Source organism: Bythopirellula superficialaquae (assembly GCF_059632245.1).
Genome location: NZ_CP197426.1, coordinates 3,747,292 through 3,804,962 on the forward strand (window position 1 = coordinate 3,747,292; position 57,671 = coordinate 3,804,962).

49 protein-coding genes, 1 tRNA gene and 1 pseudogene (2 of these 51 only partly in view) are annotated in these 57,671 nt (G+C 54.2%); 20 read left to right on the top strand and 31 right to left on the bottom strand.

Features of this window, described 5'->3' with window-relative positions; genetic code table 11:
* Nucleotides 1-105, top strand: partial view of an ATP-dependent chaperone ClpB gene (gene clpB, locus SH678x_RS15455; protein ID WP_496919355.1) — the final stretch only. Its footprint begins 2,571 nt before the window's first position; 105 of the gene's 2,676 nt are visible here — the last part of the coding sequence; its start codon lies beyond the left edge, outside the window; the stop codon is at nt 103-105.
* A gap of 152 nt (nt 106-257) precedes the next feature.
* Here clpB and SH678x_RS15460 read toward each other — a convergent pair whose 3' ends face one another.
* The 3 genes from SH678x_RS15460 to SH678x_RS15470 all read right to left on the bottom strand — a co-directional run bounded on the left by SH678x_RS15460 (nt 258) and on the right by SH678x_RS15470 (nt 2,097).
* Nucleotides 258-449, bottom strand: a complete 192-nt coding sequence (locus SH678x_RS15460) for a DUF6800 family protein (RefSeq protein WP_496919356.1) — start codon at nt 447-449, stop codon at nt 258-260.
* A 352-nt stretch (nt 450-801) separates the two neighbouring features.
* Entirely contained in the window at nt 802-1,335 is a 534-nt protein-coding gene (locus SH678x_RS15465; protein WP_496919357.1) for a hypothetical protein, read from the bottom strand.
* A 48-nt stretch (nt 1,336-1,383) separates the two neighbouring features.
* Nucleotides 1,384-2,097, bottom strand: a complete 714-nt coding sequence (locus SH678x_RS15470) for a hypothetical protein (RefSeq protein WP_496919358.1) — start codon at nt 2,095-2,097, stop codon at nt 1,384-1,386.
* Between the two features lie 478 nt (nt 2,098-2,575).
* On the opposite strand from SH678x_RS15470, the gene SH678x_RS15475 reads away from it, so the two are divergent.
* From SH678x_RS15475 to SH678x_RS15485, 3 genes are all read left to right on the top strand, one after another.
* Nucleotides 2,576-2,660, top strand: a tRNA-Ser gene (locus tag SH678x_RS15475).
* Nucleotides 2,661-2,775: 115 nt separating this feature from the next.
* A complete protein-coding gene (locus SH678x_RS15480) occupies nt 2,776-3,792 on the top strand; it encodes a ferrochelatase (protein ID WP_496919359.1) in 1,017 nt (338 codons plus the stop codon).
* A gap of 183 nt (nt 3,793-3,975) precedes the next feature.
* Nucleotides 3,976-4,944, top strand: coding sequence for a hypothetical protein (locus SH678x_RS15485; RefSeq protein ID WP_496919360.1), 969 nt, complete (start codon nt 3,976-3,978; stop codon nt 4,942-4,944).
* Between the two features lie 24 nt (nt 4,945-4,968).
* Here the strand turns inward: SH678x_RS15485 and SH678x_RS15490 are convergent, their stop codons facing one another.
* From SH678x_RS15490 to SH678x_RS15540, 11 genes and pseudogenes are all read right to left on the bottom strand, one after another.
* Nucleotides 4,969-5,451: a thioredoxin family protein gene (locus SH678x_RS15490; protein WP_496919361.1), complete on the bottom strand. Its 483-nt coding sequence runs from the start codon at nt 5,449-5,451 to the stop codon at nt 4,969-4,971.
* Between the two features lie 23 nt (nt 5,452-5,474).
* On the bottom strand, nt 5,475-6,035 hold the full coding sequence (locus tag SH678x_RS15495) for a thioredoxin family protein (RefSeq protein WP_496919362.1): 561 nt from the start codon (nt 6,033-6,035) through the stop codon (nt 5,475-5,477).
* A gap of 250 nt (nt 6,036-6,285) precedes the next feature.
* Nucleotides 6,286-6,834 (bottom strand): PH domain-containing protein, encoded by a 549-nt coding sequence (locus tag SH678x_RS15500; RefSeq protein ID WP_496919363.1) that lies wholly within the window; start codon nt 6,832-6,834, stop codon nt 6,286-6,288.
* 259 nt (nt 6,835-7,093) lie between these two features.
* Nucleotides 7,094-7,660: a hypothetical protein gene (locus SH678x_RS15505; protein WP_496919364.1), complete on the bottom strand. Its 567-nt coding sequence runs from the start codon at nt 7,658-7,660 to the stop codon at nt 7,094-7,096.
* Nucleotides 7,657-8,052: an S-adenosylmethionine decarboxylase gene (locus SH678x_RS15510; RefSeq protein ID WP_496919365.1), complete on the bottom strand. Its 396-nt coding sequence runs from the start codon at nt 8,050-8,052 to the stop codon at nt 7,657-7,659. Before SH678x_RS15510 ends, SH678x_RS15505 begins: the two co-directional genes overlap by 4 nt.
* A 596-nt stretch (nt 8,053-8,648) precedes the next feature.
* A complete protein-coding gene (locus tag SH678x_RS15515; protein WP_496919366.1) occupies nt 8,649-9,398 on the bottom strand; it encodes a PEP-CTERM sorting domain-containing protein in 750 nt (249 codons plus the stop codon).
* A gap of 118 nt (nt 9,399-9,516) precedes the next feature.
* Entirely contained in the window at nt 9,517-10,695 is a 1,179-nt protein-coding gene (locus tag SH678x_RS15520; protein ID WP_496919367.1) for a hypothetical protein, read from the bottom strand.
* A 95-nt stretch (nt 10,696-10,790) separates the two neighbouring features.
* Nucleotides 10,791-11,261: an H-X9-DG-CTERM domain-containing protein gene (locus SH678x_RS15525; RefSeq protein ID WP_496923075.1), complete on the bottom strand. Its 471-nt coding sequence runs from the start codon at nt 11,259-11,261 to the stop codon at nt 10,791-10,793.
* Nucleotides 11,256-11,516 (bottom strand): annotated as a pseudogene (locus tag SH678x_RS15530) (type II secretion system protein); the annotation flags it as partial. The pseudogene SH678x_RS15530 and the gene SH678x_RS15525, both read right to left, overlap by 6 nt.
* Before the next feature lie 105 nt (nt 11,517-11,621).
* Nucleotides 11,622-12,062: a hypothetical protein gene (locus SH678x_RS15535; protein WP_496919368.1), complete on the bottom strand. Its 441-nt coding sequence runs from the start codon at nt 12,060-12,062 to the stop codon at nt 11,622-11,624.
* 70 nt (nt 12,063-12,132) lie between these two features.
* The gene (locus SH678x_RS15540; protein ID WP_496919369.1) at nt 12,133-13,257 is read right to left on the bottom strand and encodes a hypothetical protein; all 1,125 of its coding nucleotides are present in this window, start codon (nt 13,255-13,257) and stop codon (nt 12,133-12,135) included.
* Between the two features lie 106 nt (nt 13,258-13,363).
* On the opposite strand from SH678x_RS15540, the gene SH678x_RS15545 reads away from it, so the two are divergent.
* Genes SH678x_RS15545 through arsM form a run of 4 tightly spaced genes read left to right on the top strand, consistent with a single transcriptional unit; the run spans nt 13,364 to nt 16,104 of the window.
* A complete protein-coding gene (locus SH678x_RS15545; protein WP_496919370.1) occupies nt 13,364-13,705 on the top strand; it encodes an ArsR/SmtB family transcription factor in 342 nt (113 codons plus the stop codon).
* 10 nt (nt 13,706-13,715) lie between these two features.
* Nucleotides 13,716-14,162, top strand: coding sequence for an arsenate reductase ArsC (locus SH678x_RS15550; protein ID WP_496919371.1), 447 nt, complete (start codon nt 13,716-13,718; stop codon nt 14,160-14,162).
* Nucleotides 14,155-15,249 (top strand): ACR3 family arsenite efflux transporter, encoded by a 1,095-nt coding sequence (gene arsB / locus SH678x_RS15555; protein ID WP_496919372.1) that lies wholly within the window; start codon nt 14,155-14,157, stop codon nt 15,247-15,249. The genes SH678x_RS15550 and arsB overlap by 8 nt, the downstream gene beginning before the upstream one ends.
* A 12-nt stretch (nt 15,250-15,261) precedes the next feature.
* Complete coding sequence (arsM, locus tag SH678x_RS15560; RefSeq protein WP_496919373.1) at nt 15,262-16,104, top strand: arsenite methyltransferase; 843 nt, start codon at nt 15,262-15,264, stop codon at nt 16,102-16,104.
* Here arsM and SH678x_RS15565 read toward each other — a convergent pair whose 3' ends face one another.
* Nucleotides 16,105-17,397, bottom strand: a complete 1,293-nt coding sequence (locus SH678x_RS15565) for a valine--pyruvate transaminase (protein ID WP_496919374.1) — start codon at nt 17,395-17,397, stop codon at nt 16,105-16,107.
* A gap of 238 nt (nt 17,398-17,635) precedes the next feature.
* On the opposite strand from SH678x_RS15565, the gene SH678x_RS15570 reads away from it, so the two are divergent.
* A complete protein-coding gene (locus SH678x_RS15570; protein ID WP_496919375.1) occupies nt 17,636-19,183 on the top strand; it encodes a YifB family Mg chelatase-like AAA ATPase in 1,548 nt (515 codons plus the stop codon).
* Here the strand turns inward: SH678x_RS15570 and SH678x_RS15575 are convergent, their stop codons facing one another.
* The gene (locus tag SH678x_RS15575; protein WP_496919376.1) at nt 19,184-20,299 is read right to left on the bottom strand and encodes an AI-2E family transporter; all 1,116 of its coding nucleotides are present in this window, start codon (nt 20,297-20,299) and stop codon (nt 19,184-19,186) included.
* The gene (locus tag SH678x_RS15580) at nt 20,300-22,273 is read right to left on the bottom strand and encodes an ATP-dependent helicase (RefSeq protein WP_496919377.1); all 1,974 of its coding nucleotides are present in this window, start codon (nt 22,271-22,273) and stop codon (nt 20,300-20,302) included. It lies immediately after the preceding gene.
* 204 nt (nt 22,274-22,477) lie between these two features.
* On the opposite strand from SH678x_RS15580, the gene SH678x_RS15585 reads away from it, so the two are divergent.
* The 3 genes from SH678x_RS15585 to mscL are packed head-to-tail and all read left to right on the top strand — an operon-like array spanning nt 22,478 to nt 24,906.
* Nucleotides 22,478-23,374, top strand: a complete 897-nt coding sequence (locus SH678x_RS15585) for a hypothetical protein (RefSeq protein ID WP_496919378.1) — start codon at nt 22,478-22,480, stop codon at nt 23,372-23,374.
* Nucleotides 23,371-24,453, top strand: a complete 1,083-nt coding sequence (locus SH678x_RS15590; RefSeq protein ID WP_496919379.1) for an RluA family pseudouridine synthase — start codon at nt 23,371-23,373, stop codon at nt 24,451-24,453. Before SH678x_RS15585 ends, SH678x_RS15590 begins: the two co-directional genes overlap by 4 nt.
* A gap of 57 nt (nt 24,454-24,510) precedes the next feature.
* Complete coding sequence (gene mscL, locus SH678x_RS15595; protein WP_496919380.1) at nt 24,511-24,906, top strand: large-conductance mechanosensitive channel protein MscL; 396 nt, start codon at nt 24,511-24,513, stop codon at nt 24,904-24,906.
* A 61-nt stretch (nt 24,907-24,967) separates the two neighbouring features.
* Here mscL and SH678x_RS15600 read toward each other — a convergent pair whose 3' ends face one another.
* The 5 genes from SH678x_RS15600 to SH678x_RS15620 all read right to left on the bottom strand — a co-directional run bounded on the left by SH678x_RS15600 (nt 24,968) and on the right by SH678x_RS15620 (nt 30,920).
* Nucleotides 24,968-25,699, bottom strand: coding sequence for a PIG-L family deacetylase (locus SH678x_RS15600; RefSeq protein WP_496919381.1), 732 nt, complete (start codon nt 25,697-25,699; stop codon nt 24,968-24,970).
* Entirely contained in the window at nt 25,696-26,355 is a 660-nt protein-coding gene (locus SH678x_RS15605) for a class II aldolase/adducin family protein (protein ID WP_496919382.1), read from the bottom strand. Before SH678x_RS15605 ends, SH678x_RS15600 begins: the two co-directional genes overlap by 4 nt.
* 31 nt (nt 26,356-26,386) lie before the next feature.
* On the bottom strand, nt 26,387-27,037 hold the full coding sequence (gene purN / locus SH678x_RS15610; protein ID WP_496919383.1) for a phosphoribosylglycinamide formyltransferase: 651 nt from the start codon (nt 27,035-27,037) through the stop codon (nt 26,387-26,389).
* On the bottom strand, nt 27,034-30,435 hold the full coding sequence (ileS, locus tag SH678x_RS15615; RefSeq protein ID WP_496923076.1) for an isoleucine--tRNA ligase: 3,402 nt from the start codon (nt 30,433-30,435) through the stop codon (nt 27,034-27,036). The genes purN and ileS overlap by 4 nt, the downstream gene beginning before the upstream one ends.
* 191 nt (nt 30,436-30,626) lie before the next feature.
* The gene (locus SH678x_RS15620; protein WP_496919384.1) at nt 30,627-30,920 is read right to left on the bottom strand and encodes a hypothetical protein; all 294 of its coding nucleotides are present in this window, start codon (nt 30,918-30,920) and stop codon (nt 30,627-30,629) included.
* 320 nt (nt 30,921-31,240) lie between these two features.
* On the opposite strand from SH678x_RS15620, the gene SH678x_RS15625 reads away from it, so the two are divergent.
* From SH678x_RS15625 to SH678x_RS15645, 5 genes are read left to right on the top strand one after another with little or no spacing between them, the layout of a single operon-like run.
* Nucleotides 31,241-32,476: a metallophosphoesterase family protein gene (locus tag SH678x_RS15625; RefSeq protein ID WP_496919385.1), complete on the top strand. Its 1,236-nt coding sequence runs from the start codon at nt 31,241-31,243 to the stop codon at nt 32,474-32,476.
* 55 nt (nt 32,477-32,531) lie between these two features.
* Nucleotides 32,532-36,023: an AAA family ATPase gene (locus tag SH678x_RS15630; RefSeq protein ID WP_496919386.1), complete on the top strand. Its 3,492-nt coding sequence runs from the start codon at nt 32,532-32,534 to the stop codon at nt 36,021-36,023.
* Nucleotides 36,024-36,079: 56 nt separating this feature from the next.
* Nucleotides 36,080-36,280: a hypothetical protein gene (locus tag SH678x_RS15635; protein WP_496919387.1), complete on the top strand. Its 201-nt coding sequence runs from the start codon at nt 36,080-36,082 to the stop codon at nt 36,278-36,280.
* Between the two features lie 15 nt (nt 36,281-36,295).
* Nucleotides 36,296-36,712, top strand: coding sequence for a type II toxin-antitoxin system VapC family toxin (locus SH678x_RS15640; protein WP_496919388.1), 417 nt, complete (start codon nt 36,296-36,298; stop codon nt 36,710-36,712).
* A gap of 4 nt (nt 36,713-36,716) precedes the next feature.
* The gene (locus SH678x_RS15645) at nt 36,717-37,598 is read left to right on the top strand and encodes a restriction endonuclease (protein WP_496919389.1); all 882 of its coding nucleotides are present in this window, start codon (nt 36,717-36,719) and stop codon (nt 37,596-37,598) included.
* A 39-nt stretch (nt 37,599-37,637) separates the two neighbouring features.
* Here the strand turns inward: SH678x_RS15645 and SH678x_RS15650 are convergent, their stop codons facing one another.
* A complete protein-coding gene (locus SH678x_RS15650) occupies nt 37,638-39,143 on the bottom strand; it encodes a hypothetical protein (RefSeq protein ID WP_496919390.1) in 1,506 nt (501 codons plus the stop codon).
* Nucleotides 39,144-39,330: 187 nt separating this feature from the next.
* Nucleotides 39,331-40,557 (bottom strand): AI-2E family transporter, encoded by a 1,227-nt coding sequence (locus SH678x_RS15655; RefSeq protein ID WP_496919391.1) that lies wholly within the window; start codon nt 40,555-40,557, stop codon nt 39,331-39,333.
* A 236-nt stretch (nt 40,558-40,793) separates the two neighbouring features.
* Between SH678x_RS15655 and SH678x_RS15660 the strand changes: the two genes are divergently transcribed.
* Complete coding sequence (locus SH678x_RS15660; RefSeq protein WP_496919392.1) at nt 40,794-41,804, top strand: glycosyltransferase family 2 protein; 1,011 nt, start codon at nt 40,794-40,796, stop codon at nt 41,802-41,804.
* Nucleotides 41,801-43,324, top strand: a complete 1,524-nt coding sequence (locus tag SH678x_RS15665; protein WP_496919393.1) for a hypothetical protein — start codon at nt 41,801-41,803, stop codon at nt 43,322-43,324. The genes SH678x_RS15660 and SH678x_RS15665 overlap by 4 nt, the downstream gene beginning before the upstream one ends.
* A gap of 11 nt (nt 43,325-43,335) precedes the next feature.
* Here SH678x_RS15665 and SH678x_RS15670 read toward each other — a convergent pair whose 3' ends face one another.
* From SH678x_RS15670 to SH678x_RS15700, 7 genes are all read right to left on the bottom strand, one after another.
* Entirely contained in the window at nt 43,336-43,638 is a 303-nt protein-coding gene (locus SH678x_RS15670) for a helix-turn-helix transcriptional regulator (RefSeq protein WP_496919394.1), read from the bottom strand.
* Nucleotides 43,631-44,020 carry a type II toxin-antitoxin system RelE/ParE family toxin gene (locus tag SH678x_RS15675; protein ID WP_496919395.1) on the bottom strand — a complete coding sequence of 130 codons (390 nt, stop codon included), beginning with the start codon at nt 44,018-44,020 and terminating at the stop codon, nt 43,631-43,633. The genes SH678x_RS15670 and SH678x_RS15675 overlap by 8 nt, the downstream gene beginning before the upstream one ends.
* Nucleotides 44,021-44,050: 30 nt before the next feature.
* Nucleotides 44,051-44,782 (bottom strand): RluA family pseudouridine synthase, encoded by a 732-nt coding sequence (locus tag SH678x_RS15680; protein WP_496919396.1) that lies wholly within the window; start codon nt 44,780-44,782, stop codon nt 44,051-44,053.
* 10 nt (nt 44,783-44,792) lie between these two features.
* The gene (locus tag SH678x_RS15685; protein ID WP_496919397.1) at nt 44,793-45,581 is read right to left on the bottom strand and encodes an SDR family NAD(P)-dependent oxidoreductase; all 789 of its coding nucleotides are present in this window, start codon (nt 45,579-45,581) and stop codon (nt 44,793-44,795) included.
* Nucleotides 45,582-45,589: 8 nt separating this feature from the next.
* On the bottom strand, nt 45,590-46,921 hold the full coding sequence (gene hflX, locus SH678x_RS15690; protein WP_496923077.1) for a GTPase HflX: 1,332 nt from the start codon (nt 46,919-46,921) through the stop codon (nt 45,590-45,592).
* 238 nt (nt 46,922-47,159) lie between these two features.
* Nucleotides 47,160-51,890, bottom strand: coding sequence for a choice-of-anchor Q domain-containing protein (locus SH678x_RS15695; RefSeq protein ID WP_496919398.1), 4,731 nt, complete (start codon nt 51,888-51,890; stop codon nt 47,160-47,162).
* A gap of 473 nt (nt 51,891-52,363) precedes the next feature.
* Complete coding sequence (locus SH678x_RS15700) at nt 52,364-53,671, bottom strand: BBP7 family outer membrane beta-barrel protein (RefSeq protein ID WP_496919399.1); 1,308 nt, start codon at nt 53,669-53,671, stop codon at nt 52,364-52,366.
* An 891-nt stretch (nt 53,672-54,562) separates the two neighbouring features.
* Between SH678x_RS15700 and SH678x_RS15705 the strand changes: the two genes are divergently transcribed.
* Nucleotides 54,563-57,671 carry the 5' portion of a S8 family serine peptidase gene (locus SH678x_RS15705; RefSeq protein ID WP_496919400.1) on the top strand. It continues 1,580 nt past the right edge of the window, so only the first 3,109 of its 4,689 coding nucleotides appear in the window; the start codon lies at nt 54,563-54,565; its stop codon lies off the right edge, out of view.

The following is a 57,671-nucleotide window of genomic DNA, read 5'->3' on the forward strand; positions in this document are numbered from 1 at the left end:
TTGCGAGAAGATTATCCCGAGGGGGCGACGATCGAGGTCGATTATCGCGACGAGGAATTCACGTTCCGCCGCGTGGATGCGGCCGAACCTGAGTTCGTGAGTTAAGAGTTCGTGAGTTCACGACTCTTCAAATAATGAAAAGGCTTCCGGATCACAGAGATCCGGAAGCCATTTTTTGTTTATCGCGTTATTGACTTTGTTCAGTGTGCCACGAGTCTCCGACTCGTAAGGCGACTCGGAGAGTCGCACCACACTTTTTAGCGGCCTGACTCGACCAGCTGCCATTCGTTGATCAGTCTTTCGGCACCGGGCGACATTTCGCGCAGCTTGCGGACGATTTCCAACTTTTCGGATTGCGTCGCCTTGGGAAGCTTGGTCTTCAATTGGGCCAACTTGGAATAGCGCTTGCGGCGACGGCGAAGCTCACGTTTGCGTTCACTAGCTCCCACGAAATATCTCCTTGTCAGACGCACCTTGTGAAAAGGCGCACGATGTACTGGTATGAAGAGGTGGACGAGCCAGCCTCGAATCCCTTTTTGTAAGGGATAAAGGGGTTATCGTCAACGTGGGCGGTTTCTGTCGGGTTTCTTCGGGTCGGGTGGCGGGTTGGGCGCTTCTTGTGTCGTTTTGGGCATACTCATCACGACGCAAGCTTTTGGCAAGAGCTGTCCCAAAACCTTGCCGGTTGCGCGTGCCGTGTCTTTCTGATGTTGATTTTGGGCGTCGTGAAGTGGATGCAGTGAGGAGTATATGTTAGCCCGGATCATGTGGTACGCGGATGTAAGTTGCATTTGCAATGGGTTAAAGCTTCTGCCTAAGGAAATCTTCTACGTGTTCCTGAAGATCGCAAATCTGCTCGTGATCTAGCAGAACGTAGTTCTCGACCTCAAGAGCTAGTGAAGGAAAGGCCTTCTTCGCTCTCTCAAATTGCGATTGAGATTTTGGATCGTCTACTCTAGCACCACTATGGGCGATGAGGTTCCTGAGACCGTTTGCGTTATCAAACCAATCTGCGTCTGAAAAAGGAAGAGAATTATCTTTGTAAACTCTGGCAACCCAAAGTGGTGTAGACTCAAAACTTAGCTTATTGGTTGAAACAGGCTGTTTGGAACAAACGCTTCTCGCATAATACTCCCATAGGGACCAGACTGAGATAAAGTAGGCTTGTCGGGCGAGCCACGCCATGAGGTCAAACTCTCTAATGGTCGCACCGATCTCAACCAGCTTCTCGTATTTCTCCATATCCATTACATCAAGATCGACACTACCACAAAGTTCTAAATAGTTACTCCATAGCAACTCAAGGGTCTCGATAGCTAGATGTTGTTTGTGCATAAGCTCTCTACTAGTAAGTAGTTGTCATAAGGCACTTCAAATCATATGTCATTTCTGCAGGAAGTCCACATTGACCGTCTGCTGCCGCCTCGCCCATTCTATGATCCAGTCGATGTTTAGATACTTAGTCAATTTCGAGTCCAAGAACAATTGATGCTTCTCACGATGTTCTATTGCTATCTGACGAGCGTGCGCGATTAGGTCTAAAAAGCATGCTTTATTGCTAGCGTATTCAACCAAGTCTGGCTGAACCAAACTAACCGAGAGGCGTATATCCCGCCGTTCTTCGCAAGGAATTAACAAAAGGTGAGTTTGTGCCCTTTCAAACTTTAGTTCGCCGCTGTGGGCACCAAAGTTGTTTCTTAGTGCCATAAATTCGCGGTGGGATTGGAGGTATTCCCCGCGTAGATTACTTTCATCAAGTTTAACCTTACGCCCTTCTGCGGATAGAAATGCTTTTGCATAAAACACCAACGTAGAAACAAAGAGCGATTTCATCCTATCTCTGACATTTCGATCAGCGACAGGATAATGGTAATTTTTGTTCTCCTTGCGGTACGGCCTGTTAAGTTCCATTGCCATAGCCATCCACTGATATGCGTTCCCTAAATCATTCTCAGTTAAGTACAAACCTTCAATTTGATCAACGACTTTACCTGCTACGCGAATACTTGGTAACTGTTGGCCATCGAGCTTAAAGATGACCTCTGTACTACCGCCCATCGGATTTATCCTATATTCAGTCTCAATATCTGTATTCATATTGCTTCCACATGAATGCGATATACTTCTATCCGATACGACTCGACATAGATTATTTAATCAAATCTGTAGATCGTTACAATTCATTGAGTTTGATCTAATAAAGAATTGCAAATTATCACTACAAACTCGAACCCCTCGCAGCGCGAAGTCAATATCGGCTGGTTTCACTCACAAAAGGTATTTTTAGGCCGACCCTGCAAAAGTTCGTTCAGCAGCAGACAGTATCCAGCCTGGTTTAGTGAGCAAGCTCAGCACTGCTCAAGAAGTATTTTTTGATTCTCTGAATGAAGGTTGCGCGCAAGGCCCAACTATTCGACGACTTTTCCCAGTTCCTTCCAATAAGAATAGCCACCCTCCACCCCACCACCAGAAATATCACGCCTTTGCTACTCCCGGTTTACGGGCTAGAATTAGTCGGAAATCAATTCACGGCTGATCGCTCTTGCGAGAAATCACCGGGAAAAGTGAGCAATTCGGTCGGGTGGCAGAGTGGTCGAATGCACCGGTCTTGAAAACCGGCGAACCTCCGGGTTCCCTGGGTTCGAATCCCAGCCCGACCGCTCTTGGGCGTTGATGTTCCAACGCCGTTTCGTGACCACCGTCTGTTAAGCTGAATCCTCCGTTTTCGGTTGAGCGATCGTGGGGGTTCTGTCAGTTTCTGCTGGGAAGTTCGTGATGCCTGCTTACGACGCTGTGTTGGTGGTTTCGTTTGGTGGACCCGAGGGCCCGGATGAAGTCATGCCCTTCTTGGAGAACGTGCTGCGCGGCAAGCCGGTGCCTCGCGAGCGGATGCTGGAAGTCGCCGAGCATTATCAGCACTTCGGCGGGGTGAGCCCGATCAACGAACAGAATCGCCAATTGATCGCGGCGCTTAAAAACGAACTCGCTGCGCATGATCACAAATTGCCTGTCTACTGGGGCAATCGGAACTGGGACCCTTTGCTGACCGATACCCTGAAGCAAATGGCCGACGACGGTGTGAAGCGGGCAATCGCTTTTTTCACGAGTGCGTTCAGTTCGTATTCCGGTTGCCGGCAATATCGTGAAGACATCGCCCGCGCCCAAGAAGCGGTTGGCGCGGCGGCACCACAGATCGACAAGCTGCGGGTGTTCTACAATCATCCCGGCTTTATCGAGCCGATGGTCGAAGCGGTACGTGAATGCCTCAACAAGATTCCTGCTGAACGTCGGAACGATGCTCCCCTGCTCTTCACGGCCCACAGCATTCCGCTCAACATGGCGGACAACTGCCGGTATGTGGCCCAATTGCAGGAAGCGTGCCGGCTGGTCGCCGCAGGTGTTGGCCATGCGAAGTGGGAGCTTGTTTACCAAAGCCGTAGCGGCTCGCCTCATCAACCGTGGCTGGAGCCCGACGTGTGTGATCGGATTCGTGAGTTGCAGGCCGAGCAACCGCTGGCCGACTTGGTGATCTTGCCGATTGGTTTTATCTCGGACCACATGGAAGTGCTGTTCGACATCGATACCGAAGCTCATGATCTTTGCAAGGAATTGGGCATCACGATGCATCGCGCGGCAACGGTCGGCACGCATCCCAAGTTCATCGAGATGATTCGTTTGTTGATTGAAGAACGCTTGAGCGACGATCCCAAACGGCTCGCCCTAGGCACGCTGGGCCCCAGCCACGATGTTTGCCCCGTGGATTGCTGCCTGTACACGCCGGCGAGAGGTTAAAACCTCTGTTCTTTCCAGCGATCTGCTGTATCAAATTTGCCGGTTGATGCGATTCTCGCATCGGCACGAGCTTCAAGGTGCTTGAAAACACCAGTCTTCTCGTCGCGGCACGACCTAAGTTTAAGCAGCCGCGAGCACCGCCGTGCGCGCGGAACGCAAACTTGGATTCCGGAGCATTCGCTGATGATACCTTATTTCCCCCTCTTGGAAAACTGGACTCCCGAGCAAGCCGCGCGGATGGAAAACGCCATCTTTGTGGCTCAGCATCGCCTTCAAGAGTTGGAAATGTTTCGCGACGAGCATTTGATCGAAACGTTGGATCGCCATCCCCGCCAGGATCTCGGCATCAACACCATGGGAACAGACCCACAGCTTCACCATGAGTGGCAAGAAGGCCGGGCGGGAAATTTAACTTCCGAGCAATTGTTCGAAGCGGTGAGCCGCGGCAAGATCTGGCTGAATCTCCGCCGCGTGATGGACCATCACGCCGAGTATGCGGAGATCGTGGACCGTTTGTACGGCGAGTTGGAAGCCACCTGCCCCGGGCTGCACACTTACAATCGCTCGGCGAATTTGCTGATCTCATCGCCGGATGCGATCGTGTATTACCACTTGGATTGCCCGGTGAACATGCTCTGGCATATTCGCGGCCAAAAGCGCGTCTGGGCTTATCCACTTGAGACGGGCATCGTTTCCGACGAAACCATCGAAGGCGTGCTCTGCGGCGAGAAGTCCGAAGAACTCGAATTCCAACGCGACTGGGATGAGCTGGCCGTGGTGTACGATCTCGAACCGGGCGAAATGGTCACCTGGCCGCAGCACACACCTCACCGCGTGGTGAACACCAAGGGCGTGAATGTGTCGCTTTCGACCGAACACATGACCAGCCGCGCTGCCCGACGGAATAACGTGTTCCTGGCGAATCGCCATTTCCGCCATTTGTTGGGCGGCAATTTCCGGTCGACGGAACTCACAGGCTGGCGGCCCGCGATGAAAGAATTCGCGTTACGCGTGATGCGGCGGTTGCCACTTGTCGCGCCGCAAGAACCCAAGGGGTTCAAGTATCCGGTGACGTTTGAAGTGGATCTCGACGCCCCCAACTGCGTGCGGCCGCTTAAGGAAGTGCGCGAGCATTCGCTGGCTTTGATGTAGGATCGGCGCTAAGCCGCGAGCAGCTTATTGTTCGACGGTCTTGGTGTTGACGGTCATGCCGATCTGCGTGGCGGGGCGATCTAGCAGCGGACCGACGCGCTTGGCAAAGGCTTGCGGATCGACGTACCCTTCCATGAAGTCGAGGACTTCACCTTCCGGCGTGATCAGCAGCGACGACGGATAGCCGCGAATGCCGAGCTTTTTGATCAACGCCGCATAATTATCCGAATGAGCCATCACCGATTCGGTACGGCCGCGCAAAAGTTCTTTGACCTGCTGATTGCTGTAGGTGTCGGCAATCATCTTGCGGCAGTAGGTGCAGTTGTTCGACGTGAACATCACCAGCAGCGGCTTTTTCTTTTCGATGGCCACCTTCCAAGCGTCTTCGACCGTCTTGTGATCGAAAACTCCTTCAGGAGCTGCGTGCGAATGATCCCGCGGCTTCTCGGCCCGAGCTTCGACGGCGAGAATCGCGAACAGCATAATCAAGAAGGCAATTTTTTTCATGGTACGTACCTGCTAGGCCAGCATCATCGGGTTTGCGTGGTTGACGATCCCTTGGCCGAGGCGATTCCTAATTGCAGACGGCGTTTGAACGTGTTGGCGTCGACATAACCTTCGATCATGTCGAGCACCTTGTTGTTGGAGCTCACCAGCACGGTGGTCGGATACCAACGAACATGGAGTTTCGAAACCAGAGTGGCATGCGTGTAGCGGCCAGCTTGAAGGGTTTCAAACGAACCCTTCACCAGCTCATCGACTTCCGCTTGCTCGTAAGTTTCGTCGAGCATCTTGGTGCAGTGAGGGCACTGCGGCATCGCCACATAGACCAAGATGGGGCGGTTTGATTCCTGGGCGGCGGTCCATGCATCGGGATAGCTCTCGTGCTTGAACCGCGGCAGGTCTTTGATATCGACGACAGCCGGAATTGCGTCTTCCGAAGCGGGAGTCTCGGCGACCTCGACCACTTGTGTTTCGGCGACGGGAGCTTGCTCCGAAGTCGCGGGGGACTCGGCACAACAGATGGCAACGGGTCCCAAAAGCGTGACGATGGCAAACCATCGCGTCGTGCGGGTCATTGTCCGTTCCATGCCGAGTTCCTCCATCGGAAGCGAAACATTTCTGTTTGAGCTAACGAGAAATATCGGCGGCTGCTAGCAGCGGCATGGATGATAATTTCGTGCGACGGAGATTCCGCACGACGGCTTTAGCTTCGCGCTCCCCTAGCGTGCGCAACTTCGTTACAACCGGACGTGATTTCGAGGTGACCAGTGGGATAGCCGCGATTCAACGAATCGCCGGGACCTGCGATTCGTTGAATCGCGGCTAAGCGGAACCACGCTACACGGCTACGCCCTGAGCGCGGGCCTTTTGTACGCCCGCGAAGCCGATGCGGGCCTTCATGCAGGTTTGCCGGAAGGATTCGGGATGAGGGACGCCCAAGAGGCGGAAGGTTTCGATCTGGCCGTTGCGGAAGATCAGATCGCCGGCGGGATACCACTCCTGACCCGGCTGAACGTCGAGTTCGATCGAGTCAAAACGGTCGAGCGAGACACTTTGCTGTTCGCCGCCACCAAACGCCTGCTCGACGAGAACCCGTTTGTTGGTCAGCCGATACCGCCGGCAAGCGGGGTTCGGCACGCCGAACACCACGAACGGCAGCCGGGGAATCAGCATGTGGAAGTAAACAGGGAGGATAAACGGGATCGAAACGAGGGCCAGGATGCGGCCAATCGTGATCGGCAGGCCAAACAGGGTGATCCCGATGTCGTTGGCGAAGCGGCGTCCCCACCAGCGGCCATAAGGAGTCGCGGCGATCGACGGCCAAACCGTCATAATCGTTACTTCTTTTTCAGTGGCAGGGGCCACACCGGCGATGGCAGTCGACATGTCAGGAATCCGCTGAACGAAAATACGTCAATCCAAGACAAGCAAAGTACCAAAACCGACGTTAAGTGGCTAGTGGCGAGTCCAGCGAGCGGGGGACGTAAGTCCCCTGCAATTCTGGAGAAGTTACCAATGCAGGGGACTGACGTCCCCCGCTCGCCTTGTGATGTTCGCCGCACAAAAAAACGGCCCGCGACTTTCGCCGCGGGCCGTTTGTCTTTTTTTACCGTTTCCCGGCCACTGTGCAGACGTGGCAGCGTGCTTAGATGGCAGAACCAGCAAACACTTCGGCAGTCGCAAAGCTCTGACGCTCAGCCATGATCACATCATAGAGCTGAGCCGGCACCTCGGTCGGCGTGACGACCACTTGGGTCTTCCGGCGGCCCCGTTTGGGAGCAGCCTTCTTCACCAACTTGCCGCCAACGGTTCCCCGACAGTGGGGAGAACCACAGCGGCAGTCGAACGCCCGGAACAAAATATCCTCCGTTTCATCGTAGTCCATGGTGAGCAATTCACCGGCTGCGATGTCACGAGTTGCGAAGTAGATGCGTGTTTCCACGTCGAGCCACGAATTGGGGCCACAACTGTGGAGCACCTTGCCCGCAAGGTAAGGATCATCCAGGTGGAGCCCTGGCGCCATTTGCAACGAGTGCAAAGTCATCTCCGTCGTAAGCGTGCCATTCATCCTAAACAGGACGCTGCCTTGAGAAAAATCCCGCAGCACAAGCACCCCTTGTCCACGCTCTCCATCGACGTCGAGGACACGGAAGTCTTCCCAACGGGCTTCGTTGGGAACCACTGGAAAGTGGTCGGGATAGAACCTTTTCATTTACGGTAAACCATCTCACTTGTGATACTTGACGGGGAAAAGAACTGTTCGAGCACTCGGTAGACGGTTGCTTCCTCGTATGGCTTGCAACTGAATACGTCGAGGTACATGTCGCGGTGATTGTCGTTCGAGTGGAACGAAATCTGGCTGGTCTCGATCAACTGGACGCCGGAGCAGCCAGTTTCGTGTCCTTTGCCGAAGCGGGCCACGATCGGGGGTCCAAAGCGGACCATGTCGATGTCGTCGGCCATGACGGTCAGGAATTCGTACAGTTTTTCAATCGAGAGAATCGCTTCGTTACAACCCAAAGCCGTGACCATCATATGTTGGCCGTAATGCTTTTCGCCGTTGTGAACGAGTCGTCGATACTCCGGAGGTGCTTCAGTCAACACAGATTAAATCTCCGTTCGTGCGGGTAGAACAAACATGGGGGTGCAACCTGCGACAACGCGTCGCATGAAAAAAGTGAGTTGCGTATTGCCCTGGCAAGGAAGTTAAAAATGCCGAGAGTACAGCCTTGAGCTAGCCAGCTTGCAGTCTTTGCGGGGTGGTCTGCTGAAAGTGTGATGGGCGGATGAATTAATTGATCAGAGATTTTTATGCAAAGGCACCCCCCTTCGTCTAGTGTGATTCGGCGGTTTGGACCAAGAATGGGCGAAAAAGTGGAAGAAAGTTTTTCTCCAAAAAATCCAGAAAAATTTACTGGCCCTGAGTGCCGCGCTGCAGGCCGCTCACGCCACGCAGAGCCCCTCACAAAGCACGGAGCCGAATTCGAACTCTCACAATTTCACACTCCGTGCGTGTCACACGCGCGCCGTGCGCTGGCAGTGTGGACCAGTCGCAAACAAAATTTCTTGTCGTGCGATGCTGTCGCGGTAAATCACTCTTTACTCAATTGCGGCTATTCGTTCCTCGACACCTTAACAAAGCGTTGCCTCCGCTCAGGAGGCAACGCTTTGAGACCAATACTAATAGAGAATCTCCTGTTCTAACCGTGTCGGCGACGCAGCAGGGCCCAAATGACCGAGCTACCCGCCAGCAACAGAGAGCTGGGCTCGGGGACGATTCCCATGCTCGTCGATATATAGCCAACAGCAGCCTCATGGGCGGCTTCGTCGACGCCCGAAGCGAGGACCCAATAAACTGGCTCAGAATCGGTGAGACCGCCGACTGAGAACGTCGTGGCGAAGGCATACACCCCTGCAGAGGGACTTCCGACACCAACCCCTCCCGCATCGACCAGATCAAACAGCAAGTCTGCATGGATGAACCCTGCGGGGTCGGGTCCGCTGCCATCGGCGGTCAGGGCAAAGTCGAATCCCGGGACGGCGCCACTACCGTCAAACTGCAAGGAAAACGTCTCAGTCGGATCCGAGATCTTCAGTTCGTGGGGTGCTGCGAGTAAAACAAAATCGGGGCTTCCCACGCCATCCCAGTAAAATAGACTCTTGGTCGATCCGCCGAGCGTGAAGGCCACGACGTTGAAGCCCACGAGCGCTCCGCCGGGAAGTGGCGTCTCGCCATGCACTGCCAATTCGTCGGGATCGGATTCCAGTCCGGGCTCATCAGCGCGATAAGCAGGGTTTGGCACTTCACCGAATTCCCCTTCCGCGATCCGCGGCTCAACGGCCACTTGGCCGCCCTCGTCAAACATTTCCAAATCACTGTGCTGAGCAGTAGCTGTGTCGATCAACACAGCGCTCACCAGCAGCAACCAAACCATGCGTTGCCAATTCATCGTTAGCACCTCCAAAAATAAAAACTTATGAATAACTACCACGGGAGGCACTGAGTTCACGGATTTGGTAGTTATCCAAGAACTAAGTACCCGGTGCCCCCCGTGGTAGCGATTCGATTTATGGTCTGCGTCCCACGGCAATCACCAAGAAACCAAACAGCAAAGCGGCGGACACTGGTTCCGGAACAGAGACGGCTCCTCCGAGCGAAGCTCCGCCGAATCCCGCGTAGCGCTGCCAAATTAAAAAGTCGCGACCGTCAACAACCGAGTTGCCGTTGAAGTCGCCCGCGGCCCAACCTCCACTCGTCCCATAGTTGGTTTGCCAGACGGCAAGATCAGCCGCATTCACAAAGCCATCGAGATTCGCATCGCCGAATTGAGTGCCGAGAATATCAAACAACGTCGCCGCGTCAGCGTTATCAAGTATCGTATCGGCATTGAGATCAAAGAGCGGATCGCTGCTCTCGTTCTGAATCGCACCCAGCAGTGCGTCAATGTCGGCAGCATTCACAAGGTCGTCGGGCAGTGCATCATCACCCAACGGACTGACGTCGCCCAAGAGTCGAAATTCAGAAAACTCGTTGGCGAAAAATACATTCGCCGCCGCCATGGCACTCGTTTTCAATGCGCCCGGCGGACCGTTGAACCATGCGACATAATGTGGACGGGCAATTTCTCGGACCGAATCCCCCGTGAGATCCATTTGAAATTCCAAGGCCGCCAGAAAGATGCCCGTGCTGGCCGCGGTGGAAGAATTGTTGTCGACGTCGAAATCGAACACTAAATGGCTGTGAATGCCCCCCGTTGGATCGGTCGCCGTGAAATCAAAGCCGGAGACATTTTCTGCCGCACCCGTCGCAATGGCCGACCCTAGCCCAGTTCGCACTTCCAGGCGATCGTTCAGATTCGTAACCGGTGTAAACTCGATATCGCCGCTGCCATTCCAATAAAACAAGTTGGATGCAGGACCATTCTCAACACGAAAGGCTTTGATGTTGAAGCCCAGCGTCTTATTGCCAGGCAATGGCTGATAGTCGCTACTGGCAAAGAACGAGTTGTTCGCATTTATTGCGCTGATCCCCGGATTGCTGTCGACGAATGGAACGAACCCAGCGATGTCGTTGACGTGAAATCGTGCACCGACGACATTTTGACCACCCGTATCCGGATCGGCAGAGCCTTTGCCGGTTAACAGCCAGCCATCCTGCTGGACGAGAAAAATATCAGCGTGGAAGGCCGAGGCTTGCGAAGCAAAGAGTGATAAAAAAATGGTTAATAGGAATTTGTTTATCTTCATGTTTCTAAATCTCTCACAAGCCACAAGTAAGTAGAGAATACAAATAAGTCAGAGGTTTTAGCCTCTGCTCACTCTGCGTCCTCCTGTACTCACTCCTAACGAGTAATTGGTTTCACGAAATTGCTGCTCGCGGTTCCTTCCAGACACCATTGCTGAATCTGCTCCGAAGAAATCAGCTCGACATGCCCATCGCCGAACAAATAGTTGGCCCCGGTTCCCTGATGTTGCTCGGGGGCGATCTGCAACTTGTAGGCCTCCCACACCAAAGGCATTGCCGGGGTTTGATATTGCAGGTTGTAGCCGTTGAACCACTCCCATCCGTGAGTGTGGTCTTTGTCGTATCCTGCGACAGACTCGAACATGAGAATCACCTTGCCCGACTCGGCAACGTCCCACAAATTCCGAACTGCACGGTAGTTGTCCTGCATCTCGGGGGGCATATTCTCGAAATCCGGTGGATCGACAGCCAGATAGCTGTTGAGGACATAACTGGTTTTCTTATCGCGCAGGCGCTCGTCGGCCTGCGGATCATCCGGACAAATCCGAATCGCGTCGACACTCTCCATGTGGGGTGCCAGCGAGTAGATCCATGATTGGTTCGTGCCCGTCGTGTGATCTTCGGCCTCTGGCATTTGGCCTTTATGTATGTTGGCATGCTGGTGGATCGCCAAGCCGATCTGGCGCATATTGTTGGCGCATTGCGTGCGCCGTGCTGCCGCTCGGGCCGCTTGCACGGCCGGCAGCAGCAAGGCGATCAACACGCCAATAATGGCAATCACCACCAGCAACTCCACCAAGGTGAAGGCTGTTCGAGCGCGCATGGGCGCATCTCCTCAGGGCATGTTTTCCAAGAATTGATGCGTACGAGTGAGCGCGATCACAAGCGAATGCGCAGCAACACGCACATCGGAAAGAAGGGCCTGGATTTAGACCACAGGTGGGCCGCGTGCGGCATGAATCCCCGAGAGAGGGGCCACATAAGAAGCGTCATGCAAAACGTAATGGACAGCAGCCGGCCCAACATCGACCGTTGCAAATTCGATTAAATACGGCGTTTGAGCCTGAACCAAGAACTCGCAAATGGGGCAATCGTCGGCCGCCGATTTCCACGAATCGTGTTGTTCGTCGCTTTGGGCCAACTCAGCTGCGTGATCGTGAGGATGATGGCACCCGTGGCCATGATCGTGAGGATCAGCATCGTGATGATGAGCGTGTGCCAACCCCTCGGCGTGAGCAAGGGCGTGGCAATGATCACCACAGTCCCAAACCGCGTGCAGGCCGTAGCCCAAGACTCCTGCCGACCCATAGGCCAACAGCAGAAGCCCGGCGATTATGCGGAATCGTGCGTTTTTTCCCAAAAGTCTCATCGTGCCGACATCATACACTGCCAAGATACAAATGGCAATAGATTTGCAAATGAATTGCAAGTAGACATCGTCAGTGACTGCGTTTCAACAAAACGCAAGCACCCGTTGCGAGCAATGTGAAGGCACTTGGCTCAGGAATCGTAACGGCAATGTTGTCGATGAGTGTAAAAATCAGTTCGCTACGGCCAGGATCGGTTGAAGAAGCAAAATTGATGTCAAATTGGCCAAAAGAAATGTTCCCTCCCATCGTCGGCGAGGCAAAATTTGTTGTATCAACCGTAACTAATAGATAGCCGTTGACAGACCACTCCACAAGATTTCCCTTTTTCATAATCTCATGATGATTCCACGCGAAGCCAGCCGAGCCTGAAGATAAGACGCCAGTTTGATTAGGGTAAAAATCGATTTGTGTCTGTGGCACTGACCGGTTCGTGCCAAAAGCAGTTTGATAAAGCAGCGCACTACTATTTCGAGAGCCCGCATGATAAATAGCATTCGGATCACCGGACGTTGCGTCATAACTGTTACCATCTTCAACGGAATAAGCCCGCACATCAGCAGCGGAACCTCCATCTGCCGTATAGCCAAAGAAGACGCCATCCGAAGAAAGCACCGACTGACTAAAGGTCCCGGATGTGAGCACGCCAAAGGTTGACATATTCGTTGAACCACTCCCTCCCGAGGGAAATGGCCCAACCGTATTCGACCAGGCATCGAACGCCACGGTGTAGTTACCCGTGAGATTCAGACCATTGGGCGATACACTGAACCCTCCAAGCGCATTAGAAAATAAGTTGGCTTGTAGCTTCAGGCCAATCGTTGAACTACCCAGAGAATTTGGCGCTGCTGGAATTCCAACCGAACTGTAATCGAATGCAAAGCCAGAAAGATCGTCGGTAATGCCATCGACACCACCAACGGTTGGTAGACGATCAAAATTTGTATCAATCGGCATTGAGGCTAAATTTACGTCGAAACCAACTCCGGAATAAGCCGTCCAACGCGTGGCTGCATTGAGATCATCGAAATCTTCGGTGAAGGCATGGAGATACTGCCCCCCAGTGAGCAAGAAACTTACTATCAGGCCGAAAGAAGTTGTCCATCTAAACATGTTCATTAGCAGCTCCTGTAAAACCGAATTCAATTCGTCTGTTAGATCGAAGTGGCCCAAAAATACCTGGGAATATTGACCCACATATTACCCCAGCGTCACGTAAATTCCTAGCAAAATCCAAACAGCAACAATTTTAGCGTCCCACTTGCCACAATATTCACTTAGGCGTATATTTGTCTAAGCGTATATGAAAACAACAATATCAATAACTCCTGATCAGATTTTTCGCGCGCTCGCGGATCCGACGCGGTTGCGGATTTTGAACTTGCTCCGCGGCGGCGAGTTGTGCGTTTGCTATATCGTCGATGCCTTGAACATGCCTCAGCCGAAGATCTCGCGTCATCTGGCTTATCTGCGTAAAGCGGGCCTCGTGCTGGCTCGCCGCGAAGGCTTGTGGATCCACTATCGACTCGCTTCCCCGGCGGACGCATTCCATCAAAAGCTGCTCGATTGCCTCGACAGCTACTTTTCAGAGTCCCCTGCACTGCTGAAAGAAAGCAAGCGAGTCGATCGGACTCGATGCTGTTGAAAGGTTTCTCATGCCTGGGCTACCGAAAGTTTTGTTCCTCTGTACAGGCAACTCCTGCCGCAGCCAGATGGCCGAGGGTTGGGCCCGTGCTTTGAAAGCTGATTCTCTTGAAGCTTATTCAGCAGGCATTGAAACACACGGCCTCAACCCTAACGCACTAAAAGTGATGGCCGAAGCGGGTGTCGACATCAGCCAGCAAAAATCACAGCAGGTCGATGAGTTTCGTGATGTGAATTTCGACTACGTTATTACCGTCTGTGATAACGCCGCCGAGTCGTGTCCACGGTTCCCAGGTCAAGCAAAGGTTATCCACCGCGCGTTTGATGATCCCCCGCGACTGGCTAAGCAAGCCGCCTCCGAAGAAGAGGCCCTCGAACACTATCGCCGGGTGCGGGACGAAATTCGCGATTATGTGGCCACTCTCCCGGAGAGCCTGCAGGAGCATTCCCATGTCTAGCGATTGTTCCTGTGCCCCCGATTGCTGCCCGCAACGAAAGCTTGGTTTTCTAGACCGATTTCTCACGCTGTGGATTTTTTTGGCAATGGCCGTCGGCGTCGGGCTCGGCTACTTCTATCCTGGCGTCGATGGCGTCATCAACCGGTTTCAAGTTGGTACGACGAACATTCCTATCGCGCTGGGATTGATCCTGATGATGTACCCACCCTTGGCCAAGGTGAAGTACGAAGAGCTTGGCGATGTGTTCCGCAACTGGAAAATCTTAGGCTTGTCGCTCGTGCAAAATTGGGTCATCGGGCCGGTGCTCATGTTCGCGCTCGCAGTGTTGTTCTTGCGCGACTATCCCGAGTACATGACCGGGCTCATTCTGATTGGCCTGGCGCGCTGCATCGCGATGGTCATAGTTTGGAACGAGCTTGCCCGTGGCGACACGGAGTATGCCGCCGGACTGGTCGCTTTTAACAGTGTGTTTCAAGTGCTCTTTTACAGCCTTTATGCTTGGCTCTTTATTACTTGGCTCCCTCCACTGCTAGTCTTGGAAGGGAGTGTGGTTGAAGTCAGTATGGCCGAGATCGCCAAGAGTGTATTCATTTATCTGGGCATACCGTTTCTGGCAGGCATGATCACTCGATTTGTCCTTCTCAAGGCCAAGGGTCGGCCGTGGTATGAATTGCAATTCCTGCCCCGGATTAGCCCACTAACTCTCATCGCCCTGTTATTCACGATCCTGGTGATGTTCAGTCTCAAGGGAGAACAAATCGTACAGATTCCCTTTGATGTCTTACTGATTGCCGTCCCGCTGCTGATTTATTTCGTTGTGATGTTCCTTGTGAGTTTCTACATGGGCCGCAAGATCGGTGCGGACTACTCGAAAACAACAACGCTCGCCTTCACCGCGGCGAGCAACAACTTTGAACTCGCCATTGCTGTTGCGGTGGCTGTCTTCGGCATTAATTCCGGCGCTGCGTTCGCCGCCGTCATCGGCCCACTCGTGGAAGTTCCCGTGATGATTGGTTTGGTGAGCTTGGCAACCTACTTTCAAAGAAACTATTTCAATCCACTTACTGTTCCCAAAACAGTCAACTAGAACGGAACTAACATGAGCATCGAACAAGTCGTCCAAGATAAGTATGCGGCCGTTGCGCGCAGTGGCCTTTCCACTGATCATGCTGGCGTGAAGGCCGTGGCCGCGGCGTTCGGCTATTCAGAAAATGAGCTCAGCTCGATCCCCGCCGAAGCCAACATGGGGCTCTCTTGTGGCAATCCCACGGCGTTTGCCAGCCTCAAGCCAGGGGAAGTGGTTGTTGATCTCGGCTGCGGCGGCGGTTTGGATGTGTTCCTCGCCGCGGCAAAAGTCGGTCCCACCGGCAAAGCCATCGGCATCGACATGACGCCCGACATGCTGGAACTGGCTCGCGCTAACGCGATTAAAACTGGCCACAAGAATGTTGAGTTCTTCGAAGCCACCATCGACAAGATGCCGCTGGCGGATGCTTCGGTGGATTGTGTCATTAGCAACTGCGTCATCAATCTGGCTGCTGATAAGCCGGCCGTATTCAGCGAGATTGCTCGCATACTCAAACCGGGCGGTCGGCTGGCCGTTAGCGACATTGCGCTCAAGCAACCTTTACCACCCGAGTTGGGCAATGATCTGATGGCCTACGTCGGCTGCATTGCCGGGGCCATTCCGATTGACGACTATGTTGCCGGCTTGAAGGCCGCGGGATTCGATGAGGTGGAAGTCATTGACAGTCGGTCCGATCTGAATGCCTATGCAAAAGTGGAAAATCAATCGGGTTGTTGTTCGCCTGCGATGACCGAGGGGCTTCCCGTGGTTTCGTGTTGCACGCCGACCTTACACAAGAACTTGGCGGATTTGCTGACCAAGTACGACGTAAACGACTACGCCGCGAGTGTGAAGGTGTATGCCGTCAAACCCTAATTACGCCACGCTCGTGGCGTGCAGCTGTCGCAGTTCCTCGGCCATGATCCGCAGGCCATCGGCCACAATGGCTTCCGATTGCGAGAACGTGACCCGCACGCACTGATGCCGATGGGGCCAATCCAAATCCGCTGGCAAGCCAAAGAAGAAATATTCGCCCGGCACGAGCAGCATATTCTTCTGCTTAAGTCGTTCGTACAACTCGCGCGACGTGATCGGCAGTTCTGGAAACCACATCCACAAGAAAAACGCCCCTTCGGTGGCGTGAACTCGATAAGGAAAGTCTTCACCGAATTCTTTGGCCACGATTTCTAGAGCGAGTTTCGCCCGTCGTTCGTAGAAGGGCTTAATTACTTCACGGCTGAGTCGCAATAGTTCTCCGCTCTTAAGCAACGGCCCAGCGATTGCCTGACCGATGTTATTATTGGCGAGCCCAATCACGGCCGTCATGGCTGCTACACGGTCAGCGATTTCTTCATGCGCAACGACAATCGCCGTGCGTGTCCCTGGCAAGCCTAACTTGGAAAGGCTAAAGACCAACACCAAATCCTCATCCCAACGTGGCAACTCGGCATCCGTGAAAATCGCACCGGGGAACGGCAAGCCATAAGCATTGTCGAGCAACAATGGCACGCCACGTTTTTTGGCGACACCGCGCAACTTCTCCACTTCGTCGTTGGTGAGCACGTTGCCGCTCGGATTTGTGGGCCGGCTCAGCGCAATCGCCCCGATGAAATCAACTACTTCAACTCGCGCAAAATCGACGTGGTACTTAAATTCATGCTCGCCTCGGTATTCAATCTCCGGCTGACAACCAGCAAACATCTCGAGCGCGACACCCTGGTCGGAATAGCCGATGTACTCGGGCATAATGGGCAGCAGAATTTTTCGCTGCGACTTCCCGGCTGTGCCTCCCAACAAATTAAACAACTGAAAGAACGCTGTTTGGCCCCCGGATGTGATCGCGATGTTTTTCGCCGTGACATTCCAACCAAACTCGCGCTGAAACGCCTCGGCCACAATCTCGCGAAACGCGGGGCTACCGGCGGGGCCGTCGTAGTTCACCAGCACGCGGTCGCAGTAGTCAGCCTCCGCCAAAATCGCGCTAAGCCGCTCCCGCCAGACTTCTTGGACTTCAGGCACCGCGGCCGGATTTCCCCCGCCGAGCATCCGCATTTCCCCTTGAAAAGCCCCGCTCAAGGCCTCGCCCAAATCGTCCATCAACTCAACGATTCCCACGCGCCCGGAAAGGCGTTTTCCCACGTCACTGTACGCAAACTTACTATCAGACATATCGAACCAAACTTGTTATATCGTCAAGAGTTACCAACACACCGATTGTGCATTTCGCCCGGGGTTGCGACAAGCTCCGCGGATATGTTCCACGGTATTCAATGAAACCTGTTTCTTGGCTACGTATCAGTTTAACCACAAGAAATTCTTATTTTTATATTGCATTCTCAAAATACCCCCGGCATATTATGTGAACATTTGTCACCTATTGGCCAATTACCTGCCGGGGAGGTGCGTAGTGCTCGCGAAATTGCATACTTTATCGCTGTTGGGGATCGATGCGATCCCTGTCGAAGTGGAAGTCGATGTCTCACCTGCCGCCATGCCGAAGGTGTTGCTCGTCGGCCTCCCCGAAGCCGCAGTAAAGGAAAGCACGCACCGTATCGAGCGTGCCCTCGTGAACAGCGGGTATGTACGACCACAAAACAGGGTGGTAATAAATTTGGCCCCGGCAGAACTTCCAAAACAAGCTGCATCCTTCGATTTGTCAATTGCCCTGGGGTTGCTCGCCGCGAGTGGGCAACTTGAATCTGATTTATTCGACCAATATGCCGTTGCCGGAGAGCTTGCACTTGATGGCAACACGCGACCCGTCAAAGGTGCGCTCTCGATGGCCATGTCTGCCGCCGGCCTGGGAAGCAAAAAGCGTATGCGCGGCATCGTTGTCCCCACAGCCAACGCCGCCGAGGCGGCTGTCGTTGAAAATATCGAAGTCGTGGCGGTCGACAGTCTTGCGCAAGCCGCCGCATTTTTTGCTGGGCATCTGCCCATAGAACCGACTCCATCGCAGCTGGAAGAATTATTCGAACAGTTGGGCGGCTACGAAGTCGACTTTGCCGACGTCCGCGGACAGGAAATGGCCAAGCGTGCGATCACCCTTGCAGCGGCTGGCAACCACAATCTGCTCATGGTCGGCCCCCCTGGTTCCGGTAAAACTATGCTCGCCAAGCGGGTGCCGAGTATTCTGCCTGGACTAAGTGCCGAGGAATCGATTGAAACGACTCGCATCTATAGCGCCATGGGCAAACTGCCTCATGGCAAACCGCTGCTTGCTCGCAGACCTTATCGCGCGCCGCATCATACGATCAGCAACGCCGGTCTCGTGGGGGGCGGTTCCGTTCCATCGCCGGGTGAAATCAGCCTTGCGCACAACGGCGTTTTGTTTTTGGACGAACTCCCCGAGTTTCACCGTCAAACTCTGGAAGTCCTGCGGCAACCGCTCGAAGACGGCCGAGTCTCGATCAGTCGTGCGCTCAGTTCAAGTGAATTCCCAGCGGATTTCATGCTCGTCGCGTCACTCAATCCCTGCCCCTGCGGTTATCGCAATGATCGCCGCCGTGAATGTCATTGCACGATTCCTCAAATTGAACGGTATATGAGTAAAATTTCTGGCCCGTTATTGGATCGAATCGACATTCATATTGAAGTCCCCGCCGTGCCTTACGGCGAGCTTTCTTCAAAATCCCTTGGCACGAGCAGCGACGCCATGAAGGAAGCGGTGCTCCAGGCTCGCGCACGACAAACCGAACGCTTTGTCGGCACGACAACGCGAACGAATGCACAAATGACATCCCGGCAACTACGCGAAAAGTGTCCGCTTGATGCAACGTGCCAAAAACTGTTGGAGCAAAGCGTCGATCAACTGGGACTCTCGGCCCGTGCCCATGATAAAGTCTTGCGAGTGGCTCGCACGATTGCCGACGTCGACGGTGCGGAGAATATAGGCGTCGAACATATTAGCGAAGCGATCAACTACCGCATGTTGGATCGTCAGTTTTGGAGTTGATTATCGAATCGCTTTTTTATTTTCTAGAGTGTCTTCAATATAAAGTTTCGTGACCAACACAATAACAACGACGAGTAGTGGCGTGGCTAACACTAACCCTGCCGCACCCAGCAAGAGACCCAGCGCAACTTGTGCCACAAGTGTCAAAGCGGGTGGCAGTGAGACGGTGCGTTGTTGAATCATAGGTGTGATCAGATAGCTCTCAATGGTCTGAATCGACAAATACAAAATTGCTACGTACATCGCCATAGTCGGCGATTCGACGAACGCGAGCAACAAAGCTGGCAGAGCCGAGAGCACTGGCCCAATGTTAGGAATAAACGTTAACAACGCCGCGATAACACCTAGAGCGACGGGCAGGGGAATGCCTAGCAGCCACAATCCAAGGGTCGTCAAGCACCCGACAACGAACATCGAAACAAGAGTGCCTAAAAGCCACCAACGCAAAGCCTCATGCAAGTCATGGAGAACTTCCGTAAGCCGCTCACGGTTTGAAACCGGAAAGAGCCGGATCAGTCCTTGCCAATAAGTCGCTGGATCAACGGCTAGGTAAAGTGCAAGAAAAAGAATAACTAAGGACGTGCTGAGAATCCCGGTCAATGAGCTAACAACATCAGTCGCATAGCTGGCGACATCTTCACCTTCAAGCGGTAGATCGTCGGTTGAATGGGGCAATTTTTCTAGGAGTCGTTCGCCCCATGAATACTCACGAATCTTTTCGGCCGTTTTTTCCCAAGAGCGGGGAAGCTCTTCAGCTAACATCGTCAACTGCTCGGCCACAGGATCTCCACTCACATAGAGCCCCGATCCCATTGCTAACACCAAGACAACGAGAGAAATTGCCAGCGACCATCCATAGGACAAGCCAGTCACTTTGGCAGTCAACTCGGCAACGGCTCGCAAGAAAATAGCCAGAAGCACCGCGCCAAAGCAAAGCAGCAACACTGCGGAAAGCTTCCAACTCACGATGCCTATCGCCACGATGGCAACAAAGATGAGTGCTGAAACAACAAAACGCGTGCCAGATGGCTTCGAAGCATTTGTAATACTATTTGAGCCTGGTATTGATTCAGACATTGTCTCTCGCTCCAGGTATTTAATTGGCCGTTGATTCACTTAGTGACGCTTCGTGCCACCCGCTTTAACTTTCTTCCGGGCATTCTCCGCCTGGCCTGTCATCTCATACAAAAACCGACTCGGCACCGTTTCACGTGGCTTGCCCCACTTCCGTCGGGTGAGTGCAAATGACATCGTCAATTGCTCTTGCGCACGAGTCACGCCCACATAGCATAGACGCCGCTCTTCATCGATCGCATCCCCTTCGATTTCGACCGACCGTTTGTGCGGCAGGATGCCTTCTTCCATCCCCACCATATAAACATAAGGAAACTCCAATCCCTTGGCCGAATGCAACGTCATCAGCGCAATGGCATTGTTTTGGAGTTGGTTCTCTTTATCCTCGCTGCTATCGCGCCCACCCAGAGCGATGTCATCCAGGAATTCCTGCAAGCTTGGTGTTTTCGAATGAGCCTCGTACGAAGCCGCGGCGTTGACGATTTCTTCAAGCGAAGCCGTGCGGGCCTCGCGATCATTCGGATCGGGGTACTGCCGATCGATTTCCCGGCGATAGCCGGTTTCGGCAATCACTTCGTTCACCAATTCGGCAATGGCCAGCTTCTCTTTGGCCTTCTGCAGGGAAAGAACGAGTTGCTTAAACTTCTGCACGGCCTCCGCCGCCGTAGCGTTAATACCGATCGTGCTTGCCTCGGATATGACTTCCCAAACTGTTTTTCCTTTGCTCGTCGCGGTACTGACCAATTGCTTCACTGTCGACGCACCGATATTCCGCGCGGGGGTGTTAATGATGCGCAACAGCGAAGGTTCATCGCGCGGATTTTCAATCACCTTCAAGTAGGCAAGCAAATCGCGAATTTCCTTGCGATCGAAAAAGCTCATTCCTCCCAACAGAATGTAAGGCAGTTTCACACGGCGAAGTTCTGTTTCAAAGGCCCGCGGTTGTTCGTTCGTGCGGCAAAGGATGGCAAAGTCTTTCGCCCGTACTCCTGGTTCCTCCAGTTGCCGTTTGATGTCAGCCACGACTTGCTCGGCTTCTTCCGTTTCGTCTTGCAGTTGCATGATACGCGGCCGCTGGCCATTGGGTCGCGCCGCGCGCAGCACTTTGTCGTGCCGTAGACGATTGAAGGCAATCAGCGTATTCGCATAATTCAAGATCGCGGCCGTCGATCGATAGTTGTCCTCGAGCCGCACAATTTTCGCGTCAGGCCAATCCTTTTGGAAACTCAGAATGTGCTGAACTTCCGCACCGCGCCAACCATAAATCGATTGGTCATCGTCCCCCACGACGCAAAGATTGCGATGTCCCATCGCCAGCCCTTTCACGATCTGGTATTGACTTTGATTCGTGTCTTGATACTCGTCGATCAGCACGTGGTCGAAGAGGCCAGCTTCATCGCGGCGGACGGTCGCAAACTTGGCGAACAATTTTTGCGTGAGCAGCAGGAGATCGTCGAAATCGACCATTCCCTTGGTCTTTAAATGTTCCTGGTAGCGTCGATACGCCGCCGCGGCCAGATGTTCCTTATCACTTTCAGCCACCGACGCCGCGCGCGACGGTTCGTAGCATTTGTTCTTCCATTGGCTGACAATCGCGAGCAAATCGCCTGGCTTCAGCGATTCGTCGGGGCAGCGAATTTCACGCAGCGCAGCGCGGGCTTCCCCCTCTTGATCCCCGCGATCGCATATCACGAACTGTTTGGGATAGCCCAGTTTATCAATGTGCCGCCGCAGGACTTTCACACAGAGCGAATGAAAGGTCGCTATGAACGGACGAGCTTGCAGTTTCTTTTTGGGTCCCAGAAGGTGGCTGGCGCGTTCCTGCATTTCGCCGGCCGCTTTGCGGGTGAACGTCACCGCCAGGATCCGGTCCGGTTTCGTGCCTCGACGAATCAATTCCGCAATTCGGTACGTCACGACGCGAGTTTTGCCGGTTCCCGCTCCCGCCAGCACCAAGAGGGGCCCAGAGAGCGTCTGGACCGCTTCGCGTTGTGGCGGATTGAGTTTATCGGACATGGCAGCAGTTATTTGGCTAGGCTCGGGCAGGCGGAACCTTGGATAGTAGCCCTCTTCGTAGGGCGAGAAAAGGACTTGACGTTGGGCCGAGCCTTGCCGCTAGCGGAGCCGCCTTGACGCTAACCGCTGACAATTTCTACACTTCGGTATTATCGCGCGGCCAGAACCGTGCCCTCCCTCTTACTTTGATTGATTGCCGACGCCATGAAATCCGAACGCCGCCACGATCTGGAAACCAACCAACTTGCCGTCCAAGTGCAAGATTTTATTGACCGCGCTAAGCCCTACGCCTCCCAAATAGCTTTGGTCGTCCTCGGGCTGGTTGTCCTTGGCTACATAGCTTCGTCTTGGGGCAGCGCTAACTCAGCGACTGAGAACGAAGCCTGGACGGAATTTACGCTCGCCAGCTATTCCGGCGATCCCGAACTCAACTCGATGAAACTGCTTGCTGAGAATGAAGAATTCGCCGGTACGCCAGTTCCCGAGTGGGCCTATCTCGCTTGGAGCGATCGCCAGCTTCTGTTGGCTTCGCAATCCTATCTCACGGACCGCACAACAACCAATAAGCGACTCGAACAAATTCTTCCTGTCTATAAGGAGATGGCCGCGGGAGCTGGCAACGCTCAACTGCAAGATCGTGCTCGCTATGGCATTGCCCAAGTTCTCGAAATGCAAGGCAAAGTCAAAGAGGCTCGCGAAGCCTACGGCAAGGTCAAAGGTGACCTCGCAACCATTGCAACCGCGCGGGCCGAACAACTTGATTCAGCGGATGTGGATGCTGCGTGTGAATGGCTCGCCACGGCTGAACTTCCCAAGCGTGAAACACCTGCCACTGGGGGTGCGGCATTAGGAACGAAACCTGACTTCGATGCCGAAGTTCCAGCGGCAGCTCCAAACAGCACACCCACCAGCGACACCCGCACATTGGAAGAAATCATTGGCGGAGACATCGGTGCGGCTGAAGTCGATCGCTACGAAGAAACGGAAGAAGCCGCTCCCACGACCACGGAGCCTCCTGTTGACGAAGTTTCCGAAGTGATCGAGGAAAAAGTCGAAGAAGCATCTGCCGACAAGCCCGCCGACGAACAGACAAGTCCATGAAACCGGACGAAGTCGAGCTACTCCCCGCGGATGATGACGCCGAGGATTTTCCTCTCGTCAGTCCCGCCGGCGCCACAGCCGAACAACAATTTTCGTTCGTTGTACCGGCAGAAGCCGCCGGTCAGCGTCTCGACGTATTTATCACCGCGCAGATTCCTCACACGAGCCGAATGAGGATTAAGCGCGGCATCGATACCGGCAAGACTCTCGTCGATGGAATTTCTGAGAAAGCTGCCCTACGAGTTGAAGCCGGTCAAAAGATCGATTTCACATTGCCTGCGCCTCCAGCGGTTGGTCCCGAGCCCGAGCCAATCCCGCTCGATATTCTCTACGAAGACGAAGCCATCGCCGTCGTCAATAAACCGCCGGGCATGGTTGTTCATCCCGCGCGTGGCCATTGGTCGGGCACACTGGCCAGTGCGCTGGTTCATCACTTTGGTGAGCTGAGCCAATATGGCGGCGCGATTCGCCCCGGCATCGTTCATCGTCTCGATCGCGATACCAGCGGCGTCATGGTCGTGGCCAAAACCGACTCTGCCCACATGGATCTCGCCGAGCAATTTCAGAATCGCACCGTCGAAAAGGAATATCTCGCCATCGTGCTTGGATCTCCCGACCGTGACCGCGACATCATTGATATCCCCATCGCGAATCATCCGTCGCACCGCGAAAAGATGACGCTTTTGGCCAACCATTCCACCAGCCGAGCCGCCCAAACTTTTTACGAAGTCGAAGAGCGCTTCCGTGGCTTTGCGTACATACGTTGCTTTCCCAAGACGGGCCGCACCCACCAAATCCGGCTGCACCTTGAATCGATTCGCTGCCCCGTGCTCTGCGACAAACTCTACGGCGGCCGCGCTAGGCTCACGATCGAAGAACTGCGCAACATGACGCGCATGAAGCAATTGGCCCCCAACCGCACGCCCGCGGAGATTGTGCTCGACCGGCAAGCCTTGCACGCCCAGATTTTGCGGATCTCGCATCCGCTCACCAGCGAACGCCTGGAATTCCGCGCCGAGCTGCCCGCCGATCTCGAAAGCGTGCTTGTGCTCTTGCGTGAAGCTTCGCAAAAAGCCTAAGTTAACCGCATCTTATCGCTGCCGTTCGCTAGCCAAACAGGAGACTGAAACTTGGGCATGATCAAAGAATTCAAAGAGTTCGCCATGCGCGGCAATGTCGTCGATATGGCGGTGGGCGTTGTCATCGGCGGGGCGTTCGGTCTGATCGTCACCGAAATCGTCAGTAAGGTTATCACTCCGATTATCGGCTATCTGCAAGGTGGCGTCGATTTCAAAGACAAAGTGTTTACTCTGCCAGTGCCCGAACTGGCCGAAGGCGTTGCCGCACCAAGCATTGGTTACGGCTCCGTCCTACAAGCACTGCTCAATTTCTTGATCGTGGCCTTTGTGCTGTTCCTCGTCATCAAACTCATGAACACGCTCAAGAAAAAAGAAGAAGCAGCCCCCGCGCCGCCCTCCGAGGAGATTTTGCTCCTCCGCGAAATTCGCGATCAACTTGCGAAGAAGAGTTAACCACGAAGACACAAAGGGCACTAAGAAATCTTTGTGTCCTTAGTGCCTTTGTGGTTCTCAATTATTCAAAGATGGTCTGCATGAGATCAGAGGTGCCCAGCGTGCGCGGGCTGATCAACAGTTCGCCCGCCGCGAAGCCCGCCATATAGCCGTAATTCGCGGCCATCGATTCGATTCGCGGATAAATGTATTGCTTTGCAGCCGGGAATTGAGTTTTATAACAGCGCACCGCATTGAGCTTCGCTTCGAGCGTGTCGCTGATATCGACAACAATCTGCCCTGCCCCCTCCATCGGATTCGCGCGATGCGATTCCAACGTGTAATACATCTGCGCGGCAATCGAATGGGGCGGCAGATTCGTGAAGTCGACATCCCACTTCGTGAGCCGCGAATAGAACACGGCCGCATCGGTGATTTGCATCGCTTGCCAATGGTCGGGAGATGCCATCGGCGTTTTCTCGCCCAGCCCGATCACCAACCTTGGCCGATAACGACGGAACTCAATCGCCAGCTTCACCCGCGCTTCATAGGAATCGAACAGCTTGCGGTTGGGCAAATCGAGCGTCAGCCGCACTTGTACTCCAAGAATCGAAGCCGCCGCCTTCGCTTCAGCCAGACGTTCTTCCGGTCCTGATGATCCTGGGGTGGGTTCGCCATCGGTGAGATCGATGATCCCCACGCGATAGCCTTGCTGCACCAATTTGGCGAGCGTTCCACCGCAACCGATTTCTACGTCGTCGGGGTGAGCCCCCACGGCAATCACGTCGAGTTGTTCCACTTCGCTGTTGGTCATGCTTTTCGCGCGGGCCAAAAGCCGCTGTCCTCTCGAATCCGTGCCAATTGTTCTCGCGATTCTTGGGATATCGGCTGCGTCGAACCTAACTGTCCCGCGAGAAATAGGATTCTGCAGTACGCATCCAGTACTTCCATCAAGTTATAAGCCAACTGCAAGCTCGTTCCAAACGTGACCGCCCCATGATTGGCGAGCAAACACGCATTGGACTTATCCACGAAGGGTAAAATCTTGCGCGCAAACTCAATCGTTCCTGGCGTCTCGTAGGGCACAATGGGCACTTCGCCCAGAAAAACATCGGCCTCGGCCATCGTTCCCATCGGCACGGGTCGACCCGCGATGGCGAAGGCCGTCGCGTGCGGCGGATGGCAATGCACAACGCTCATCACATCGGGCCGTGCCTTCAGAATTTCAAGATGCAATAGGACTTCACTCGAGCAGCGTTTATCACCGGAAAATTGCTGGCCGTTCATGTCGACCAAGCAAATATCCCGCGGCTCCATGAAGCCCTTCGAACACATCGTAGGCGTGCAGAGTATCTGCTCGTCGTTGAGCCGCACGCTGATGTTGCCGTCGCTGCCGGCCACGAGTTCGCGTTGCCACATCCGCTGGCCTATGGCACAAATCTCGGCTTTGATCGACTCGATTTTGTCCATGTTGAATGATCGCCGCTCGCGTTTAACGCCATTAACCGTGTTTCGCTCCACCAATGATCACCCGACGACCTTCCACGCGAATCTTGCCGCCAGCGATTAACTTCAGCACATGGGGCAGGGCCTCTTTTTCCACGCTGAACACCCGCGCTGCCAGCGAATCAGCCGTGTCGTCGTCAAACACCGGCACGGGCTGCTGCCAAATGATCGGCCCGTTGTCGTATTCATTATCGACGAAATGCACGGTGCAGCCAGTCACCTTCACGCCGCAATCGATCACGGCTTGATGAACATGCTGGCCATACATGCCCGGGCCACAGAACGACGGAATCAACGAGGGATGAATATTCACCACGCGGTTCGTAAAATCTTCCGGCACGGGGGCCAATTTCAAAAAACCCGCCATCACGACGTAATCGACACCCGCGTTCCGACAAGCAGCAAAGATCGCATCGCCGTACTCAACGTCAGTTGCAAATTTCTTGCGGTCGAAAATCGCCGTCTCGATGTTCGCGGCCGTGGCGAATTGTAACCCGACGGCTTTCGTACTGCTGGAAACTACCAACCGCACGTCGACGGGCAGTCCCTTCTCCTCCGCGGCTAGGTCCAACAAATTTTTGAGCGTACGCCCACCACCGGAAATGAGGACAGCGATCTTGATGGATTCGACGGACGTGCGGCTCATTGGTCCACCCGCACGTAAACACTCACCTCGGCATTGCCGATCTTCGTGATTACCGGTTCGATGCCTTTGAGTGATTCCAATACGAGACTGTTGGCCAATGTTTCGCCGATGATGTAATCGCAAAACATCTCGACAGCCTTGCTCACTGATTCGTCATCGGTCACGATGCCTATCTCGATGCGTGCTGTAAACTCGCAGTTGATCTCCTTGCGAATATCCTGAATCACCCGCACGACGTCACGACCGATGCCTTCGGCTAACAACTCCTCGGTGATTTCCGTCGCCAACACCACGACCACGCCCTTGTCATTCGCCGCGGCCCAACCCGGTTTGGCTTTGATGCGAATTTCGACTTCCTCGGCCGTGAGGGCGACCTGTTGGCCATCAATCTCCAAATCGATCTTGCCATTGTCGCGAATGTTCGCCAGCAACTCCGAGCCACTTTGCTGAGCCAACACGCCCTTCAACTTGGGCAACAACTTGCCAAGTTTGGGTCCCAACAATTTAAAATTCGGCAGCACTTCGTGATCGACATACTTCTCAGGCGTATCGGCGAATTCGACCGCTTTGACGTTGAGTTCCTCGGCAATCACGGCCGCGTGTTCTTCGAGCCACTTGCGATGCGTCACATCAGCCAGAATCACCTCCACCTTGGCGAGCGGTTGCCGCACCTTGAGCTCCGCGGCGCTGCGAGCCTGCCGGCCCAGTGAGGTGATCAATCGCACCAAATCCATTTGTTCCGAAAGGGCTTTATCGAACTTCGCATCACCCAGGGGATAATCGCAAAGATGCACGCTCTCAGGCACGGAATCGTTGAAGATTGCCACCGCCAAATCCCGCCACAGTTTCTCGGCCAAAAACGGCACAAACGGGGCGATCAATTTGCTGGTTGTGGTCAAGCATTCGTAGAGCGTCCAATACGCGTCGAGTTTGTCGGTGCTGCGGGTCTCCTTCGCCCAATAGCGGTCGCGACTTCGCCGCACGTACCAATTCGACAAACCATCGACAAACGCCGTGATCGCCTGACAGGCTCCGTAGTTGTCGTAGGCATCCATCCGCTCGACGACTGCCGCGCAGGTGGCGTGGAGTTCGCCTAAAACCCAGCGATCGAGTTCATTGCGTTTCGCAACTGGGCGGTATGATTTCGCATGGGCAAAGTCGTTGGGGGTGAGTTGCACCGTGCCGCCGCTCGCTGAAGCGAGCTCGTCGGCAGGGTTGAATCCATCGATGTTCGCGTAGATCGTGAAGAAGCTGTACACATTCCACAAACGCAACAGGAACTCGGGAATACTGTCCTTGATCGCCTCTTCACTGTAGCGGATCGACGTCCAGGGAGGTTGATTGGCAAACAGATACCACCGCAAGGCGTCGGCACCATATTTATCGAAGATCTCATTCGGCTCGCGGTAGTTCCGCTTGCTCTTGGACATCTTCTGGCCGTCTTCACCGAGCATCAGACCCAGCACGATGCAATTCTTAAACGGATGGGGATAAGGCGGAGGGGGGAAGTCGGAAGGCGGAGTATCCCCCTTCCCCTCTCCCCCTTCCGCCTTTGCGAAAAGCATCGTGCTGATCGCCAATTGGCTGTAGAACCAACCGCGTGTTTGATCGATGGCCTCGCTGATGAAGTCGGCGGGGAATTGCGAATGGAATTGTTCGGCCACTCCGGGCGCTGACGGCTCGCCTTTGTAACCCCATTGGGCGAACGGCATCGCGCCGCTGTCGTACCAGCAGTCAATCACTTCGGTGACGCGCTCCATTCGGGCGCCTTTGGCATAGGGCGAGTCATAAGTGACCGCGTCGATGTAGGGCTTATGGATCCGCAGATCATCAGGAAGCTCCGGATTCGCCGCTTTCGCCGCCTCCCAAACCTCAAACCCAGCCGCTTGCGGCTTAGCGAGCAATTCCTCGTAACTCCCCACCGCTTCCATCTTCCCGGTTTCACTGCACACCCAAATCGGCAGCGGCGTGCCCCAATAGCGTTCCCGAGACAGGGCCCAGTCGACGTTCGATTCCAAAAACTTGCCGAAGCGTCCGTCGCGAATATGCTCGGGAAGCCAATTGATCTTCGCATTGTTGGCGAGCATTTGGTCCTTGTATTCGGTCGTCCGAATGAACCAACTCTCGCGGGGATACTGAATCAGCGGATCTTCTTCCGCACGCCAGCAGAAGGGGTAATCGTGGAGATATTGTTCTTGATGAAACAACAGCCCGCGAGTCTTAAGATCGCGAATGATATCCTTGTCGCAATCTTTGACCCAGCGACCACGACAATACTCAGGCCCTTCGTCGGTGAACTTACCGTCGGGGGCGACAGCATTGATGAGTTTCGGCGGATTAGATGGGTTCTTTGCTTGCTGTGCAACAAGCACATCGTAGTCAACTTCACCAAACGCAGGTGCTTGATGGACTACACCCGAGCCACTGTCCGTTGTTACAAAATCTGCTTCAACAAGATGCCATTCCGATTTGGAATTTGCGCTGTAATAGCCGTTAAACGGTGGCAAATAACGCTTACCAATAAGCTCACTACCTTTAAGCGTTTCCTCAACCGTGAATTCACGCTTTACTTTCGCGGCAATCGTTTCAACGAGCGCCGAAGCAATGATCAATCTTTGTGGCTTTGTGCCTTCGTGGTTATCAACAACGACGGAGTACTCTAAATCGGGATGTACCGCCGCGAATTGATTGCTTGGCAATGTCCAAGGTGTCGTCGTCCACACCAGCAGCGATGTATCCGTTTCTTTGCCGTCATCATCCAACAGCGGAAACTTCACATACACGCTCGGGTCGGCCACCTGCCGATAGCCCTGCCCCACTTCGCCCGCTGAAAGAGCCGTGCCCCCCTGGGCCCACCACCAGACGATTTTGTGCCCGCGATAGAGGAGCCCGCGGTCAAACAGATTTTTGAGGCTCCACCAGACGCTCTCGATGTAGCTTTGGTGATAGGTGACGTACGCCGCATCAAGATCGACCCAAAAGCCGAGCCGCTCGGTGAGTCGCCGCCATTCCTGCATGTACCGCCACACGCTTTGTTGGCATTTTTGGATGAACGGCTCGATCCCGAAGGCTTCGATCTCCTCCTTCGAGTGGATGCCCATCTCTTTGCAGACTTCCACTTCCACGGGCAGACCGTGCGTATCCCACCCCGCTTTGCGTTCGCAGCGGTAGCCGCGCATCGTCTTGTAGCGAGGGAACAGGTCCTTGATGGCCCGCGTGAGGCAATGCCCCGGGTGTGGCATGCCATTGGCCGTGGGGGGGCCTTCGTAGAACACAAACGCCGGAGCACCATCGCGGGCGGCTAACGACTTGGCATAGATTTCGTGCTCTTTCCAAAACGCACCAACGGCCAACTCACGCTGCGGAAAACCTTCGTTCTTATCAATCGTGGGAAACATCGCGTCCATGGGGTCAAATGTCAAACTGAGACAGTAACAACGACCCGCAATTGTCTGGCTCGCGATACTGGTCCTGCGAATACATAGAACGCAGATTAGCGCGGATTAGGCGAATATTCGCGGATTGATTTTGACTATTAGTTTTTCATCCGCGCTAATCTGTTAAATCCGCGTTCATCAGCGACTTATTCTCATTCGTCGTCGAAGTCGGGATCGTCGCTAAACGGCGACTCGTCGTCTACGTCGGCGTCGTCACTGTCGCCATCAAAGTTGTCGGGGAACTCGACGTCTTCTTTCAGATCGTCTTCCCAATCTTCTTCAAAGTCGTCGTCGAAGTCGTCATCGAAATCGTCGTCGTCGAAGTCATCGAACGGGTCGTCCGCATCGGCAACAAGCGTCGAGGGCGACCAACCCCGCTTCCAGGCTTCGCTCTCGTCGTTCGTGTTGGTGTCGGTCAAACCCGGTGCTAGCAATCCCAAACCCATCTGTTCCACCTACCTAATTAGTACGACTTCAAATCAACCCAACATGTTCACCGGCAACGACCTAACTCGTGTCGTGCGGGGCCTTTAATTGGCCTGGCTTAATTGTAGGGGCGGATTCTGCCGCACGACAGGCGTCCTTGTCAAGTTCTGCCGCGGGGTAGGCATTCTGCCTGCCTCCAGAAGCGATGTGCTGGAAGCATACCCCACGCACAAGCTGAAGTTGGTGAAATCAGCGATTCGGGGTAGACTCGACCTCCAGCCGCGCCGCACCGCGTTGCCCGGCAAATTGTACGTTTTCCGTCGGCCGCAAGGAGGCACCGATGTCGCATCCCCCGCTCCGCTTCGTTCATGCCAGCGATTTTCACCTGGAACGCCCGCTTGGGGGCGTGGCCGAAGTTCCCGCTGCAATGCGCGAACTGTTTCTTGAAGCCCCTTTTAACGCGGCCCGGCACGTGTTCGAGACGGCCCTTGCCGAAAACGCCGATGCCCTGCTCCTTTCCGGCGACTTATTGAATTGCGAACTCGCCGGCCCGCGGGCGGTCGTGTTTCTCCGCGATCAATTCCAGCGGCTCGCCGATCATGGGATTCCGATCTATTGGGCCTGTGGCGAGGTAGATGCCCCCGACACGTGGCCCGCCTGTGCGAAACTCCCGTCGAATGTCCATATTTTTCCTGTGGGTCGTGTCGATAACATCGATCTGCTGCGTGAGGGCAAACCGATCGCGCGGATTCAGGGGATTAGCCGCACCCCCGGCATTGCCCCCGACGACACCGGATTTCATCGCGATGCCCTGGGACTGTTCACCGTCGGCGTGGCGTATGGCACGGCGGCGTCATCGGGCGCTGAAGGGGATCGCGTCGACTACATGGCCCTGGGCGGCCAGCATCAACGCCAGACGGTCGATCAATCGCCGGGGATCCCCCACTACTGCGGCTCGCCTCAGGGGCGGAATCCAAGCGAAACAGGCCCGCGCGGTTGTACCGTGGTTTACGTCGACGACGCCGGCCATGTGAAAACCAACTTCGTGGCAACTGATGCCGTCCGCTGGATCACCGAAGAGGTCGAGATCACCGCCGGCACCGAAGAAGATGCTCTGATGCTGCAAATCGAAGAACGCATCGGCAAATTGCAAACGAAACACCACGGCAGCGAATTGCTGATTACGTGGCACATCACCGGTCGTGGCAGCGTGCTCAATCACATTCGCACCGGCGGCATCAGCGACAAAATGGTCGAAGTCCTACGGGAACGCTACGCCAGGCTCAAGCCGAGTATTTGGACCGTGGGTATTGAATGCGATTCGCCGCTCGACGTGCCGCAGGAATGGGTCGACGAAGAAACGATCATGGGCGATCTGCTGCGGGATTTCCGCAAGCTCGAAAACGACCCGCTGATCGATCTGGTACTCGAAGAATTCCTTCCCGCGGAATTTCGTGAAACTCAGTTTGCCGAAGTGGCCGTGATCCAACCCGAAGAGCGGGCCCAATTGCTGTGGGCGGCGTCCAAGTTGGGGGTCGACCTGATGGATGGTGAAGAAGTGCTGGCGAGTAGTTAGTGGCAAGCGTTGATAGTAAGTAGCCGCGATTCGACGAATCGCCGGGGACAACAAAATGAAAATCACCGAAGTACACATCGACGGCTTTGGCGTTTGGAACGACCTCAAGCTCGGCGGGCTTTCGCCACAACTCACGGCGTTCTACGGGCCCAACGAAGCGGGCAAAACCACGCTCATGCAGTTCATGCGCTGCATGTTGTATGGCGTTTCACCGAAGCGTCGCGGCCGCTACTTGCCGCCGATCAACGGTGGCCGACCAGGGGGCTCACTCCGCGTGCTGGAAGATGGCCAGGCGATGCACATTACACGCATCGCCGACCGTGGAAACGACGACCTGGGCCTTGTGACGATCATCGATGATGCGGGCCATGCCTCGGGGGATCGGCTGCTCCGCGAATCGCTGGCCGGTGTCGATGAAAAAACGTATGAGAACGTTTTCGCCTTGGGGCTCGGCGAGATTCAACAGCTCAACACATTGAGCGATACCCAAGCCGCCGAGTGGCTGTACCGACTCACCTCGGGACTCGACCGCGTTAGTCTTTACGACGTGATCCAGGGCCTGCGAAAAACTCGCAAGGATTTGCTCTCCGGGCGGGAACAAGATTCGCTCATCGCGCAATTACTGACTCGGCGTGAGGTCTTGCGTGGCGAAATCACGCAGCTTTCGCAGCAGAACCGCCGCTGGTCGCAACTGGCGATTCGGATCGACGAACTCGATGCCGAAATCATAGCCCAGGAAGCCAAGGTTGCCGAACACGAACGCCGTGCCCGCACGATCGAAATTGCCGTCGGTCTGAAAGAAAATTGGCGCCGTCGCGCTAAGCTGACTTCGCAGTTACAGCAATTCAACACTGCGGTACAACTCCCCGACGATGCCGCCGCGCGGCTCGATGGCCTCAATCGCAAATTGGAAGAGCATCAACGCGAAGCCGATATTATTGAAGGCCAACGCCGACAATTGCGGGAAGAAACAGAACGGCTCGGGATCAACGAATTGCTCGTTCACAATACTGCCCGCATCGATGCCCTCGCCGAGCAGCGGGATTGGCTGATTTCGCTCGACCGCCAAATCGACGATCTTGATGGCGAAGCCAAAGAACTCAACAAACGACTGACCAACGAGCAAGAACGCTTGGCGTCGGCGCTTGGAGTTGCGAAGAGCGATCATCTCAAGCAACTCACCACGGCGGAATTTGAAAGCCTCGAACCGCTGCTCGAAGATATTCAAGCCGCTCAGAAAAAGGTCGATTCCGCAAACAAAGAAGTCGACGCGCTCACCGAGAACGAGCGTTCGCTCAAAGTGCGGATCGACTCGGCGATTGTCGGTGGGGAATCCCACGGCCTGCCAATGGACCTGGAAGAAGCGAGTGATTTGGTCGCTCGCCTGCGCCGCCGCTTGCAAGTCGAGCAACGGCTCGAACAAGCTCGCAGCCACGAAATCGATCTCGAACATCAAAGCCACGAACTGCTCGAAGATCAGGTGATGCCGTTGTGGGCGTTCGGCTGGACCTTTGCGATCGTCGTGTTGGGGATGCTCTTGGTTGGTTTGTGGTTATGGGTGCCAAACAATCCCATCGGAAATAGCGGCGGCATCGTTGCCATAGTCGGTCTTGCTGCGGCCGCATTTATGTTTGTCTTCAAATTCTTCACAGAAGATGCCGCGGCCGACAAACTGGAAGCCTGTCAGCGACAAATGGAATCGCTATCGCGGCAACGTGAAGAAGCCGAGCGTGAAAAAGAAGTGCTCGACGCCGAGTTGCCGATCACTGATGGTTCGGTGGTCTTACGCCTCCAAGCCGCGGAAAAACATCTTGCGGAACTTGAGAACGTTTTGCCTGTCGAAGCTCAACGCAAACGGGCTGGCCACGAAGTTTCCAGCGCCCAATCGCGGCTTGAACAGGCCAAGGCCCATTTCGAAAAAGCCTCCACGGCTTGGCGGAATAAACTTGTGGGTCTCGGCATTTCCGAAAAACTCGATCCCCTGCGATTCGCTGCCGTTACCGAACGCTTCGCAGCCCTTGGTGATTTGGAAGAGCGCGTCACGCTGCGTCGCGAGGAGATTGTCGCCCGCCAACGCGAACACGCCGCATTATCACGGCGGATTCACGACATCGCCCAGGAAGTCGGTTGCGTGCTCGTACCTAAGAAAAAAGAAGGTACAAAACCTGCCGCTTCTGCCGAAGCCGATGAACAACCGCTGGCGCCGGTGGTGGATCAACTGGAGCATTTGATTGCCGAACGCCACAAACAACTGGCCGGTGTCGAACGTCGCACCGAATTGTTTGAACGAGCCAAAGAACTCAAGGCCCAGGAACGCGAGCATCGCCGCACCGTGGCCGGCATCCGCCGCCGTCGTGAAGGGTTGTTCCATGCCGCCGATTGCGAAGACGAAGTCGGTTATCGCCGCATGATTGAAGAGCACCAACAAATCCGCAATCTTCGCACCCAGCGCGAAAGCGTATCCCGCGAGATTGTTGCGGCCATCGGCACGCACGCCAGCGAAGACACGTTCGCCTCGCTTCTTTCGCCAGAAAACATCGACAAGCTCGACGAGATGTGGGAAAAGTTCTCTGCCGAACTCGATGCGGCCCAAACCGACCTGAAATCACTCGTCGATCAACGGGGTGCCCGTCGGCACGAGCAAAAACTGCTCGCCGAGGACCGTTCCCTCGTCGAGCGGCAGCTGGAGCTCAGTTGCCTGGAAAAGCAACTCGACAATGCTCGCCAAGCGTGGCGCGAACATGCCATCGTCAGCCGGGTGCTCGAACGCCTGCGGCATCACTACGAAAAGCACCGCCAGCCGGAAACGCTCAGCGAAGCCAGCCGCTATCTGTCGCAACTCACGGGCGGCGAATACGTGCGAGTTTGGACCCCCATCGCCGACGATATTCTGCTCGTTGAAAATTCCGCCGGCCAATCACTTCCCGTCGAAGTACTGAGCCGCGGCACACGCGAGCAATTGTTCCTCAGTATTCGACTGGCGGTTGTCTCGACTTACGCCAAACGAGGCATTCAACTCCCCATGGTGCTCGACGACGTGCTAGTCAATTTTGACGCGGTGCGCACGCAGCGCGCCGCCGAAGTGCTTGTCGACTTCGCCGCGGGGGGTCATCAGTTGATGATCTTCACTTGTCACGAACATATGTGGCAGATGTTCAAGGCCTTAAGCGCCGATTGCCGCCGCTTGCCCAACCGCTTCGGCGAGACCATCGAACTCATCCCCGACGAGGTAATCATCGAGCCCGTTGTAGAAGAAGTTGTTGACGAGGTTCCTCTCGTAGAAGAACCGAAGGCTAAGAAGTCTCGCAAAACCCGCCGCGTCGTGGTGCAGGAAGTCATCGCCCCCGAGCCGGTCGATTTCTACGACTATCCGTTCACCGAGCGCATCGAGCAGGAAACGATTCGCACGCCAGTGGCCGTCGAAGCAGCTACGGTCACGGAATACACGGTTCCCGTGGCGGAAACGACCTACGAATGGATGATCGAGGAAGAAGATGTTCGCTACGACCGCCTGTTCCGCGACCATCTTGAACCGCGACGGGCGTAAGTTAGGATTTCCAAGGCGCTGTGATAGAATGTCAGTATCACTCACTGGTCATTAGCATGTCTGACACAAGAACCGAACAACGCCTTTCCGAGCTTGAAAAGGAACTTGCTACGTTGCAAAAGCAAGTGGAATCCCTCACGAGCCAAGCCCCCTGGTGGGAACGAATCGCCGGCACTTTTGCCGGAGACAGAGCTTACAAGCAGGCGATGAAACTGGGCAAACAGTATCGCGATTCAACAAATAACAGTGGTACCTAATTACAAATCGCTGACATGCTCATTCTCGACTCAGATCATATGAGTTTATTGGAGTGGGGCGGTGAAGAATCAGCTCCACTGCGAGAGCGTTTAGCAGACTCTCATTCCCACGAAGTAGTGACTACCATTATTACTTATGAAGAGCAAATCCGTGGATGGATGGCATACATCTCGCGTGCGCGTTCCTTATCTCAACAAATTGAGGGATATCGACGGTTAAGAAATCAACTTGAAAATTACCGTCAGATCCCAGTCCTCGATTTTGATGAGAGAGCTGGAGAAGTTTATCAATCCCTGAAGCGGATACGCATTGGCAGCATGGATCGCAAGATTGCCTCGATTGCTATCGCTCATAATCCGACTCTTCTTACTCGTAATGCGCGTGATTTTTCTCAAGTTCCTAACTTGAGGGTGGAAGATTGGACAAAATAACTCTATGTCCACCCAATCCCAAATTGACCAACTCAACGATCAACTCGAAGAACTGGCCGACAATCTGGCCGAAGTTGAAGGCCGCGCGCGGTTGGCTTTGAAAAACCAGCGTCGCGCCCGCTGGCATTCGTATTACTACAAAGGAATTTTGGCTTTGCGTAAGCCCGAGGCCAATTATGCCATGTGGACCACCGGCGTGCTGACCGTTGGGCCCGCCGCAGGGATATTGTTGACCTTCGTCTTGGGGATTCTGCTTGGTCTCCCAGGCGGAGCGATTTTCTGGCTCGCCATTCTCGCGGCAATAATATGCTTTCTGGCATTGAGTGTGATGCTGAATTTCCCGGCCACGCGTGCCCTCCCCAAGCTCATCGCCGACAAGCGATTTGAAGAAAAAGAATTTCAAGATGAAGCGGCAAAACTGACTGAAGAAGCCAAACTGGTCCAACAAAAAATCGCGTTGACTCAAGCCACGATCGTTGAACTTCGATTGGCCGACGTCGCCAAGCGAGAGCAACTTCTCGAAAGAAATTGGCTGGAGATGCGCGACGTGGAATGGGACGACTACGTCGCCGAAGTGTTCGCCGCTTTGGGTGCGCAAGCGGAACCCATGCCCGACAAAGAGCATGGGATCGATTTGCTTGTCCGTTATGGTGCTTCGATGATCGCCGTGGAATCGCAAGGCTACATCGGCTCGGTGGGCATCGAAACCGTCAAGCAAGCTGTGGCGGGCCGCTTCCACTACGGTTGCGACCGCGCGGCTGTGATCACGAATAGCCGCTTTGCCGCCCCGGCGCGTGCCTACGCCGCCAGCCATCAATGTTTTCTCATCGGCGAGCAAGAATTCCCCGCCTTCGTGATGGGGAGCAACCTTGAGTTGTTCAAATAACTATTCGTCTCATTCTTAAGATTTGTGATTCAACCCATATCAATCACGTACGCGGCGGCCACTGATTCGCCGGGCGGCATCGTCGACCAGATCGCGGTACTTATTCCGCACGTCGAGATAGCTCCAGAACAAGTAAAGATTGCCCGCCCCCGAACCACTCAACAACACCCACGATAGCAAAAGCGGGAACGTCCCCGCCGAGCCAGCCAACGCGGCATCAAGTGCTTGTTGCTGGTATTGTTGAGGTTGCGGCTGGGTTTGAGGCTTGGTGTTCCAATTGAAATCGTTGGCCGTGGGTGTCGAAGGTGCACTGACTGTTTGAGCGGCTGGTGCCGGGTTGCGAACTGGTTCCTGGCCGATGGGCAAACCGTTGGCCCCTTGGATGTCGGCATTGGCAGGCTGATTGAGCATGTCGCGGCGAATCTCCGCAACATTGGCCGAGGACGGCGGTTGGTTCGGCGTGGGCGTGATCGCTTGGTCGTTGCCGAGATTCGGAGTAAACGCTGGAAATTCAGGTCCCGCAGGATTTCTAAGTGGCTCGGTGGCGGGGGGAGTGTTGCGATTGTCAGCTGTCGCAAAACTATTGCTCGGTTGCTGACGATAATCTTGCGGAGCGTTGCTCTGAGGCACAATGTTGGAATTCGATCCGGCTATGGACTGATATCGGTCCGCGGTAGCAGGAGCCGCGTTTAGATTGCTGCGTTGATTGTTAACAGGCTGGCTCGGTGAATTGTTGACCGTCTGTGGCATGCTTTGCCAATCGTTGGTTGGCGGAGCTGAAATCGGTTGATCGAGTCGCCGACGCGTGTTCATGTTACTCGGATCGGTGGGCATGATTTGCCCGGATTGCTGATTGTTCGCCGGTGGAGCGTTGGAACTTCCCGGCGGAAGAATTTGGGTGCTATTCCCTGTTGCGGGCTGCGCTCCGAACATCTGCCGAATGTCTTCATGAACGGTGTCACCCGCATTCTGCAAATTGTCGCCCAGTTGCTGACCCGCGCGATCAATGGCGTTCGACACACTTTGCCTCGTCTCGGGCGGCAAAATATCTTGGGTGGCCTGATCGATGTTGTCGCGAACCGCTTGCCCGCCGTTTTGCAATGAGCGAGCAAACGCATTTTGTGCATCGGTGATCGATTGATTGACCGGCAGAATCTGTCCGTTCACTGGCTGCTGCTGGTAGTTGTTGTAAGCGTTATTGGGCGCGGCATTGTTCGTCGTATATTGCGTCTCAACAACGCCGTCGCGCGACTCTTTATCGCCAGCAGGCCAGGGCTTGAAAGTTGTCGCAAGCGTCTGCTGTGGCAGATCACCATGGCCAACTGTCAGGCGAATGCGACCTATGGGCCGCACGTGTTCGGGGACTTCCACCGACAAAGGAATTGAATCGCCCCGTTTGAGTGATTCGAGAAGTTCGGGCTCGATCTGCACGACGCATTCGTAACTTTGGCTGCCATCGGGCATCGGCTGCCAACCGCACACGATACCCATCAACGAAGCCAAGCCCAGCTTAATAGCAAATGAGGCAACGAGCGCAGCACTCATGGTTGAATCCCTTCTTCGCGAAAATCGCGTCGCACAAACTCCTATCCCACTCGTTGGAGAAAGTGGGACAATTCCATCGATCCTTCGAGTGGAACACTCGACCGAGTCATTCTAACCCGATGTGCAAAAATCTCCTAGACAAGCCAGCACGGCTAGTAGTGCTTCAAATGATGAGTGATAGCACCCGTCAAGGCAATTTGGTTTGATCGGGCACAGCTGGCGCTGCGGTGGCCTGGATCGTCGACGGGGGATCGATCGCATCGATCACAGGCTGCAAGGAAGTTGAAAAGTTCATTTGCTCGATTTCCTTATTGAGCATGTTGATCAATGCTTGCAAGAAGGCCACCAGCATCGGCCCCACGAGAATTCCAATAGGGCCCAGCACCTGCACGCCACCGATCACGCTCAACAACGCCAGCAGCGGGTGCAAATTCGCTTGGCCATGCAAGATGTAGGGTTTGAGAACGTTATCCACCATCGAAACCACGGCCGTGCAATACCCTGCCAAGACCAATGCGGCCATGGGCCGCTCGTCGTGAAAATAGAGCACCAGACAGACGGGCACCCAAATCGCTGCCGCCCCGACAAACGGAATCATGGCGAAGAAAATCGTGATCGCCGTCAGGAAGAAGATTTTGTCGAGCCCGACAAAAAAGAAGCCAATCCCAGCCAGCAGCCCCTGCACGATGGCCGACACCAGCGTCGCCACGACGACCGAACGGCTAATGTCGCTGAACTTTTCCAGGAGTTCTCGCTCGTAGGCATCGTCCAGCGGCGACATTCGCATCAAGGCGATCAACATATATGGCCCGTCGGCGAAAAAGTAATAGGTTGTGATGACCATGATTGCCAACCCTACAAGAATACTGGTCAAAATCTGTAGCCCCCCCACCGCAATCGGCGCTACCGTGCTGACCAAGTTTTCCTGAATCGCCTTGTTCGTGGCGTCGACATCGAGTTCAGGCAAATTCAGCCGGATCAAAATTTTGGCGTTGATTTCGTTGACGATTTTCGTGACCAGGGTATCCAAGGCATTTTTCTTATGCTGCTCCGCTTCATCTCCACCCACGGCCGCCTGTTCACTTTCAGCTTCGTCAACGGCCTTGGCTTCGCTGGCGACCGCCGCTACGGCGTAAGTGGAATAAAGCTCCATCCCTTCGGCGATTGCCCGCATCGTCATGGCGAGCGTGGGCAACAGCACAATCAGCACAATGACCAGCGTCGTCAGCGCCGCCGCGATACGGCGATGACGCCCCACTTTCGACAAAATCCACAGATGGACTGGCTTGAAAATGACGACCAGCACCGCCGAGAGAAATAACGGCACGATGAAAAGGACCATCACCTCGAAGAACTTCATGCCGATCAGCAGCACGATGGTCAGCAGAACAATAAACGAAACGACGCGTGGCACGTGGTGCTCCTTATCGGCAATTTCTTCTCCGTGGGGATTTCGTCCCCAACAACGGCATCTTGCCAAGTCATTCTAAAAGGCAAAGTCGCCTTCGTGAAAGACAAGAAATGCTCACAGCAACGATTCCTAGCCGAACGCGACCCCGGGGAAACTGGCATTTTGGCGAAAGGCCCCTGATCTGCTATTCTGGAGAGAGGCCTCTACAATCCCCATTCGAGCTATGATCAGCCGACCCTATGATCAGCGTCGTTATCCCCACCCTGAACGAAGCTCCTTGCCTTGAAGAGCTTCACGAACAGCTCTCGGCAGTGGCCGCTGCGCAGGAATATGACCTGCAAATTATCTTTGTGGATGATGGTTCCACCGACGCCACCTGGAAAACCATCGAGAAACTTGCACGCCAGGATCAACGTGTGCTGGGCATCCGCTTTCGGCGAAATTTCGGCAAATCGGCCGCGCTGAGCGCCGGTTTCGACGCAGCTGTCGGGGAAATCATCATCACGATGGATGCCGACTTGCAGGACGATCCCGCCGAGATCCCGAACTTGATTGCGAGGCTCAACGAAGGGTTCGACGTGGTGAATGGCTGGAAACGTGAACGCCATGACCCTTGGCACAAAATCTGGCCCTCGAAAATATTCAATAAGCTTGTCAGCGCGATGACGGGCGTTCGTCTGCACGATCACAATTGCGGGCTTAAGTGTTTTCGCCGCGACGTGATCAATGAAGTAAGGCTTTACGGCGAGCTGCACCGCTTTGTTCCCGTACTGGCTGCTGCTCGCGGCTTTCGCGTCGGCGAAGTTGTGGTGAAACATCGCCCGCGGCTTTTTGGCGAATCCAAGTACGGTTGGTCGCGAATTCCCAAGGGGCTGCTCGATTTGTTGACCGTGCGATTCATCACCCGCTTCAACCAGCGCCCACAGCATTGGCTGGGGATGGCGGCTTTGTCGTCGCTGGCACTTGGCATTCTGGGGATGGGCTATCTGGCCATACTGTGGTGCTTATCGCGACTTCCCGGTCATGTGCCGATTCACCTGCATGAAACCGCGGCTTTGTATTATTCGCTCGTGCTGTTGTTGATCGGGGCGCAACTGTTGGCACTGGGATTTGTCGCCGAACTGATCTCGGCCCTACTCTCCCGCGACACCGACGCCTATTCCATCGCCGCCCACACCGAACCGGAAAAGCGAACGACGCAAGGAAAGCATTTAAAAATCTCTCAGTCCACCGAGAACCCGGAATCATGAGCCCGCAAGGCAGCGCTGCTCAAACGTCATTGCGTTGGGGAATTTACGCAATCCTGATCGCCATCGCGGTGGGGAATATGACCGGCCGCTTGTTGTCGGTGAATTCGATCAACCGCATCGATCTTGAGCGGCATATCGTCAATCGTGAGTTACAAACATTCGAGGAGCAACTCCGCTTAAAAAGCCTCTCCAATGAGGAACATGCCGAGCAATTAGCCACGCAGCGAGAACACCTCGCGCGAGAGCATCAGTTGCAACGGCCATTTCTGAGCGCCAACGACCGCAGCCGCTGGCTGGCGATCCGTGCCCTTGTGGAATTAGGCACCTTCGAAATTGATACGCTCATCGATCGGGATGTATGGAACACCATCGACATGGTCCAGCATCGGGGTGATGACGGCGAGCTACACCTTTATTCCAGCAAGCCTCCGCTCCTAATTACACTGCTTGCCGGTGAATACTGGGTGATTCATAAACTCACGGGAATGACGCTTGCCGAGCAGCCTTATTTGATTGGTAGGTTCATGCTATTCACGGCGAATGTGTTGCCGTTAGCGTGGATGTTGGTGATTGTCGCTCAACTGGCGGAACGCTTTGGCAAAACCGATTGGGCACGGATTTTCGTGGTCGCCACGGCTTGCTTTGGCACGATGCTGGGAACATTTGCCGTGGTGCTCAACAATCACACGATCGCTGCGGTGTTCGCCGCTGTTACTCTGGCAAGCTTTGCACGGATTTGGTGCGATGGCTCGAATCGCATCCGCGATTACGCCGTTTGCGGCTTCGCGGCAGCGTTCACGGCCGCTAACGAACTCCCTGCCCTTTCAATGTTCGCCCTGGTGGCGTTGGCCTTGTTGACCCAAGATCGCCGTGCCTGGTTGATCGGATTCTTGCCACCTGCGGCCATTCTTACTCTCGCTGTCTTTGGCACCAACTACGCCGCACACGGTACGTTGTCGCCTCCCTATGCTTTCCGCACAACCAACGAGGGCGAGGAAAACTGGTATCAGTACAAGTACACAGTCGAAGGAGTCGAAATCGAAAGCTACTGGGCCAATCGCCAAGGGATCGACCGTGGCGAAGAATCAAAGCTCAAATATGCTTGGCATTGTTTGTTCGGCCACCACGGCGTGTTTTCGCTCACTCCGGTTTGGCTTTTAAGCATGGTGGGAGTGGTCATGTGGTGGCGAGGCGGGGAACGCAGTACGAGTCAAATCGCACTAGGAATTGCGATTCTCACCGTCGTTTGCCTGACGTTCTTCGTCGCCCTCAGACCACTCGAAGATCGCAACTACGGCGGCATGACCAGCGGCTTACGCTGGATGTTCTGGTTTGCTCCGTTGTGGCTGTGGGCCATGTTGCCCACGGTCGACAAGCTGAGCACATCCCGCGGCGGAAAGGCACTCTGCTTAGTGCTGCTTGCGGTTTCAGTGCTTTCGGCAAGCTACCCCACGTGGAATCCTTGGACACATCCCTGGATTTACAACGGTATGGAATCGCTGGGCTGGATCGCGAGTTAGCTTGAAAACATTCAAACTTGATTGGGCACGAGCCGCAATTCGACTTTGAGATTGAGCGCCAAGGCTATACGCTCAAGCATCGACAACGAATGCCCTTCATAGTCCGCGCTTTCTAGCTGGGAGATTACCGGTTGTTTCGTTCCAACCAACTCTGCCAATTGTTGTTGCGTCAGTCCCGCTGCAATTCGTGCATCGTATATCATCTGCGCAATTTCAAAGGATTGACGGTAGGATTGAACGCCTGGATCATTGCGAGGGTCAACGCCAGTTGCTTGTCGGATGAGATCGAGTCCATTAGCAATTTTTTTAGCCATTGAATTCCTCTCTTGCAGCGCGATGCGTGGCAGGGTCTGTTTTCACTCGTTCCAAATGCTCGATGGCTAGTTCGATCTCGCGCGTTAGAACGACTTTCTCTTTTGTGAGTCCATGCGATACCAAAGCAATATCCTTTCCAACAAAGCCATACAACATTCGATAATTCACACCGCGAACCTCCGTGCGAAGCTCATAAATACCGTCTCGTAAATAGTCAGCCCGAGGACGTCGAAGTTCGTTACCGAATTCCTCAAGCAGATTCAACAAAAACAAACACTTTTCAAAAGCAGGCTTGTTGCGTTGCTGGAGCATGACCAGCCACTCGACCAGCGGGATCGAACCATCGGCTTCCTGATATAAGAAGATTTCGGTCTTTGGCATCGCGCACACCAATATAATAATTTTATTATATCAACTTCCGCCGTCAACGATCAATTCCCGCGGCAATTCAAACTTGTCCCACGCCTTAGATAGCGGCGCCACGACATTCACCGGTTCCTGAGTCATCGGGTGTCGAAAACCAATCGAACGGGCATGGAGAGCGATCGGTCGTTCACGGGGATCTTCCTTGGGTTCGCCAAATGCGATCTTGCTGCCGTAATCCTCATCCCCCACCAGCGCATAGCCACGCGCCCGCGCTTGGGCACGAATTTGATGTGTGCGGCCAGTCTCAAGCTCAATCTCGAGCCAGCTCCCCAGCGGCGAATGCCACAGCACACGGTAATGCAAAATCGCATGTTTACCGGCGGGATGGTCGGCCGTAACGATTTCCGGCTGCGGAATGCCGTGGCGTTTGTGAAGATAGTCGGTCCAAGTTCCTTCGTCGGGCGTCACATGACCTTCGAAGAATGCCCAATAGATTTTGCTGACCGTACGCTCTGCGAACTGGGCACAAATTCGCTGTGCTGCCCGGACGTGCCGTGCGAAAATCAAAGCTCCCGTGGTGGGTCGATCCATCCGATGAGTGATGCCAAGATAGATATTCGCGTCGTCGGGTTTGCCTTCCTGTTGGCGGAAGTAGTTCTTGACGCGCACTTCCATGCTGTCGATGCCACGCGGAGCTTGCGTGAGCACCCCCGCCTCTTTGTTCACAACCAGGCACGGACCATTCTCGTAAAGAATTTCTAATTGCGGCGAATTCAACGCGGCATCCTCAGCCAAAACGATTCATTACGCGGTCCACTAGCCGCGGGGCCCAACGATTGACGGCCACCAGCAGCCGTCCTCGCCAGTTGGGATAGATTTCTGTACGCCGTAGCTCAATCGCTCGCACGATCTGACGAGCCGCCGCGGCTGGTGAAATTCCCTTCTGTTTGCCCCAAGGTAACGAATCGCTCGTGGCGAGCAAATGGCTAAAGAATTCCGTATCAATCGTGCCAGGGCTCACCAACAGCACGTCAATTCCCCGGCCATGCAATTCTGTGCGCAAAGCTTCACTCCAGCCACGGAGCGCAAACTTGCTGGCCGAATATTCGCTGTTATAAGGCATCCCACGGTGACCAAGGATCGAACCGAGATTCACAATGAGTGCGTCATCACTTTGAGCCAACAAGGGGAGCGACAACCGCGTCAATTCCGTGGGCGCATAAAAATTGACTTCCATGATTTGCCGAAGAATCGCTTCGTCATGGGCGTCGAAATGGCCGTGGGCACTCACACCCGCATTGTTGACCAGCACGTCAATCGCCTGCCAATCGGCCTGAACTTTGGCGATGATCTCGGCGCGAAATTCCGCACTCGTAACGTCGCCAATAAGTGCCTCGGCACTGTTGGCACCTTCCGCGAAGAGCTCAGCAACCAACGGCTGAAGCACCTCGCCGCTGCGAGCGACCAAGAACAACCGAGTATGACGACGCGCTAATTGGAGGGCCAACTCACGCCCCACGCCACGTGACGCCCCGGTCAAGAGAATTCGCCGGTTTTCCAGGACGCGTCGAGCCATGGCAATGCTTAGGCCACTTCGTCGATTGGTGCGGAAGGTGGCAATTCCAGCCGGCCCGTCGCCGCGGAGTGCTCATAGACCTTCGAACTCTTATGCGGTCGAATCTGAACATCCGGATGGTCCTGCAAGCGACCCCAGTACTTCTGCGAAATCCGGCAATGCACCACGATACGGTTTTCGACGTACGTGCGGCTCAAGACTTCGCCATACTGGGCCAGAAATGCGAGCAGCTTTCCGTTGCTGGCGTCCATCTGGATCTCCAGGTCAAGAAAATCACGGCTGAGCGATTCACTCACGGCGTTGGAAAGTCGAGATATTCCCTCACCGCTCGCAGCGCTGATTAATACGGCACTTGGATACCGGGTTCGCAGCGTTTCGATCGACGTTGGATCGGTCACTTGGTCGACTTTGTTGAGCGCGAGAATCGTGTCTTTCTCGTCGATACCCAGTTCATGTAACACATCGTAAACAGCCATTATTTGTTCCAAAGCCGCAGGATTGCTCGCATCGGCCACATGAATCAGCAAATCCGCTTGCCGGGCCTCTTCGAGCGTGGCCTTAAAGCTGGCGATCAAATGGTGAGGCAAATCGCGAATAAATCCGACCGTATCGCTCAGCAGCACAGGCCCCCAGCCCGGCAATTGCCAACGGCGGGTCCGCGTGTCGAGCGTGGCAAATAACTTGTCCTCGGCCAACACATGGGCGTCGGTTAGCCGGTTCATGAGCGTGCTCTTACCGGCATTCGTATAGCCCACGAGCGAAACCGTCATGCGATCGCTGCGAGCCGCAACGGCCCGTTCTTTCCGCTCTTCGATTTTCTTAAGCTCGCTGCGGAGATCGTTGATCCGCTTTTCCACCAACCGGCGGTCGGTTTCGAGCTGCTTTTCACCAGGGCCACGCATGCCCACACCCATCTTCATACGCGACAAGTGCGTCCACATCCGTTTCAACCGGGGCAGCGAATACTCAAGCTGCGCAAGCTCCACGGCCAGACGAGCTTCGTGTGTTTGGGCCCGACCGGAAAAGATATCGAGGATAATCTCGGTTCGGTCCAGAACCTTCACCTTGAACGCTTCTTCAAGATTACGAATCTGTGCCGGCGACAAGTCGTTGTCGAACACCACGACGTCGGCCTCAAGCACTTCAACGAAGTGTCTGATTTCTTCAACCTTGCCTGTGCCGATATAGGTGGCTGGATCGGGAGAAGGCCGCTTCTGGGTGATGCGGCCGACAACCTCCGCGCCAGCCGTCTGAACCAAGCCAGCCAGCTCGTCTAAAGGATCGCTCGTATGAATGCCGTTTTGCGTGCGGTCGTTAGATAATTGAACACCGACCAAAATGGCCGATTCACTACTAATTCCTGTTGTGCGGTCGATGGAACTCACCGGGTTGGGAAATCTCCAAGGGTCTTAAAAGTGAAAGAGCAATGAAGAGGAGTCATCTGCCAAACCAAGGTTCGCCTGAAAAACTTCCTCTCCCTCAGGCTCTACAAACAATTATAGCACCGAACACCTCGCCGGGGTAACGGCGGATGGCCGGCGCATTTTTAGTGATTTCGCCAGATTTGGCCAAATTGGTTTACAGCTCACCCGCCCCGATCAGTTCGAAGACGGCATCCTCGGCCGACAGTTCGTCAGAATCATCATCGAGAGAACGGCTGGTAACGATGTCTCCAAAATCGTCTTCCGCAGCCGCTAAGATGTAATCATCCAGCTCACCGCCCGCAGCCAAGTAGGCGACATCAACTTCCGCTTCAGTAAACGTGGAACTTGGGTTGCTTGACACTGGGGCTTGTAAAATCCAGCCTGTCAAAATTGGTTCGCTTGAAGCAAACGACGGCTCGCTAGCAGGCTCCTCCGCAACTAGCGGCGCCGAGACACTCTCGCTAAATTCTTCTACGACTAGTGCCGCAACAAGTGTGCCACCGCCAGTTCCATAATTGGATTGCCAATCGGCCAGATCACCGCTGCTTCCTGGCGTTGGTGACTGCCCGCGTTGCCATGCCAAAAAGTCACGCCCGTTAATCACTCCGTCGTTGTTGAAATCGCCAGAAACACTTGGCGACAGCGACGACTCAAACGCACCGATGTCAATGCGCCCGCCGGCCCCCTGATTGTAGACGCGGTCTTTACCGCGTTGGTCGAACTCTGGCACACCATTCTGACCTGCAAGTGCCGACGGATTACCGCCATTGATTGCCAGGCTGCCTTCTTTCAAAGCATGATTGAGCGTGGGCCCGCCATTATTTGCAAGTTTCTCCAGTCCCGGATCAGCGATGTTGAAGAAATCATGATTCTGCGTGGTGAACGCAGTTGTGATGCCCTTGCCGATCAGGTTGTATCCCAATGACTGAAATGAGTCCTGGAAATTGCCGTTAATGCGGTCGACGTCGCTCGGGAAGTTCGTTGGCTGACCATTGCCATCGAGCATGGGATCATTGACGATGTTGCCCGCGATAATCGAATGGCCCACTTGTGTCTTGGTTGTTGTGGAGTTACCAAAGGTGCCCACGCCCGAACCGAAGCCAAAGTACGGAGCCGAGTTGTTGGTGATCGTGCTATGTTTAATCACGGTTAAGCCGTCAGCGTTATAGAGGCCACCGCCACGGTCATTTGTTGAATTACCTGAAATGGTCGAGCTCAGAATCGACGTTTGCTTGCCGCTGAGGTTGGTGTTACTAAAAATCGCGCCACCGTCGGACCGCAAGCCTGTCGTGCTATTTTCATAGAATGCACTGTCAATCACCGACAACGCACCATCCTGTATATATATGGCCCCGCCGTGGGCATCGGCTCCAACCGTCGTGTTATTGGAGATGTCAGTTTCAATGATCGTAACCGTGCCACCTACGCTGGCGATCGCACCACCCGATGAAAACTGCCCAAGTGTACGATTGAACGTAAAAGTTACGTTATCAGTAATCGTGAGGGATCCTCCACCATTCAAATAGATCGCCCCACCTTTAGAGTTCGTGCCAAATGTGCTATTGAGTGCAACTGTAGTGAAGTTTTCTAAATACACGTCAGCATTCTTAGCAAAGATACCCGCACCATCCGAATTGGCGCCAATGGTCGTGTTGCCACTGATTACCGAACTCTCAAAACGAACATCATTGGCCTCGGGCGGGCCTGATGTGATACCGCTGTTATCGACGTAGATACCGGCTCCATCGGAAGCGCCGGCAGCCGTCAAATTATTGGCGAGCACCACACCTTTTCCGGAGAACGGAGAGTTCTTCAAATAAATCGCACCACCATGACCTCCGGTAAACGCGGTCGAATTACCCGTGAAGTAACTGTAGGAAATTGACACGCTCTTGGCATTCTGAGCGTTTATCGCTCCACCCGACACAGTGCTGATGTTTCCCGTGAGCGTGCAATCGATAACTTCCAAAGCTCCCAACTGATGTGTGACTGCAGAGGTGGTATTCCCCAGCATATCAATAGTCTCAAGGAGCAGATTTTCCAAGTTAATGATATTGCGCCCAGCAAAGATAATCTCACTAACACCCCGATTACCACCCGAAATGGAAACATCGATAAACGTTGCGGCATTTCCATTAGTGATCGTAAATACGGTGCCAGATCCACCAAGAGTCAACTGCCCCGCACCATTCCAAAGAATCGCAACATTGTCGGTGATTGGCAGCGAATCCGAGGGAGAAATTTGCGCGTTGCCGGTAAAAGCTTCAACTGTCGTATCAAATTCAATGAAATCCTTCAGTGAGCCAAGATTGGCTAGCTCGACAGCCTCACGAAGGGTCAGTTGCCCTGCCGTATAATTGCCGTCGCTGACGTCGCCGTCATTATCAACTCGATAAACACGGCCTTGAAGTTCATAAGCACCAATATCCATCCGCAGCTCGGTGACTGCGTCCTCCTTGCCGTCGAATATTCTTTCAAACGGATTGCCTCGCTGATCGAATTCAGGGGGGCTGACCGGATTGGTGTCACCGGCATTAATTGCCGGACTGTTTGGTAATAAAGCATGGGTCTGGGTCAAACCACCTGCAAATGCCAACGGCGCCAAACCGGGCGTCGTTGAGAAAATGTCAATGCCTGGCGAGAACACGCCCGAAGCAGCTGCATTCACTGTACCGACCAAATTGTAGCCAGCCGAAGTCGTTGTTGGGCTGGTCGGTGAATTCACCGCCACATCGTTCAAAAAGTTGGCTGAAATAATTGAAGAATAAAATGTCAGGGTTCCCGACCAGCTCATGACGCCGCTGCCAATGGTCGAACCAGCGTTGTTATTGGTGATCGTTGAAAACTCGATGCGCGTATCGTTTCCACGATTGAAAACGCCGCCGCCGCTTTGGGCGGTGTTACCCGAGATGGTCGTATTGCTAATCGTAACCGCGCCGCTATTCTGCGAAACATAAATTGCACCGCGATTCGAGGTATTGTTCCCCGAAAGCGTACTGTTCAATACATCCAATGTCCCACGGTCGTGGTGGATCCCACCGCCGTTGAGACTCGCTCGATTGTTGCGCAGCGTGACACTATCGAGCGTCAGATTTTCGCGATTCAGAATTGCCCCGCCGCTGCCCGCCACGTCTCCCCGAATGATCGTAAGATTGCTAATTGAAACGTCGACCGCGGATTGGTCGTTTCCATTGGTGATATCAAAAGCACGCGTGCCGCTGGCAAATACGGCACTCGAATCGTTCCCGTCAATTTCCAGTACGAAGCTACTTGGGCCCACAATATTCACGGAGTGGTTAATCCGTAACGGGGCCAGTTTGCCCGTGCCTGAGTCAATTAACGTGATTAAGAACGTGGGTGCAGGACTCGGTGTTGGATCAACGAGATCAAAAAAACTACTGCTGAAGACGATCGTATCGACGAGCGGATTGAGCTCAGACTGTATCAAAGCCTCGCGGAATGAGAAGTCGCCCGATGAGGTCACGCCGGCGTTACCCGTGTATTGCAGGTCGTCGCCTTCATCAGCAACTATATTAATACCAAAAGTGACCTGTTGAACCTCAACTGCGCCGATATCATAAAACGGCAACCCAGGGTTTTGACCAACCTTGGCGAGTCGAGCAAAATGGAAACCGCGCTGATCGTTCGATTGAAGCAAGCCGCTCGCACCGCTAATTCCCAAATCATTCACCGTTTCGTGGTGGTCAATGAGGGGACTCGTCGAATCGGGATGATAGGTCAAAGTCGACCCACCATAGTTATCCAATAGCGGTACTCCTTCATCATCGGAGATAAACTGGGGATTGGTTCCTGCTGGAAGGTCACCCGCGCTTGGAAGAACTTGTTGTCCCAAGCCGTAAAGCAGATTATTGCCACCCGTCTTACCAGCCACGATCTTTCCTGCATCGTTGTCGAAACGGATGTTGATCGACGGGAGTAATGGTGGGGGATCCTCTCCTTCTTCGGCTGGCTCTCCTAGTCCCACAACATCAAGATCGACGGGGGATGGTTCTTCTGTGTTGTAGTTAAAATTGTCGAATAAGACCGAACCCACGATCGTGGTAAAAATTGTTGGCTCTGGATCTGCCGGAGGGTCTGCCCCTTCTTCCGCAGCTTCGGGAAGTGGATTACCCCAACTCGCTAAGCCCGAGCCCAAATAGGCAATATTGTCAACAATTGTCGACTGGAGCACATCCATCCGTCCTTGACGGTTGAACACACCGCCACCGTAGCCAAACCCCGTATTCGCTTCGTTCCCGGTAATCGTCGAACTGACAATACGGGTCACGGGAGGCGGACCTTCTGTTGTACCGCCGCCGTCGCCGTCGTCGGGAACGCCGTTCATGATCCCGCCGCCGTTGTTTGCAGTGTTGTTCTGAACCAAGCTCCGTTGGACAGTCAGCGTACCAGCCGCATTAAAAATTCCACCTCCATAATTGGCTTGATTCCCTACAACGATAACTTCAGTCAGGGTTAGATTGCCCCCATTGTTGAGAACACCGCCACCCCGCCCTGCATTCTCATCTGTACCGAAAGCCTGTCCGCCTTGAATAGTTAAACCGGAAATGGCCACGGTAATGGGATCGTCGCCCTCAGGTTCGATTTCGAACACTCGGCGGTTACTGGCAGCATTAATCGCCACTGTGTACGCGCCCATGCCAACAATTTCGACACCACCTGTTATGGTCAGGGCACCAAACTCGTCCCCTGAGCGTCCCAGTTGAATCGTGCCGCGCAAATTAGGGGCAAACACAATTAAGTCATCTTCCTCGGTCCCGTTGGAAGCGATGATGGCTTCCCGCAATGAACCTTCGGCAACAACAAGCTCATTAGCATTATTGAAGACAAGGTCGCTAAGATTTGTCACAGCGAAAGTCGCCAACATTCGTCGATCTTCTAGTTGCTCCAGCCATAACGGCTTAGAGAACGAACGCTCTGGTGAACGGTTCTTGAAAGAGAACGAATGCTTGCTGCCAGTCCGCGCACCGCGACCCCGACGCCAATTTCCTTGAGCCATTAAAGAGTTCCTCGAAACAAGATGTCTGACAGTCGTGGCTGTCTGGGAGTGCGATACCAGCCTTGAGGTAGGCGCACATCATTTCTCGCCCCTGTGAGAAACGATGGGCTTGTGCCGGCTATCGAAATCCAGCCCCCATTGTAATTGCGTCCTGAGGAATTGGCAAAAACTGCGCAGGGCAAAAAATCCACAAATTGAAACTTTTTTCTCGATTCACGCAGATCTCCCATCAGCTGCGTAATTTAAGACCAGGCTCGAACAGCGAAAAAAACTCAACGAAAAAAGCCCCAGCGGGGGACCCGCTAGGGCTTTGTTGATCAATTTAAGCACTATCTCTCGGCTTACCACACGTACTCAGCACTCGCGGAGAAGCCGTGATACAGGGCATCGTTCTCGTGGTTGACAACCGTGGGCACGAAGTTCGAGCTGTCGATATTCGACCCGACAGTAGCCAAATTATCGATGTACCACACGTGATAGCCGCCTTTAAGCGACCAGCTTGACAGGATGTCAGCGACCACGCTGATCCCGGCTTCACCGATGAACGCCACCTGATTGCCGTCGGCCAGGACGGTGTAGTCGCTTGGTGCACCGGCGACAGCGGCAAAATCGCCGTCACCCGTAAATTTATAGCGATTGTTGTATACGCCGGCCTTGCAGTCCCCACCCACGCGGAGGCCCTGACGTAGGCCAACCCAGCCATCACCCCCCAATTGGAAACCCAACAGGTCGTTCGAAGTGTCCCAAAGCAAATTTGAATTCACAACGTTGCCGACACCGTTACCGTCGTCAGCCGTAAGGTTCAAGTTGAGATCTTCGGTCAGGCGGACATAGCGGAAACCGAGCAAATAAGTACCTGAGATCCGTGGATTATTACCCACCCAGTAGCGGCGGTAACTCAGCTCCGAGCTTTGCAGGTCGGAGTTGTAATCCAGCACATAAAGCGATCCCGAATCGACACCTGGAATTGGCGTAGGTACGCCAAAATTTGAGAAAATCGTGAATAGATTAAATGTTCCCGGCGGCTCGGAAGCAGCCGATTCCGTGAACGAGAAATCGTAAGCCCCCATGTAGGTTGCCTCGAAAACCGACAAAGGTCCGAGATCGTAGCGAACGGCGACTTCCCATCCCGGATCATAACTATCTAGTCCCTGGGATGGGTTAAGAACTCGCGGCGCGGCAGGGCCCAAAGCCGTCGAAGCCAGGGCGGGCACACCATCGAGAATTGTGTCCGATTTGATGAAAACGGCACCGAACGAAACGTCGAAATAGTGCGGGCCGATTTGGTCTTCGGAATACCCCCCGAAGTCGATCCCCATAGGATCACCATAGGCCCCGGAATCTCCACCCATCGGAGGACAGTAGCCCGGGCCAGGCCCCGCCGGTCCACAATAGCTGGCCGGCATCACGATCGAGTTGCCATGCGCGTCGACGAAATCGCTGCCGACGGCCGCGTTTGGTCCACCTGCGAGCGGCGAGGCCATGTGCGTGGGTATCTGAGAGGCTTGATGGAATTGACCTCCCGATTGAGCGATCGCAGGCGACATGTATCCGTTTTGTGCCAAGCTCGGTTGGGCAGCCGGCCAAACCGCAGCCACACCCAGCGTCAGCCTGGCGACGAGTCGCCTACTCACTAAACTGCATTTCATCGAGAATCCCCCCTTGGCTCCTCTGCGTTCGCCATCGATTAGCGGCGACTCACCAGCGAAAAGTAGTCTGAGCCGAATGGGCCCAGCGCAATCACTCAATTGTCTGTTCGTGAGTCAAACATATTTGTTGAGAGCGCCTAATCGGCGTTGACAAATTCAGTTCGACTGATAGGGGTTATCGGAACGTCGAGACCAGAATAATCAGACTTTTCGTTACAAGCCCTACTTTTTATGGAATCCTTGAAATGAGCCTATTCCCTCGCAAGTGGGGCCTGAAAACCACTTATAACGTTATCCAACAACCCTTTACGGTGGATGCCCTTGGGATGCGCCCGACAAAATAATCCGGAAATTCCGCAGGATCGTGCGTGACAACGCTGGCTGGAAGCGTCCTTATAGTTAGAGCTTGCCTGCTAGGATGCCAGATTTTCCACTTCGTTTGCAATTCCCAAGATTTAGCCATTTTGCGGATCCGGAAGCGTGCAAGAAGTTTGACGGTCTCGGCAGAGCTAACTAACATGAGTGATTGAGAACGCGAAGCTGGGATTAAGAGGTCAGCAAATTCCAGCAGGCCAGTCGCTACTCGAAAGACAGCTAGCAACTCCTACGGGAGACATCCATTCAGGGCATGGACAAGGCTAGCCCCACCAACCGGAACAAACTTTTCCCTCTGACACAGCAGGGCACGAACTCCAGCGGCACATACACAACACGTCGTCGGAACTCCCCTCCGCCAGCATTTACGAAATTAGCGACCCTATCGCTTCAGCCCAGGGATATGCCTGCGCCGACGCGGTCCAAGCGACGTTCAGCGCCCAGAGGAATAAACTAACCCATTCGGAACAGCAGGCAGCCTCGCAAGGGGACTTTTTGAAATCGGGAACAACCAAGATGCCATTTTTTTCTTCGCGTGATCCACAATTCAGTTCCAATACCAAGCGCAAAGGCCGTCGCCCCGCCGGGGTAAGTCGCCGTCGCAAGCGTGAGCTCGGCTTCGAGCCACTGGAAGATCGCCGCGTGATGTCGGCCCAGTCACCGTTAGCGGAGCTTCGCGGCATGATTGCTGACGGAGTCTCCATTCAGGCTCGTGGTTACTCCAGTGCAACTCCAGAAGGACAACTGGCTATTTTGCAGAACGAGCTGATGTGGGCCGCACTGTCAAACATCGGGAACTTCGATAACAGCTATGCCTCCCGGTCCATCCCGACTGATCCGCTGCTAAACATGCAGTGGCACCTGATCAACTCAGGACAGTCGGTGGGCAACCCCGACTTCCAGCCGATCTTCGCTATCCCTGGTGAAGATATTAATGTCGGGCCAGTGTGGAATCAGAACATTACCGGTAACGGTGTTGTTGTCGGGGTGTATGAGCTCGGCGCGTTTCAGGAGTCTCATCCTGATTTGGCCGCCAATCTAGACCCCAACCTGAATTTTGTTGGCGAGGGTCTTATCAATTTCATCGATCATGCAACTGCGGTCGCGGGTATTATCGGTGCGGTTGCCGATAATGACATTGGCGGCACGGGCATTGCGCACGGCGCGACACTTGTCCCGATGGCAGGTGTTGACAATGCGGCACTCGGTTTTCGCTACGCCTTAGATAACGGTATAGATATTGTCAACAATAGCTGGGGACCAGTACTCTCTCGTGGTATTGTTCCTGCAACACCTGACGAAGTCTTAGCGCTGCGTGACTCTGTTATTTTCGGACGGGACGGTAAAGGCGTCATTTTCGTATTTGCTTCTGGTAATGATGCCGGCTCGCCATTCAATGAAGGATTCAGCCCCTTGGGATCATGGGATAGCTCAACCTATGACGGCACTGCCTCTTCGCGATATGTGATCGGTGTAACTGGTGTGGATCATGATGGCTTTTACAACAACGTCGATGGCACGGTTTTTTCTTACGCGGAGACCTCAGCCAGTGTCTTGGTCGCAGCGCCGACTGGTTCATGGGGATTCGTAAACATAGTAGATGACTTTGGCATCGGTAGTGGTATCACAACGACCGATCTCGTCGGCGAATTAGGGTATAACGAGAGTGGCTTCATTACAGATCGCGACTTCCTCGCGAACACCGACTACACTTCTCGCTTCAATGGCACTTCGGCGGCGGCCCCCATGGTGTCAGGCGTAATCGCCCTAATGCTTGAGGCGAACCCTGACCTTAGCTGGCGCGACGTGCAAGAAATTCTCGTCCGTTCGGCACGCCAGAATGCTAAATACGATATTCCTGAGACGAATGCCAACGGTTCTACTCAAAATACTTGGATTATCAACCAAACACCTGTTTTTCACGACCCTGACCTTTTCGATCCAGCTGTCAGTCCCGCCGATCAAACTCTTAGGCCAACGCTGGATCCGACGCTGAGCAGTCTCTTCAATGGCCTGCATTACGCACCCACTCCGCAGGTGCTAACCAACGGGGCTGGCTACACGGTCAGTCAGGGTAAGGGGGCTTATGGAGAAATGATTGGTTACGGACACGGAGTTATCGACGCGGAACTGGCGGTTGCACTCGCCCAGCAATGGCACATCAAGGGTCAAAACCTGCCTGGTGAACTAACTTACACAACTTTTATCGATCCTGTTGGCGGGTTTTTTATTCCATTACCTGGGCGTGAACAGGGGAATCAAGCCAGTGGTTTTCAGGTAGTACCTGGTGGGCTGGGAGGAACCGCTGGTGGTGGATTCATCGATTACTGGAACGAATACTTTACAGACGATCCGTTTGCCGACTTCGATGATACCGACGCGCGAGGCGGGTTTATCGAGTTCCAGGTACCCGATAACAATGCCATGAGCGTGGAGACAATCGAGGTAAAAATCAATTCGACAGGAGGCAACACTCAGTTCTTGGACAACGTTAGGGTGTTGCTAGTATCTCCTGACGGCACTCATCATGAGTTGAATCATTACTTCTTCGAAGATGCAGGAGTCATAAGAGTACCACAAAATCTGCAATTTCAGCCGGAAATGCATTTCCGTGAAGGTGGAGCGCTCGTTTCCACAGATACCAATCCCGGTGGAGCTTTTGTCCATACGTTCACCACGAAGCGCGGGTGGGGCGAACGTTCCGATGCGAAAATTGTCTTTGATCCAACTACCGCCGAGCCTTCGGGAGTCTCGCAGGGCTGGCAACTCCACATGGAGAATTATTCAGGAACTGATTTTCAAATTAATGGTATTGAAATTGCGTTCCACGGCAGTCCCATCGGTGCGAATACGCAACGTATTCAAGGCCTTGTTGGTATTGATGACAATCAAGACAGCACTTTCAACTTCAGCCGCGTGATACTAGAGAATACGGATACGGATGGCGTTCTCCGATTTGGTGAAGTCACCAACATCATCGATACAACCCACGAATCGATGGCCTCGAACGTGACTGTCGTCGTGCGTCGCGCGAGTGATAATGTAGTTGTCGATCAGTTCGTAACGGGAGCGGACGGCAATTATTACTTCGATCTTGTGCCGGATGATTACATCATTTCAATCGAGGATCCCGAAGGTCGCTTAGCGCTGGAAGACACGCTTTCCACACCAGACATATTACAGCACTATCGAACCGAGTGGTCGATCACCGAAGATTTCTTCAAGATTTGGGACTATGACCAGAATCTGGAAGTCGCCGTTGATGCCAATGGCGTGCCCTTGTCTTTTGGAGGCGTGACCACACCCTACCACGTGAAAGACATCAATTTCCTACTAGATCCAGGTCCGCCAATCGCGCCGCAAGTTCAGTTCTCCGGTGTCGTTTCTGCTGACATGAATAGCGACGGCATTTTTAACGGTACCGATGTCAATGTCCCTAGCATCACCGTCTATGCCGACGTCAATCGCAACGGCCAACTCGATCCTGGTGAAGTTTCAGTACAGACCAACAGCAGTGGCCAGTACAACTTGGTAGTGCCGAATTCTAATTCGACAGTTATCAATTTAGGAATTATAGCTCCGCCCAATTGGGCCTTTACAGATCCCACGACAGGTTTTGCACCTC

Bases quoted from the DNA above. Each gene is read 5' to 3' on its own strand.
- SH678x_RS15465 (WP_496919357.1), bottom strand. From the start codon at position 1,335: ATGCACAAACAACATCTAGCTATCGAGACCCTTGAGTTGCTATGGAGT.
- SH678x_RS15470 (WP_496919358.1), bottom strand. From the start codon at position 2,097: ATGAATACAGATATTGAGACTGAATATAGGATAAATCCGATGGGCGGT.
- SH678x_RS15480 (WP_496919359.1), top strand. From the start codon at position 2,776: ATGCCTGCTTACGACGCTGTGTTGGTGGTTTCGTTTGGTGGACCCGAG.
- SH678x_RS15485 (WP_496919360.1), top strand. From the start codon at position 3,976: ATGATACCTTATTTCCCCCTCTTGGAAAACTGGACTCCCGAGCAAGCC.
- SH678x_RS15490 (WP_496919361.1), bottom strand. From the start codon at position 5,451: ATGAAAAAAATTGCCTTCTTGATTATGCTGTTCGCGATTCTCGCCGTC.
- SH678x_RS15495 (WP_496919362.1), bottom strand. From the start codon at position 6,035: ATGGAACGGACAATGACCCGCACGACGCGATGGTTTGCCATCGTCACG.
- SH678x_RS15500 (WP_496919363.1), bottom strand. From the start codon at position 6,834: ATGTCGACTGCCATCGCCGGTGTGGCCCCTGCCACTGAAAAAGAAGTA.
- SH678x_RS15505 (WP_496919364.1), bottom strand. From the start codon at position 7,660: ATGAAAAGGTTCTATCCCGACCACTTTCCAGTGGTTCCCAACGAAGCC.
- SH678x_RS15515 (WP_496919366.1), bottom strand. From the start codon at position 9,398: ATGAATTGGCAACGCATGGTTTGGTTGCTGCTGGTGAGCGCTGTGTTG.
- SH678x_RS15520 (WP_496919367.1), bottom strand. From the start codon at position 10,695: ATGAAGATAAACAAATTCCTATTAACCATTTTTTTATCACTCTTTGCT.
- SH678x_RS15525 (WP_496923075.1), bottom strand. From the start codon at position 11,261: ATGGAGAGTGTCGACGCGATTCGGATTTGTCCGGATGATCCGCAGGCC.
- SH678x_RS15535 (WP_496919368.1), bottom strand. From the start codon at position 12,062: ATGAGACTTTTGGGAAAAAACGCACGATTCCGCATAATCGCCGGGCTT.
- SH678x_RS15545 (WP_496919370.1), top strand. From the start codon at position 13,364: ATGAAAACAACAATATCAATAACTCCTGATCAGATTTTTCGCGCGCTC.
- SH678x_RS15550 (WP_496919371.1), top strand. From the start codon at position 13,716: ATGCCTGGGCTACCGAAAGTTTTGTTCCTCTGTACAGGCAACTCCTGC.
- arsB (WP_496919372.1), top strand. From the start codon at position 14,155: ATGTCTAGCGATTGTTCCTGTGCCCCCGATTGCTGCCCGCAACGAAAG.
- arsM (WP_496919373.1), top strand. From the start codon at position 15,262: ATGAGCATCGAACAAGTCGTCCAAGATAAGTATGCGGCCGTTGCGCGC.
- SH678x_RS15565 (WP_496919374.1), bottom strand. From the start codon at position 17,397: ATGTCTGATAGTAAGTTTGCGTACAGTGACGTGGGAAAACGCCTTTCC.
- SH678x_RS15580 (WP_496919377.1), bottom strand. From the start codon at position 22,273: ATGTCCGATAAACTCAATCCGCCACAACGCGAAGCGGTCCAGACGCTC.
- SH678x_RS15585 (WP_496919378.1), top strand. From the start codon at position 22,478: ATGAAATCCGAACGCCGCCACGATCTGGAAACCAACCAACTTGCCGTC.
- SH678x_RS15590 (WP_496919379.1), top strand. From the start codon at position 23,371: ATGAAACCGGACGAAGTCGAGCTACTCCCCGCGGATGATGACGCCGAG.
- mscL (WP_496919380.1), top strand. From the start codon at position 24,511: ATGATCAAAGAATTCAAAGAGTTCGCCATGCGCGGCAATGTCGTCGAT.
- SH678x_RS15600 (WP_496919381.1), bottom strand. From the start codon at position 25,699: ATGACCAACAGCGAAGTGGAACAACTCGACGTGATTGCCGTGGGGGCT.
- SH678x_RS15605 (WP_496919382.1), bottom strand. From the start codon at position 26,355: ATGGACAAAATCGAGTCGATCAAAGCCGAGATTTGTGCCATAGGCCAG.
- purN (WP_496919383.1), bottom strand. From the start codon at position 27,037: ATGAGCCGCACGTCCGTCGAATCCATCAAGATCGCTGTCCTCATTTCC.
- ileS (WP_496923076.1), bottom strand. From the start codon at position 30,435: ATGTTTCCCACGATTGATAAGAACGAAGGTTTTCCGCAGCGTGAGTTG.
- SH678x_RS15620 (WP_496919384.1), bottom strand. From the start codon at position 30,920: ATGGGTTTGGGATTGCTAGCACCGGGTTTGACCGACACCAACACGAAC.
- SH678x_RS15625 (WP_496919385.1), top strand. From the start codon at position 31,241: ATGTCGCATCCCCCGCTCCGCTTCGTTCATGCCAGCGATTTTCACCTG.
- SH678x_RS15630 (WP_496919386.1), top strand. From the start codon at position 32,532: ATGAAAATCACCGAAGTACACATCGACGGCTTTGGCGTTTGGAACGAC.
- SH678x_RS15635 (WP_496919387.1), top strand. From the start codon at position 36,080: ATGTCTGACACAAGAACCGAACAACGCCTTTCCGAGCTTGAAAAGGAA.
- SH678x_RS15640 (WP_496919388.1), top strand. From the start codon at position 36,296: ATGCTCATTCTCGACTCAGATCATATGAGTTTATTGGAGTGGGGCGGT.
- SH678x_RS15645 (WP_496919389.1), top strand. From the start codon at position 36,717: ATGTCCACCCAATCCCAAATTGACCAACTCAACGATCAACTCGAAGAA.
- SH678x_RS15650 (WP_496919390.1), bottom strand. From the start codon at position 39,143: ATGAGTGCTGCGCTCGTTGCCTCATTTGCTATTAAGCTGGGCTTGGCT.
- SH678x_RS15660 (WP_496919392.1), top strand. From the start codon at position 40,794: ATGATCAGCGTCGTTATCCCCACCCTGAACGAAGCTCCTTGCCTTGAA.
- SH678x_RS15665 (WP_496919393.1), top strand. From the start codon at position 41,801: ATGAGCCCGCAAGGCAGCGCTGCTCAAACGTCATTGCGTTGGGGAATT.
- SH678x_RS15670 (WP_496919394.1), bottom strand. From the start codon at position 43,638: ATGGCTAAAAAAATTGCTAATGGACTCGATCTCATCCGACAAGCAACT.
- SH678x_RS15675 (WP_496919395.1), bottom strand. From the start codon at position 44,020: ATGCCAAAGACCGAAATCTTCTTATATCAGGAAGCCGATGGTTCGATC.
- SH678x_RS15685 (WP_496919397.1), bottom strand. From the start codon at position 45,581: ATGGCTCGACGCGTCCTGGAAAACCGGCGAATTCTCTTGACCGGGGCG.
- SH678x_RS15695 (WP_496919398.1), bottom strand. From the start codon at position 51,890: ATGTTGGCGACTTTCGCTGTGACAAATCTTAGCGACCTTGTCTTCAAT.
- SH678x_RS15700 (WP_496919399.1), bottom strand. From the start codon at position 53,671: ATGAAATGCAGTTTAGTGAGTAGGCGACTCGTCGCCAGGCTGACGCTG.